Raw genomic sequence first — 57,671 nt, forward strand, 5'->3', positions numbered from 1 at the left:
AATCGTGGGTGGTCGCGTTGACGGCGGTATTGATCGAGACCGAGCTGGTATCGACGCCGGTGGCCGCCGTCGGATTCGCCTGGGTATAGCTGGCGTTCTTGGTGATCGAGGTAAAGGTCATCGTGCCAGTGCCGTTGACCTTGGTCTTGATGTAGCGGTAGCCCAGGTTGCCTTCCAGCTCGAGACCGAAGGGCAGCGAGCGGCTGGTGAACGGAATGCGGTCGATGTTGAAGTCGCCCATCAGGTAGACGGCTTGCGAGCGCTCCTTCATCTTCGCCACTGGAGAGTTGTAGGTCTTGCCGTCGCTGCCGACGCAGGAGTGCAGGCAGTTCATGTTCATGTTCGGCACACCGGACAGGGCGAACACTTTGTCGACGTCGATGGTCGGCCAGTTGACCAGCGCGCCCGAGGGAGCGACGTCGGTGCCGCTGAAGAAGCCCGAGGCGGTGGCGTTGGCGCCCAGCGATTGCCCGATGATTTCCTGCAGCCGCTGCGGCGTGACCACGACGTTGCCCGAGTTGGCGGTATTGTAGACGTTGCCCGGGTTGTAGCCATAGTTGCACTTGTTGCCGCCGGCGGCGAGCGAACCGGCGGTGTCCTGGCAGCCGACCAGGAAGCTGCGGATGCCGCTTTGCGGCACGACGACGAACGGATTGGTACTGGCGACGAAGGCACCACCGCCGTAAGCGTTGACGAAGGTGTCACGCAGGTTCGCGCCGGCCTTGAAGCGGGTAAAGAACGGGATTGAATCCGGCGCGGCATAGGTCAGGTCGAGCTTGGCCGTACGTTCTTCGGTATCGCGCGCCAGCGGGTTGTAGGTCAGCTGTGGCTGGGAATAAGTCAGCTGCGGCGATTGCAGCGCGGTGTAGGCCGGGACCGTCCTGATGCTGCTGCTGCCATCGCGGGTGCCGGCGGTGGCGGCACCGGTGGCGACCGGAGCATTCAACAGCACATAGGCGGCCGGGTTGCGCAGGTCGAAGGTCGAGGTGGCCGGGAAGGTATAGTTCCACAAACCGTTCGGCAGCACGTTCATCGTCGCCGTGCCGTAATATTGCGAGAACGTGGTGCGCTTGCCTTCGCGGGTGAAGTCGGACATCGCGTCGCCGATCAGCCATTCCGCCTTGAGGCTGCCACGGGTCCAGGTGCCGCCAGTCTGGAAGTACTTGGTCACGACATTCGACACGTCGTGCAGCTGGTCCAGGCTGGCCGAACCGTTGGTCAGCGACATCTGGGTCACGTGGTGGCTGTCGTCGACCTTGACGGACGCTGGGTCCACATTGGAGGTCGCGCCCTGCACCAGGCCGGTATTGGCGACATAGCTGGCAGTGGTCGGATACAGGTAGTAGCCGGAATTGCGCCCCAGCTGGCTCAAGCCGCGCACGCCGTTGACGTCGGTGAAAGTGTTCGATGTGTTGACCGCGACGTTGCCCAGGTTGAAATAGGTCTGCTTGTTGTCGGCCGTGTACTTGGTATAGCTGCCCTTGGCGTACACGGTCAGCTCGTTGTTGACCTTGAAGTCGGCACGCAGGTCCAGGTTCTGGCGCTTCTCGACCTGGGTCGTGATCCTGGAGCGGATCAACGATGGTGTGTAGTCGTTCCACTGGTTCAGGCACGAGTTCACTGCATTCTGCAGGGTGTTGATCGCGGTGTTGCGGGGCGTGCCCGAAGCGACGTTCGCCAGCTCCCGTGACGTCGTTGTCAGCTGCGGAAAGGCCGTGTAGCAATCGGCCTTGGTCTTGGCGTCGGCCGACTTCTGCACGATCTGCAGCGGCGTCGGCGAATTCCAGCCGCCTGCGCTGAACACCGGCGTGGTCGCGGCGGAATCGGCCGTGTTCACCGTAGCCGGATTGAAGGTGAAGGTTTTATTCGGCGAATTGTCGAAGTCGAGCACCCGCGCATAGCCGGCGGCCGAGCTGGTCGCCACCTGCTGCTGGTGCTGCTCGTTCGTCACCGTCGACTTGCCGGCATTCAGGATCAGCCCGACGCGGTTGTCGAACAGCTTGCGCGACAGGATCACGTTGGTGTCCGGCTGCCATTTCTTGTTCAGGTTGTTCTGGGTGCCGGCCACGCGCACCGAGGCGAACGGCTCCTTGAAGTCGAGACCGGTGCGGGTGGTGACGATGATGCCGCCGCCCAGCGAGCCTTCGGTCATGTCGGCGGTCGAGCCCTTGACCACGTCGACGCTCTTGATCAGGTCGGCGGACAGCTGGCGGAATTCGGTGCCGCGGCCGCTGCCGCCGCCGGCGAGGTCGGTGCCGCCCGCGGATTGCACGGCCATGCCGTCGATCTCGACGCGGGTCAGGTCGGGGCCGTTGCCGCGCACGGCCACGCTGACGCCGTCGCCGAAGTCGCCGCGGTCGAGCGCGATGCCGGCCATGCGGGAGATCGCCTCGCCGATGTTACGGTCGGGCAGCGACCCCACGTCTTCGGCCACGATGGAATCGATCGCGGTAGCCGCGTTCTTCTTGCGGTCGATCGACGATTGCTGTGAGCGCCGCGTGCTGACCAAGACCTTGGCGATTTCGCTGCCCTGCGAAACCGACGAGGCCGGTGCCGGGCTGGGATTCGGGTTCGGTTGCGGGGCTTCCTGGGCCATGGCCAGGTTGCCCGCCACCAGCGACGCCAGCGCCAGCGAAACCGCATAGCTCAGGCGTGTCGGACGCATTACGTGTGAGATGGTTCGCATGTCTGTCTCCGTTATCGGCCGCATGGAGCGGAGCTTGTCTTTATCGGTACTGAGGTTTTTTAGTGTATGACCTCGTCACAATCTCGAAACATGCAACTGGTAAATACTCAACAACGTGATCGAAACGCGCAGCGGAATCAGCAATGCTGACTCGTCCTTGCGCGGATTCACGAAACGGGTGAGCGATAGCGAAATATTGCGAACGGAGCACTTCAGCGAACTAATCATCATCGCAAAAGTGGTTGGACCGCTTTTTATTCCGGATTACGAAATATGGGGAGCTAAATCCTAGTGAGAGCCGTGGCCCCCAAAGCCAAATGGTAACCAGGCCGTTCGCACCGGCTGGACCAGTTCGTTGCTTTTTTGCTGCATAGGCAGGGACGCCGCCGTGCGAAACAATCAAGGACTTGATCGACTCCGCGCATTTCTGTTCAGCTACACTGTGCCGGCGCTTCTCGACGCCGACAAGAACAAACAAGGAGATGCAGATGCGAGTCCCGAACATGCATGCGCGCCGCGCCGCCCTGGTGGTGACCATCGGCGCCCTGACCGCGACACTGGCGCCGCCGGCCCTCGCGCAAACCGTGCCGGATGCAGCGCCTGGGTCTGCATCTGCGTCTGCGAAACCAGCCGGCACCGTGGTAATCACCGGCACCAAGAGCAGCACCGAATCCGACCGCGTGATCGCCGCCAAGAGCAAGGTCTTGTCGCGCAACTACGCGTCCTCGTGCGCATTCATGGGCAGTCCGAACGCGGCCGAGGACGACGTCGCGCTGGCCTATATGCGCGACTTCGGCATGGATGGCGGCATCTCCGACGATGCCGAGCATTTCTCGGTCCTGGCGCCCGATGGCAACGTCAAAAACGTGAGAGACCCAAGTTCGCTCACCGGTCTGAACGATCCCGCCGGCGATTCGTCCAGAAACGGCCTGGCGACGCCGTCGATCAAGTGCGGTTCGGCCGACCGCCGCTTCGCCGCCGGCCGTCAGCAGATCCTGCAGAAGGACAAGTCGCTGGCCGAAGGCTTCGTCGCCCTCGATTCGCGCGACTACCCGCGCGCGCTGCGACTCCTGAGCACCGCATGGAACAAGATCGGCTACGATGAAGCCGGGCTGGCGCTGGCCAAGATGCACTTGTACGGCATGGGCACGCCGAAGGACACCGGCCAAGCAATCGTCTGGCTGCGCAAAGTGGTGGACGGCCGCTTCGACCCGATGCGCGATCGCATGAAGTTCAATCCGAAAGAGCCGCAGCTGATGAGCGAGAAGGTCGAGGCGGCTTTCATGCTGGCGCGCATCTACGAACGCGGCATCGGTATTCCGAAGAACCCGGGGCAGGCGTTGACGTGGTACGGTAAGGCCGCCGAATTCGGCTTCGTGCCGGCCCAGAACGTGCTCGGCCAGGCCTGCGTGGATGGCTACGGCGGTGCCCCCGATGGCCACAAGGCGGTCGGCCACCTGCAGGCGGCAGCCGAGGAAGGCTACGTGCCGGCCCAGTACAACCTGGCCAAGGTTTACTACAATGGCGACGCCGGCGTCGCGCGCGACCTGAAGCAGGCCGGCGCCTGGTTCAACGCCGCCGCCAGGGCCGGCTACCCGGCGGCGCTGTTCGCGGCCGGCCGCATGTTTGACATGGGCGAAGGCGTGCCGGCCGACCAGAAGCGCGCCATCGTCTATTACAAGGAAGCCGCGGTGAAGGGCGACCGCGACGCCGAATTCGCACTCGCCACCTTTTTCTACGACGGCGAAGTGGTCGAGAAGAACCGCGCCACGGCGCGCAAGCTGTTCGAGGCGGCGGCGAAACAGGGCCAGGTCGATGCCATGTTCAACCTCGGCGCCATGGAACTCAACGGCGAAGGCGGTCCGGCCGACCTGGCCATGGCCTATGTCTGGCTCAACCTGGCCAAACAGGCCGGCCACCCGCAAGCCGACGCCGCGATCAAGGCGGCCGCACCGAAGCTCAGCGCCCAGGACCGCGCAAGGGCCGACCAGATCCTGAAGCCGACGGCGAAGTCCTGAGCGGCGGTCTACAATGGCAGCCTCACCATTGAATGAGGCTGTGTTAAAGATGAAGCTGCGCGAATTTGGCAAGAGTGGACTGGCCGTCCCTGAAATCGGCCTCGGATGCTGGCAACTGGGCGGTGGCTGGCGCGACGAGTGGGACGACGCGGTCGCGCGCCAGACCCTCGACAACGCCTACGCCGCCGGCGTGCGCTTCATCGATACCGCCGACGTCTACGGCGACGGCGCCAGCGAGCGTTCCATCGGTCAATTCATCCGCGAGCGCCGCCCGGAAGGCCTGGTGGTCGCCACCAAGCTGGGCCGCGCCGGCATCTACCCGGACGGCTATACCAGGGAATCACTGCGCGACGCCACCCTGCGCTCGATCGAGCGGCTCGGCATGGAAGCCCTCGACCTGACCCAGCTGCACTGCGTGCCGACCGAGGTGCTGCGCCAGGGCCACGTGTTCGACTGGCTGCGCGAGCTGCAGCAGGACGGCCTGATCAAGCGCTGGGGCGCCAGCGTCGAGTCGGTCGAGGAAGGCATGATCTGCCTGGAACAAGATGATCTGGCCTCGCTGCAGGTGATCTTCAACATCTTCCGCCAGAAACCGGCCGAGGAGCTGCTGCCGCGCGCCGCCGCGCAAGGCGTCGGCATCATCGTGCGCCTGCCGCTGGCCAGCGGCCTGCTCGGCGGGAAGATCACGCGTGCCACCACCTTCCGTGCCGACGACCACCGCAACTTCAACCGCGACGGCGCCCACTTCAACGTCGGCGAGACCTTCGCCGGCCTGGAACTCGAGCGCGGCATCGCCGCCACCGAGCAGGTCGCGGCGCTGGTGCCGCCGTCGATGACGATGGCGCAGATGGCGCTGCGCTGGATCCTCGATCATCCGGAAGTCTCGGTTGTGATCCCCGGTGCCAGTTCGCCGGCGCAGGTACAGGGCAACGTCGAAGCATCGAATGTCGCGCCGCTGCCGGCCGAGTTGCATGCGGCGCTGGCGCAGGTGTATCGCGACAACGTGCGCGAGTTCATTCGCGGGCCTTACTGACTTTCCCTAGAAGCTGTAGGCCTGCTTCATCTGGGCGTTGTCCACCTGGCGGAAGCCGTCCGCATCCAGTACCCAGGCATCCAGGTACTGGTTGGGCGGCACCAGCGCAACATTGCTCGACGCCAGGTAGCCTGTCAGTGCCGCATCGTTGAACGGTGAAGTGTTGCCGAGCTGGAAAGGCACGTAGAAACTGCCGAGGTGATTCGGTAGGTAGGCCTTGGGTTTCAGGATCGGCAGCGCCAGTGCCGCCACCGGCTGGCCGCCGGCGCCGATCCACACATCGGCGGCGGGCAGCCCGGCATCGGCCATCGCCTTGCGCAGGCTGTCGAGTGGCTTGCCGTAGTTGATGCCGTCGGTGATGCTGTCCGTATCGAGATCCTGGGGCGCGCCGGAATTGGTGACGAAGAAGGTCAGCTGGCGCGCGTTGGGCGTTGTGACGGTGAACAGGTATCCGCGGTTGCCGCCGCCGTTGGGAAAGTCTTCCGCCACGCCGCCGCGCAGGTTGCCGGCAGCATCGGGCGTCGGCACCTTTTGCAGTTCGATCGGGTCGTGCTGCTCGGGATTGGTTTCATGGGTGCCGCTGTGGTTCCAGCGCACCACGCGCATGGTGACGTACTGGTTGAGCACGATCTTTTCGCCGCCGTAGACGGCCGTGCACTGCGATGCGGGCACGCCCAGCGCCCGTGCCTGGTAGCAGGTGGTGCGCGAACCGACGATCGGCGCCCGGGTGATCTTCGCCCAGTACGGCGTGTCGAAGCTGTGGTCGAAGTGGCTGTGGCCCGTGATCAAGAGGTTGACCGGGCTGCCGGGTCCGCTCTTGAGCACGGTGTAGAGCCGGTCGACCGCCGCCTTGTCGATCGGCCAGGCGGCCTTGGTGGTGGCCAGCCCGCCGCCACCGCCGGAAAAATAATCCTGGGGGATGCGCGTGGTGTAGCCATCCATCAGGATGTTCAGGTTGCCGATCTTGAAGATCCAGTTCGAGATACCGAACCAGGTCATGCGGACCTCGACCGGTGCCACGCTGCCGGTATCCGGTACCAGCGGGCCGCCGGGGGGCGGACCACCGTGGTTGTCTCCATCGTCCTTGCCGTGGCACCCCGCCAGCGCAAGGATGGCGCCGAGCGCCGCTGCGGCCAGCAGCTGCTTGCCAATCCAGGCCATGTCTTGTCTCCTCGTGATCTGTCGTCCTTGTTCGACAATTCACGATACGGAGATATCCAGCCTCGACTTTGAGAAAGGCCAATACGGCTGAGCACCGAAGCGCTCAGCCGTAAGGCTCACCCATCAGCAGCCCCCGAGCTTCAGGCGCTCGACCTCGAGACCGAACAGCGGACGCAGACGGGTACCGAAGACGTTGCCGGCAAACGCGGCCACCAGCCACAGCCAGCCGTGCAGGCTGCCCGACACGATGCCGCTGAAGTAGGCGCCGATGTTGCAGCCGTAGGCCAGGCGCGCGCCGTAGCCCAGCATCAGCCCGCCGGCCACGGCGGCGATGAAGGAGCGCAGCGGCAGGCGCCACACCGGGGCATAGCGGCCGGCCAGCGCCGCGGCCAGCATGGCGCCGAGCACGATGCCGACGTCCATCACCGAGGTGACGTCGTGCGTGACCGGGGCGGCCAGCGCGGCGGCATTCGCCTTGGTGCTCCAGAATGCCCAGCTGGCGGTGTCGATGCCCACCGCCGCGGCGGCCTTGGCGCCCCACAGCGCGAACGCCGAGGTCACGCCCCAGGGACGGCCGGCCAGCGCCAGCGTCGCGAAGTTCAGCAGCACCAGCGCCAGCGCGCCGGCCACCAGCGGCCACGGGCCGTTCAGCCAGCGCGAACCGGCCACGGGACGCAGTTGCGACGCCACCAGGCGGCCGTGGCGGCGCTTTTCAACCACGACCGTGACGGCCGCGATCAGTGCGAACACGACCCAGTTCAGGGCCAGCGCCGGCACCAGGCCGAGCGAAGTCACCATCGACACCGGCTTGAGTTGCGGCAGCGAAGACCAGAACGGCATGTGGGCGGTACCGATCAGCGAGCCGACGATGAAGGCAATCAGCGTGACGATCATGCGCGTGCTGCCGCCGCCGACCGTGTACAGCGTACCGGAGGCGCAGCCGCCGCCGAGCTGCATGCCGATGCCGAAGATGAAGGCGCCGACGACGACGGAGGTGCCGGCCGGCGACACCAGGCCGGTGACCGGATTGCCGAACAGCGTGCCGTTCGATAAGGCCGGGAAGAACAGCGCCACGCCGACGGCGAGCATCAGCATCTGCGCGCGCAGGCCGGCGCCGCGGCCGTCGGCGATGAACACGCGCCAAGCCGAGGTGAAGCCGAAGGCGGCATGGTAGAGCGACAGGCCGAGCAGCGCGCCGACCACGTACAGGGCGGCCAGTTTGGCACCGACGTTCTGGGCCAGGTACCAGGTGCCCAGCAGGATGAGCAGGATGGAAATGCCGAGCGGCGCCGGGTTGATGTCGGCGCGGCGCGGCAGGGGTAAGGATGCAGTATTGGACATTTGAAGCATCAACACGAAAAGACGTAAACCGTTATTTTCGCGCGTTTTCCGGTTTTCTGCTGGCGGCACCCTCATTACGACTTGCCGCGGCGGACCCGAGCCGCGTGACAAAGCGCGCAATTTGCGTGCATGGCAGCTTGATATGCTGGAGATAATTCCATGACATCGACAAGCGCCATGATCCACCGTATTCCACGCGCCCTCCTCGCCAGCCTCCTGCTGGCCGCCTGCGGCGCGGCACACGCGCAGGCTTCCGCATCCGCACCGGGGACCTGCGAATACGACCGCGTACGCCTGCTAGCCCTCGATCGCCCGGAATTCGACCAGGACATGAGCGGCGGCTGGCGCCCGCTGGCCGCGAAACCGGGCTGCGCGCTGGCCGCCGCCGACCTGCTGCGCGATTACCGCCAGGCCCATGCCGACGAGGACGGCATGCTGTATTGGCACGAGGGCCAGCTGCGCGCGAACGCCGGCCGCTACGAAGAGGCGATTCCCCTGCTCGAACATGCGCGCAAGCCTCCCGGTACGCCCGACAAGGCCGGCTGGAACTCGTACGTGGATGCGACGGTCGCCTTCCTGCGCCGGGACCGGGCGGCACTCGAGCGCGCCCACACGACGCTGGCGGCCTACCCGCCGACGACCGGAGAAGGCGTGCCGGAGGTGAAAGACGGCTACCTCGTGCTCGACATGAACGGCGGCGAGCAACGGCGGGTGCGCTGGCCGCTTAACATCGAGGTGGTCGAGTGCCTGGAAAAATCCTTCGACAAACCGTACACCGAGGCCTACAGCAACGACTGCAAGACGAAGTAAGACGACGTGAAGCCTCCGTACGTCGTCCCCGACTGCGCAGGGACAACGGTATTCATTCCACTACCGCTTCTTCTTGCGCCCCGGCCGCCTGTCCTCCATCCCCGCCTCGTCCACATCGCTCGATGCCGACTTCGAGCGCTGGTACTCGACCTCCCCCGCCTCTTCCGGCAGCGCCGGCCCGGTGTAGATCACCGCCACGTCGGCCAGCGCACTGGCGCGGTCCTGCCCGAAGCCGGACAGCGACGTCAGTTTCAGGTAGCGCGCCGTCACGCCGGTATCGAAGGCCACCGTCTGCGGATCGAAGGTCGAGCCCAGCACCGCGCGCTTGACCTCGCGCCAGGCCTGGCCGTCATCGCTGACCTGGACCAGCCACTCGCGCACGTCGCCTTCGTGCTCGCGGTGGTTCTGGCGCGGCATCAGCACCAGGCCCTTGAACGGCACCGGCTGTGCAAAAGCGACCGTCAGCTCGGGCTGCGGACGGGTCGTCTCGCCTTTGGCCACGCTCACCAGCGAAAAGGTATTCGGATCGCCGTCGATGGCGTTGGCGGCATCCGGCCAGCCGCTGGCCTGGGCGCCCAGCTTCTTCATCACGCGGGTATCGAAGAGCACCGCGCGGAAGGCGGCGGGGTCGATCGCGGTCCGCGGCCGAAAGGCGCCGCCGGCCATGTAGGCCAGCACCGACTGGCGCAGCTGGCGCGCCACCGGACGCTGTTCCAGGCGATTCTCGAGGTCGAGCGTCGACACCATCAACCGCCCCTGGCCGACGCGGGCCTCGAACAGCGTGCCCAGTTTGTAGTTGCGGTTCCAGTCGTCGATCGGCTGCACGATTGGCTGCAGGCCGCGCGGCAGGCGGTCCAGGTTCATGGCGCGGGCGCCGCTCACCAGTTCGGTCCACTGCCAGTCGAAGTGTTCCGCGGTCGGGAAGGCGGCCAGCGCCGGGTGTTTGTTATCGATCGACAGGCCCAGCATGCGGCCCCAGCCCGGGTTCATCAGGCGGTTCCAGAATACCGGCACGTCGGCCAGCGGCGGCGAGGTCCAGTCGAGGTCGGCCTTGCGCGGCATGTACAGCACGTCGCCGCCGGCGTTCAGGCGCGCCTCGGCTTCGGGCCAGGAATGCGTGACCAGCACCGAGGGCGGCGCCTGCACCGGCGCCGCGTCAGGATACAGCCAGAAAGTCCAGTCGTTGGCGATCTTGCCGCCATCCAGTCCCACCACCAGCTGGTAGCGGCCGGGCGCCGGCAGGCCGGCCAGCGAGGCCTGGATGCGGCCCAGCGCCGTGTTGTGGCCGACCGGGATGTCGCGCGCGTCGAAGCGGCCGCTGCGCACCGCCTTGCCGTCCGCATCCTCGACGCGCCAGTACGATGCCGCATGCGCCAGCGGCGCGGCGCCGTAGTGGGCGATTTCCACCGGCACGTCGAGGCTGTCGCGGGTGGTCATCACGTTGCGCGTCAGGCGCGCCAGCGGCACTGTCTCGCCGTTGAAGCGGCGGAACGCATCCGGCGTGGCGTAGCCCTTCGATTCCCAGAAGGTGTCGAGGATGCCGACCAGCGCCGTGCCCTGCCCCAGGTAATCGTGCAGGTCGAGCAGCTGGTAGCCGGACAGGCCGCGCGTGCGCAGCGCCGCCTCGATCTCTTCCTTGTAGCAGATCAGCTGGTAGTGGCCCGAGGCGAGTGCGAATGCGCGGTTCCGGTCCAGCACGCCGTGCTTCTCGGCCGAGTCGCGGAAGATCTCGTAATTCCCCGGCTGCAGGTATCCGGTGAATTTCTTGATGATGCCGAAGTCCGGATAGGCGACCCACTGCCCGGTCTCGTGCGACAGTACCGGCACCGAGATTCCCTCCAGCGAGGCGGAATAATCGCGCCCGAACCAGCCGGTCTTGTTGCGCAGCGGCTTGGGACCGATGCGCTGGATGGCGAGGTAATCGGTGCCCTTGTCGACCTCGGGCACGCTCGGCTCGGTGTGGCCGGTGCCGTTGGTGTACAGGCGGCGCGGATCCACGCTGCGGTAGTGCGCGATCCACTTGTCGAAGGATTCCTTCCAGCGTCCCGACGGTTCGTTGCTCGGGCTGAGCATCAGGAAGGACGGGTGGTTGCCGTAGGCGCGGATCATGCGCTCGGTTTCCTCGTACAGCATCGCTTCCAGCGGCGAGCCGGGCGAGATGTTGTTCCACATGCCCGGCTCCGGCTGCAGGTAGACCCCGACCTCGTCGGCCGCCTGGAACGCCGCTTCCGGCGGCGTGAACGAGTGGAAGCGCATGTGGTTGATGCCCCAGGCCTTGTTGATCGTGAAGATCTTCTTCCAGTACGCCACGTCGGTCGGCGGGTAGCCGGTCAGCGGGAAATCGCCGCCGTGGTGGGTGCCGCGCATGAAGGTCGGACGGCCGTTGACCAGCAGTGCCGTGCCCTGGGCCGCGATCTGGACGAAGCCGAACGACAACGCGCGCGCATCGTCGGCACCGGCGCCGCGCAAGGCCAGCGTCATCTTTTGCAGCACCGGGTGGAATTCGTCCCAGGTCCGGGCGTTCTTCGGATACTGGACGCGGAATTCGGCGCTGCCGCCCGCCTCGGTCCAGGTCACGGGCACCTGCTTGCCGTTGGCGACGACGACACCGCTGCCGGCCTTGCCGCCGCTGTTCCCGATGCGCAGCTTCACCAGTGCGCTGCGCCCGGCCACGTCCGGATAGACCTGGGCATCGTCGATGTACACCGGCGTGGTGGCGCGCAGCGACATGTTGCCGACGATGCCGTTCCAGCTCATGCCCAGCGAATCGGAGACAGCATGCGAATCCGGCCGGTACGGCAGCAGCAGGCGGCTGTCGACACGCACCGCGACATGGTGCTTGCCCGGGGAGAGCGTGCCCAGTTCGTAGTCGTGTTCGGCGACCAGGCTGCGCACGCTGCCGACTTCACGGCCGTCGACCCAGACCGTCGAACCCCAGCGCGGCCGCTCCAGCCGCAGCTGCACGCGCTTGCCCTGCCAGCCGCGCGGCACCTCGACCTCGCGCGCGTACCAGGCGGCGCCCAGATAGTGGCGCGGCGGCTGGCTCAGGAAGGGCACCTTGACCTTGCCCGGGGCGGTGTAGGCCTTGTAGTCCTCGCGCAGGTCCCAGCTGCGGTCGTACAGCGACAGCACCCACGGCGTGCGGGCGCTGATTTCGTCGCCGTAACCTTGGGCGTTGAGGATGCCCGGCAGGCGGATGCGGTCGGGCAGCGCGCCTGCCATCCAGCCCTGGGCGACGCCCCGGTCGTCGCGGTCCAGCGCGAACTGCCAGTCGCCGGCCAGGTCGATCACGGCGGCCGTCGGCGCGGCCTGCACGGCGGTGGAAACCAGCGCGAACGCCAGCGCAAAAGTGAGCAGTCGGGGGGTCTCGGTCATTGTTATCGTTCCTGCGTGTCATGACGGCAGCACAGGGAGGCGGCGCCGCAGCCGCGTCAATATAAAGGAAAAGCCGGGCAAGCAGGCCCGATGGAGGCCCGCCTGCCCGGTTGCGCTGAAAATACTCAAGCCGGTGAGCGGTAAGGGACACCGGCAAACTGGTCTCTCGTTCGGCTAGTGCGCCGATTCCGGGGCCTGCTCGACCGTGCGCCTGGCCAGCAGGCCTTTCGCGGCCAGGCCGGCGACGATACGCTGCACGGCGGCGGCGCCGCCATCGGCAAGGTCGGCTGCCGTCGTCGGTAGCGCCAGGTCCGGCCGCACGCCGACTGCCTGGAAGCCGAAGGGACGCGTGCGGCTGGGTGCGAAGCCGTCGCGCGCCACCAGGTCGAGCAGTCCGGCCTCGTCGATCTCGCCCTCGCGTAGGACGGTGCCGTTATCCAGCACGTTGAAATTTTCGCTGAAGCGCACGCCCATGCCCGACACCGGCAAGACGAAGCCGGTGGCGGCCGAGTCGAGGCCGCCGCCGGCACCGATCGTGCGTTCGCCGGCGGTGACCGCACCGGCCGCCCACAGCCAGGCCGCCATGAACTCGCCGCCCGAGCGCGTGCCGGCATCCGTCCACACGACGAGCGGACGGGGATGGGCAATGGTGCCGCACGACGGGCCTTCCGGCTGCGCCACCAGCTTGAGCCGGCCGGGCGTGCTGCCGCGGACCACGTCGAAGGTGCGCGGCAGCGGATTCGGCGTCAGCGCACGCGCCAGCAGGCGTGCCTCGCGGGCGAAGCCGCCGAAGTTGCCGCGCAGGTCGACCAGCAGCAGGTCCGCCCGCGCCGCCAGTGCATCGACCTGCGCCAGACGCTTGCGTACCACCGCGCAGAAGCCGGCCAGCATCGGCCCGTCCCCGTTGGCGCCGCTCGCCTCGGCGGCCTCGACGGCAGCCTTGAAGTCGCGGTCGTATTGCGACGCAAACGCGCCGAAGCGGACGATGCCGACACGGTAACCGTGCGCGTCGACCAGCGGCGGCAGGTCGGCACGTTCGAGCGCTTGCGCCAGCGCAGCGCCCCCGACCTTGCCCATCGGGCGGTAGTCGAGGGCGACGCTGTAACTGACCCCGTCCCTGCCGCGCAGCGTCAGGTGCAAGGTTTTACCAACCCCACCCAGCGCATGGTCGGCCGGGGTACCGACGCCCAGCTTCAGGGCCGCCTCCGCCATGCGCGAGCGCGGGTTGCCCCCGAAGGTATGTGCCGCCGCCTGTTCAAGCCAGCGCGCCGCGGGCTGGCCGTCGATGGCGAGCACCTGTTCGCCATCCTTGACCTGGGTGACGTTGTCGTCGATGTGGCGCCACACGCTCATGCTGCCGTCGCTGGCGGTGCGGAACAGGACGCCCGGCGTTTCCGGCGCCCCGGCTTGCGCGCCGGCCAGCGCCACGTGCTGGTCCTGCAGCAGGCTCAGGGCATCGGCCAGCGCCCGGGTATCGGCCAACGCCGGCATCGCGCCCGCATGCCACAGCGGCACGCCGGACTGCACATCGGCCGGATAGGCCTGGCGGTAGCGGTCGACCCAGTCCAGCGAAGGATAATGGCTGACCAGCCGCGCACGCAGGAACTCGGCGTCGGTCGGTGCGGCGTCGGTCGGGGCGGCCGTGGCCGGCGCGGCGATGGCCGCGAGGCAGAAGGCGAACGTGCTGAGTTGGCGGCGAGCTGGCATGAAATTCGTCCCGAGGTCGGGAAATGGTGAGTGACCTTCACTCTTACGCAGAATCCATGCCAGGCCCGGAACCGCAGCTTTCCCGGGCAAGGCCCCGGCTGGCGGATGTTCGCGGCCGTCCGGGCACGTCCCGCCGGACGGCTCGGCGCCGCATCGCCGCATCGCCGCATCGCCGCATCGCCGGTCAGCAGGATCATCCCCGCAAGCCGGGTGCGCAGTGCATCACGGGCGCTCGTAGAATTCCGCCTCGACGATCGACAGCGCCCCCTTCGGCGTGGCCTTGCTGCCGGTATCCACGTTGGCCTGGTTGGCCACCTCGGTCAGCTTGATCGCCCCGCTCTGGTCGATGACGCCGTCCAGCACGATGCGCACCTGGCTGCCCTTGCGCGCTTTCAGCGGCAACGTCACGTAGCCCAGGCTCTTCGGGGTGCTGCCCTGCCAGACCTGTTCGCCGTCGACGAACACGCGCAGCGGGTAGCTGTTTTCGCGCCAGCCCGCCAGCTTCAGGTCGATCTCGAACAGCTCGGCCGGACGCGCCAGCGTATAGGTGATGGCGGCGGCGCCGTCGCTGCTGGTCCACCTGGTGGTTTCGTCGTCGTCGATACTCATGTTCGCATCGGCGCCGTTGCTGGCCGCCTCGACCGACGCCACCGGTACCGCGACGCGCGACACGCGATACGACGGCGTGGCCGGCGTCGGCCCGCGCTCCAGATTGAGCGGCAGCCTGGGAGCCGGCGGCGCCAGGCCGTCCGTGACTTTCACGGGGGCCGAATCGATGGTCAGCGCTGCCGGCGCCAGGCCGTCGGCACTCGCGCGCACGGTGATCCTGCCGGGCTGCGTGGTGCTGCGCACCAGGACGCGGTTGACGCCGCCCTCGACCGGCAGGTCGCGCGCCAGGATATGGTTGTCCGGCCCCTGGGCGATGCCGCCGCGCCATTCGGCCGGGCCCTGCAGGTCGAAGCGGACGGTGTCCAGTGCGACCGGATTGCGCTGCCCTTTGGCGTCGACGACCTCGACCTGCAGCAGCGCCAGGTCGGCGCCGTCGGCATACAGCGGGTGCGGCGCCACCACGCGGGTCAGGCGCAGTGCCGCCGGCTTGCCGGCGGTGGCCAGTACGGCTTCGCATACCGGCTGGCCGGCGGGGTCGTAGCCGACCGCCTTCAGCTCGCCCGGCTGCCACGCGACCGCATCGAAGGTGAAGAGGAACCCGTCGCGCTTGCGCGCGGCACCGACATCCTTGCCGTTCAGGGTCAGGCGCATCGAGTGGGCGCTCGACACCACGTGGACAGGCTTGACGGTGTCCGCCGCGTAGTTCCAGTGGCCGACGATGTGGGCGCGCGGGCGCTCGACGTCGACCCAGCCGTCCCACATCACCTGGTGCGCATACCAGGCATCCTTGGGAATACGCATCGCGTCGACCTCGCCGCTGCGGCGGTAGTTTTCGGCGCCGCGGTGGTGGGTATTACTGTCCGAGAACACGATATTCACGCCGCCGCTGGACACGCGGGTACCGGTGCCCGGCCGGGCGCGGTAGTAGTCGTTCCAGCGCGCCACGTCCTCCAGCGTGAAGCTGTCCTGGTTGCGGTTGTAGGCGGCCGCGCTCTGGCCCTTGTGCAGCGGGCCGTCGCCTTCCTTGTGCCCCGGCGGCGTGAGCTCGTCCCAGAACTTGCGCGCCGCCTCGTCGCGTGCGTACTCCATCGCCCACACCGGCATGCGTGCGCTCTTGTTAATATAAAGCATCTCGCCGCCGTATTCGGACACCGCCTGCAGCGCGCTGCTCAGCATTTCGCGGCTGCCCGAGGCGCGTCCGCCGAAGGGGTCGAACCGGTCGCGCAGCGCCTTCATCTCGCGCATGTGCTCCAGGCTCACGCCCTTGTTGCCGCTTTCGTAGAACACGATGCTGGGACTGTTGCGGTTGTAGACGATGGCGTCGCGCATGGCGACGATGCGCTGCTCCCAGCGCTTGCCGCTGACGTCCGCTTCGGCATCGCCCGCCGGCATCGCCTGCATCATGCCGATGCGGTCGAGCGACTCGACGTCCTGCTTCCAGGGCGTGATGTGCATCCAGCGGATCAGGTTCGCATTGCTGGCCAGCGCCATGCCGTTGCCGTAGTCGCTGAGCCAGGCCGGCACCGACATGCCGATCGCCGGCCATTCGTTCGAGGTGCGCTGGGCATAGCCGTGGATCTGGATCGCGCGGTCGTTGAGCTTGACCAGCCCCGCGCCGAACCCGGTCTTGCGAAAGCCCGTGCGGGTGGTGACGCTGTCGACCGGCCTGCCGTCGACCTTCAGCGTGGTGACTACTTCGTACAGGTAGCCGTAGCCCCAGCTCCAGAATTGCAGGCCGTTCACCCTGGCGCTTGCCTTGACGGTGGTGGTGGCGCCGGCGGCCAGGTTCTCCGCCGGGGTCGAGAAGCGGGCGACGCGCTTGCCGTCCTTGTCGCGCAGCTCGACCTCATAGGTAAAGGAGCGTGGCTGCGCGCCGTCGTTGCGCACCTGCGATTCGGCCCACACGGTGGCGCTGCGGCCAGGGATGTCGAAGTCGCGCGCGTAGACGTAGACGCCGGTGGTGCCGAGGCTCGCGTACAGCGGCAGGGTCTGGTACAGCGCTTCGGTGACGTGGAGGCGCACGTTCTTCGGCAAGCCGCCGTAATTGGCATTGAAGTTCTTGTCCGACCACTGGTACTTCTGGTTGCTGGCCTGTTGGCGATACTCCCAGCTGTTATCGGTACGGACCGCGATGACGTTGTCGCCTGCTTGCAGGGCGCCGGCAATCTCGAAGCCGAAGGCATTGATACCGTTGTCGTGCAGGCCGATGCGCCTGCCGTTGACCCAGACCTCGGCCGCCTGGCGCGCGCCTTCGAATTCGACGAACACCTTCTGGCCCGGCTTCAGGTCCGGCAGCCTGAAATGCTTCCGGTACCAGGCGATCCCGGTCGCGTGCTCGGTGATGTCCTTGGCAAAGGCGTCGTCCTCGTTCCAGGCGCGCGGCAGCGTCACCGCTTTCCAGGCGCTGTCGTCGAAGCCCGGCCCGGCGGCGCCGGCGGGGTCGCCGACCAGCAGCTTCCAGCCCGGATTGAAATCGTAGAGCGCTCTTTCGGCCCTGGCCGGCAGCGCGGTCGCAGCCAGCAGGCCGGCGAACGACAGCGACAGGCACAGCGGGGCGAGGCGTGGCTTCATGGGCATCCTGGTGGAGTTCGAAGGGTCCACTAAAATATTAGCAGGCCGCGTCGGCCCCGAAACATGTCCTGCGATCAACATCTTGATCGTTCGCGTTCCCATTGCCGGCACCCGGGTTTCGCCATGGCGCGCTACAATGCGGCTTGACCCTGTCGCAAGAATGCACGCGCCCATGAAAAACTGGCTGAACCGATTGAAAACCCGCCCGGACGCCCCCGATGCCTCGACGCAGCCGGCGCCGGCGGCCCCGTCCCTCGACCCGGCCGACGCCGGCATCGACGCCGCCTGGTACGGGTGGCTGACCGCTTCCGCGGCCACCGAGGTGCCGGACGACCTGATGCAGCGCATTCTCGACCAGGTGCGCACGCTGGCGCGCGACCCGGCCGCGTCCGCGCAGCTGGTGCCGCGCGTGCCCGAGGTGGTGCCGCAACTGCTGCGCAGCCTGGGCGACGAGGATGCTTCCAGCAGCGAACTGGCGCGCCAGGTGGCCCAGGACGTGGTGCTGGTGGCCGAAGTCATCCGCGAGGCCAACAGCGCCTATTACCGCCCGATCACGCCGGTCAAGAATGCCGAAGCCGCGATTGTCATGCTCGGCCAGAACGGCCTGCGCATGCTGCTGGCGCGCATCGCCTTCCGCCCGATCGTCAACATGCAGGCCGAGGGCTTCGCGAAACGGGCCGCGCCGCGCATCTGGGACCAGTCGGTCAAGTGCGCGCTGGCCGCCAGCCTGATGGCCCCCGGCCTCACCGCCGGCGTGTTCGAATCCTACCTCGCCGGCCTGATGCAAAACGTGGGCCTGATGGTCGCGCTGCGCCTGGCCGACCGCACCCACCCCGGCAGCGTCCCGGCCGACCCGGAATTCGGCGCCGCCCTGCTGGCGGCGTCGCGCGAGATCTCGGCCGGCATCGCGGCGCACTGGGAGTTCCCGCCGGACGTCGCCGCTGCCATCGCCCGCGCAGGCAACCCGGGCGACGCCGTGCTGGCGCAGGCCCTGGCCCAGGGCGACCGCATCGCCAAGCTGCGCATGTTGATGGACGCCCACCTCATCGGCGAAGACGATCCGATGGTCGCCGACGGGCTGACCAGCTTCCAGCGCCGTTGCCTGGGCAAGCTTGAGAACGTGGAAACCTGAGGCATGCGACTCTACCTGGCGACCCTGGCCGCCTGCATCATGCTGCCGGCGACGGCCGCTCCCTACCCGAACAGCAGCAGCTTCGGCGTGCCGTTTTCGAAGGACGAAGCCTGGTACCGCCAGTGCATGCGCGTCGAAAAACAGCCGTCGCCGAAACCGGCCGCCGGCGCGCCGGTGGACTGCAACGCCGGCGACCTCTATTACCGCAAGCGCAGCCAGGCCGTCGCATCGCAGGCGGAATGGGACGGGGTGCGCGCCTGCGCCGTGGCGCACGACGACCATGCCGTGCTGATGATGCTGTACGCGAACGGTTTCGGCGTGCCGCGCAGTACCGATAGCGCCATCCACCATGCCTGCCAGGTCGACGCCGCCAAGGCCGAGATGGCAGGCCGCATCGAGCACCTGGCCAACTTGCCCGCCAACGCCGTGTTCGACCAGTGCGACGACATCACCAGCGGCCGCATGGGCACGGTCTGCGCATCGATCCGGGGAGCTCAGGACGGGCGCGACCGCGGCAAGCGCCTCGACCGCGTGGCGGCCACCCTGCCCGCCGCGGCGCGCGCCGCGTTCCAGCGGCTGCAGGCGGCGGCCGGCCGCTACGCCCTTGCCGCCGGCGCCGAGACCGACATGCAGGGCACGGCGGCGCCTTCGTTCGTGATCCAGCGCGAGGAAAAGATGCGCGCGCAGTTCGCGCAGGCGGTGCTCGACGCTGCCAGCGGCAAGCTGCCGCCGGCGTCGCCCCAGGAGGCGGCGGCGCGCGACCGCGAACTGAACGCCGTGTACCAAAAGCTGATGGCGGCGCCCTCGCCGCAGCAGGACTGGCCGGACCGCCTCGGCGATACCACGATCGAACGCAAGGACGTGCGTGCCGCCGAACGCGCCTGGATCGCCTACCGCGATGCCTTTACCGCCTTCGCGGCGCAACTGAAAGCCGACGCCAATGCCGTGAATGCGCTGCTGACCGGCCAGCGCATCGCCGCCCTGCGCGACACGGCACGCGACCTGTAAAGCCTCAGGTGACCGGCGCCGGATTGAACAGCACCAGCGCATTGTGCAGCCGCCACTGCTCGGCCCAGGTCTTGCGGCCGCTGGCGACGTCCAGCAGCAGGCGGAACAGTTCCCAGCCGGTCTCCTCGATCGTCGCCTCGCCGGTGGCGATGCGGCCGGCGTTCACGTCCATCAGGTCGTGCCAGCGCGCCGCCAGTTCGCTGCGGGTGGCCACCTTGATCACCGGGACCGCCGCCAGGCCGTAGGGCGTGCCGCGCCCGGTGGTGAATACGTGCAGGTTCATGCCGGCGGCCATCTGCAGCGTGCCGCAGATGAAGTCGCTGGCCGGCGTGGCGGCGTAGACCAGGCCCTTCTGGCGCAGCTTCTCTCCCGGCGCCAGCACGCCGGCGATCGGCGCCGTGCCTGATTTCACGATCGACCCCATCGCCTTTTCGACGATGTTCGACAGGCCGCCCTTCTTGTTGCCGGGCGTGGTGTTGGCGCTGCGGTCGACGCCACCGCGCTGCAGGTAATCGTCGTACCACGCCATCTCGCGGATCATCGCCTCGGCCACGGCCGGCGTCGCGGCGCGCGCCGTCAGCTGGGCGATGCCGTCGCGCACCTCGGTCGTTTCCGAAAACATCACGGCGGCGCCGGCGCGCACCAATAAGTCGGTGGCGAAGCCGACCGCCGGGTTGGCGGTGACACCGGAAAAGGCATCGCTGCCGCCGCATTGCACGCCGACCACCAGCTCGGATGCCGGACAGCTCTCGCGGCGGCGCGCGTTCAGCACTTTCAGTTTGTCCGCGGCTATGCCCATGATCGCATCGATCATCGACTGGAAGCCGGCGTGGCCGGCGTCCTGCAGGCAGACGTGGGCCGGACCGGCGTCGCCGAGGATCGGGATTAGCCCTTTCGGGAACAGGCGCGCCGGCTGCAGCTTTTCGCAACCGAGGCTGACCACCATCGGCTGGCCGCCGAAGTTCGGATTCAGCGCCAGGTTGCGCACGGTGCGGATCGGGATCTCGGCGCCGGGCGCGTCGATCGCCACGCCGCAGCCGTAGCTGTGTTCGAGCGCGACCACGTCGTCGACGTTGGGGTATTGCGGCAGCAGCTCGGCCTTGATGCGCCTGACCGCGTGCTCGACCACCCCGGCCACGCATTGCACGGTAGTGGTGATCGCCAGGATGTTGCGGGTGCCGACGCTGCCGTCAGCATTGCGGTAGCCTTCGAAGGTGAAGCCTGCCAGTGGCGCCGGCGCCGCGCCGACGCGGGTGGACACCGGCAGCGCATCCAGTCCGCGCGCCGCCGGCATCGCCAGCAGCGTCTCGGCGATCCAGCTGCCGGCCGGGATCGGCGCCAGCGCGTAGCCGATGGCGACGTCGTAGCGCACCACGGCGTCGCCCTCGAGCAGGTCGGCAAGTGCCACCTTGTGCCCTTGGGGCACATGTTCGCGCAGGATCAGCCCGTCGGCCAGGCGAGTCCCGGCCGCCAGCCCGCCGTCGTTGACGACGATGGCGACGTTATCGTTCGGATGCATGCGGATGGTGCGCGGGGCGTCGGCTGACATCGGGGTCTCGCTACATTAGTCGTCAGACATCATATCACGAGGTCCACGGTGAGGATCGTGGGTATAATGGGGCTCGTCAACCTGTCCTGTCCAATCGCCCCATGAGCTCGACCGCCGCCCCTGCCGCCGCCGGCCCCAATACCGCGCCTGCCGGCCGCAAGAAACACCGCAACCTCGCGCAGGGCGTGGTCGAAGACATTAACGACCGTATCCGCCAGTCGCTGCTGAAGCCCGGCGACAAGCTGCCGACCGAGTCAGCCATCATGGAACAGTACGGCGTCAGCCGCACCGTGGTGCGCGAGGCGATCTCCCACCTGCAGGCCTCGGGCGCGGTGCAGACGCGGCACGGCATCGGCACCTTCGTGCTGGAGCGGCCGGCGGGCGGTCTCGGCATCGACACCGACAGCATCGTCACCGTGCGCGACGTGCTGGCGATCCTGGAACTGCGCATCAGCATGGAAACCGAAGCGGCCTGGCTGGCGGCCTCGCGCCGCAGCGACGAACAGGCGGCCGAACTGGGCGAAGCGCTGGCCGACATGGGGCGCGCGCTGGCGTCCGGCACCACCTCGGTGGAAGCCGACGTGCGTTTCCACCGCCTGGTCGCCGAAGCCACCGGCAACCGTTATTTCGTCGAGATGCTGGGGCAACTCGGCAACACCCTGATCCCGCGCGCGCGCTTGAACACGCCGGGCCTGGAGCCGGAGCGTCCGGGCGACTACCTCGAACGCGTCAACCGCGAACACGAGGATATCTATAACGCGATCCTGCGCCGGGATCCGGAAGCGGCACGCGCCGCCATGCGCACCCACCTGTCCAACAGCCGCGAACGCCTGCGCCAGACCCAGCAGCGCCTGGAAGCGTCGCTCGGCTGAGCCTGCCGGCCGCCAGTTGGGCAGTCGGCCGGGCAAAGTATTTGGTTGCGGAGTTCGATTTTCAGTTGTACGATGACATACAACCTAGCTTCGACATAACCCACCGCCGTTCAAGACCATCTGGAGACGCACGCAATGAATCCGCAAGAGCTGAAACAAGTATTGTCCTCGGGCCTGTTGTCCTTCCCGATCACCGACTTCGACGCCGAGGGCAACTTCCGTCCCGGCACCTATGCGGAGCGCCTCGAGTGGCTGGCGCCCTACGGTGCGACCGCCCTGTTTGCGGCCGGCGGCACCGGCGAGTTCTTCTCGCTGACCCACGAGGAATATTCGAGCGTAATCAAGACCGCGGTCGACACCTGCGCCGGCAAGGTGCCGATCCTGGCCGGCGCCGGCGGCCCGACCCGCGCCGCGATCAAGTTTGCCCAGGAAGCCGAGCGCCTCGGCGCCAAGGGCATCCTGCTGCTGCCGCACTACCTGACCGAAGCCAGCCAGGACGGCCTGGTGGCGCACGTGGAAGCGGTCTGCAATGCAACCAGTATCGGCGTCGTGGTCTACAACCGCGCCCAATGCCGCTTGACCCCGCAGTCGCTGGAAAAGCTGGCCGACCGCTGCCCGAACCTGATCGGCTTCAAGGACGGCCTGGGCGACATCGAACTGATGATGCAGATCTGGCGCCGCATGGGCGACCGTTTCAGCTACCTGGGCGGCCTGCCGACCGCCGAGGTGTATGCCGCCGCGTATAAAGCGCTGGGTGTGCCGGTGTACTCGTCGGCGGTCTTCAACTTCATGCCGAAGCTGGCCATGGACTTCTACCACGCGATCGCCAGCGACGACCACGCCGCCCAGAACCGCATGCTGGACGAATTCTTCCTGCCTTACCTGGAAATCCGCAACCGCAAGCCCGGCTACGCAGTCAGCATCGTCAAGGCAGGCGCCCGCCTGGCCGGCCACGACGGCGGCCCGGTGCGCGCGCCGCTGACCGACCTGACGCCGGAAGAATGCGACATGCTGCACAAGCTGATGGTCGCCCAGGGCGCGCAATAAGCGGCAGCCGGCAACCCTATCACCAATAAAGGAGACCCCATGTCCATCCAGGGCGAAATGATCATCGGCCAGCGCATCGTGCGCGGCAGCGCCGGCGCCGTACGCGCCTTCAACCCCGCCACCCGCCAGCAGCTCGACCCCGAGTTCGGCCTGGCGAACGGCGACGACGTCGAGGCGGCCTGCGCGCTGGCCGAAGACGCCTTCGACGCCTACCGCAACATCGAGCCCGAACAGCGCGCGCGCTTTCTGGAGGCGATCGCCGACGAGATCGTGGCCATCGGCGGACTGCTCATCGAGCGCGCCTCGCAGGAATCCGGCCTGCCCGCCGCGCGCCTGGAAGGCGAGCGCGGACGCACCGTCAACCAGCTGCGCCTGTTCGCCAAGGTCGTGCGCGACGGCTACTGGCAGGAAGCGACGCTGGATACCGCCCTGCCCCAGCGCACCCCGCCGCGCGCCGACCTGCGCATGCGCAAGGTGCCGCTCGGTCCGGTCGTGGTGTTCGGCGCCTCCAACTTCCCGCTGGCGTTCTCGGTCGCCGGCGGCGACACCGCGTCGGCGCTGGCCGCCGGCTGCCCGGTGATCGTCAAGGCGCACAGCGCCCACCTCGGCACCTCGGAACTGGTCGGCAAGGCGGTGCAGCGCGCCGCTGCCGCGACCAATATGCCCGAGGGCGTGTTCTCGATGCTGATCGGCGAAGGCCGCCAGGTCGGCCAGAAGCTGGCCGCCCACCCGACCGTCAAGGCGATCGGCTTCACCGGATCGCGCGCCGGCGGCCTGGCCCTGGTGCAGACCGCCGCCGGCCGCAAGGAACCGATCCCGGTGTATGCCGAGATGAGCAGCATCAACCCGATGTTCATGCTGCCGGGCGCACTCGCCGCGGGCGGGGCAAAACTGGCGTCCGGCTTCGTCGATTCGCTGACGCTGGGCGTGGGCCAGTTCTGCACCAATCCGGGCCTGGTGATCGGCCTGGCCGGCGCGCAATTCGACGCCTTTGCCGCTTCCGCCGCCGAAGCGCTGGCGGCCAAGGGCGCCGGTACCATGCTGACCGCCGGCATTCATAAAGCCTATACCGATGCGATCGAGAAGCGCACCGGTGTCAACGGCCTGACCCTGGTCGGCCAGGGCAGTGCCGCGGGCAGCGGCTGCGCCGCCCAGGCTGCGCTGTACCGGTGCGACGCCGCCACCTACCTGGCCACGCCGGCGCTGGAAGAAGAAATCTTCGGCCCGGCCTCGATCCTGATCGCCTGCCGCGACGAGGCCGAGCTGCTGGCCGTGGCCCGCCACCTGGAAGGCCAGCTGACCGCCACCGTGCACGCCACCGCGGACGACCGCCCGCTGGCCGCCAGCCTGCTGCCGACGCTGGAACGCAAGGCCGGCCGCATCCTGTTCAACGGCTTCCCGACCGGCGTCGAAGTGTCGCACGCGATGGTCCACGGCGGCCCGTTCCCGGCCACCTCGGACAGCCGCTCGACCTCGGTCGGCGCCACCGCCATCGAGCGCTTCCTTCGCCCGGTGTGCTACCAGGACGTCCCAAGCGAACTGCTGCCGCCGGCGCTGCGCGACGACAATCCGCTGAAGCTGGCGCGCATCGTCGACGGTACGCTGCAGACGGCGTAACGCGCCCAGGCTGCGCATGTAGGGTGGGCACCCTGTGCCCACGCGTGAAGCGTTCAGGCAGTTGGCTGCTCGGGCCTATGCGTGGGCACGGGTGCCCACCCTACAATAAGCAGCATTGGATTACGCAGTAACAGCAAGCATGGAGACGCTTGCTGCCGAGTGAAGCATGTCAGTACCAACATCTACATATATCTGACCATGACCCGGAATAATGCTATCGGCAAGTACAGGTGGACCATCTGCGGCCTGCTGTTCTTTGCCACCACCATCAACTACCTCGACCGGCAAGTCCTGAGCTTGCTGGCCCCGGCCCTGTCGAAGGAATTCGGCTGGTCCAACTCCGACTACGCCAACATCGCGGCGGCCTTCCAGTTCATTTACGCGATCGCGCTGCTGTTCGTCGGGCGCGTGGTCGACCGCCTCGGCACCAAGCTGTCCTATCACCTGGCAATCGCGGTATGGTCGCTGGGCGCGATCGCCCACGCCTACTCGATCTGGGTCGGCGAAGCCGTCAACACCGTGTTCGCGGCGCTCGGCCTTGCGGCGGTCCCGGTGTCGGTGGCCGGCTTCATCGTGGCGCGCGCCATCCTCGCGATCGGCGAAGCCGGCAACTTCCCGGCCGCGATCAAGGCCACCGCCGAATACTTCCCGCGCGCCGAGCGCTCGTTCGCGACCGGCATCTTCAATTCCGGCGCCAACATCGGCGCGATCCTGGCGCCGCTGACGGTGCCGATCATCGCCGCGCTGTGGGGCTGGCAGACCGCCTTCATCTGGATCGGCGCGATCGGCTTCCTGTGGATGATCTTCTGGGCGATCTTCTTCGACGAGCCCGCCCAGCAGCGGCGCCTGGGCAAGGCCGAACTGGCCTACATCCAGGCCGACGTCGAAGCGCCGCGCAGCCACGTCCCGGCCGGCGCTGAAGCGCCGCTGCGCAAGGCCGGCTGGATGGAACTGCTGTCGATGCGCCAGACCTGGGCTTTCGCCCTGGGTAAATTCCTGACCGATGGCGTGTGGTGGTTCTTCCTGTTCTGGCTGCCGAAATACCTGTCGGCGACCTACGACATCGCCCCCACCGCGATGGCGCTGCCGCTGACGGTCCTGTACAGCATGACGATGGTCGGTTCGATCGCCGGCGGCTGGCTCCCCACGATGTTCATCCGGCGCGGCGACAGCGTGTTCGAGGCCCGCATGAAAGCCATGCTGCGCATCGCCTTCTTCCCGCTGGTGGTGCTGCTGGCGCAACCACTGGGCGGCATCAGCTACTGGATGCCGGTGATCCTGATCGGCATCGGCGCCTCGGCCCACCAGGCCTGGTCGGCCAACCTGCTGACCACCGCGTCCGACCTGTTCCCCAAGCATAACGTGGGCTCGGTGGTCGGCATCGGCGGGCTGCTGGGCGGTATCGGCGGCGTGCTGGTGACCAAGGTCGGCGGCCGTTTGTTCGACTACTACGGCGCGCTGGGCCAGATCCAGACCGGCTACATGATCATGTTCAGCTTCTGCGCGCTGGCCTACCTGGTGGCATGGGGCATCATGAAGCTCCTGATCCCGGCGGCCAAGGTGCCGCCGCTGCCCGCGGAGCTGGCGAATGCAACCTGAAGTCCGGCGTGTCGACGCGCCGGCCTGCCAGGTCGGCGAGAGTCCGGTCTGGCATGCCGGCGAACAGGCCTGGTACTGGACCGACATCCCGGCGCGCACCGTGTGGCGCCTGGATGCCGCCAGCGGCCGCGTCGCCAGCTGGGCCGCGCCGGAAATGGTGGCCTGCATGGCGCCACGCGCGGCCGGCGGGCTGGTGGCCGGCATGGAGAGCGGCATCTTCCGGCTCGAACTGCAGGCCGGCGGCGAGGTCGTCGCCGAGCGCCTGGCGGCGCCGCCGGCGGCCGAACTCACGGCCGGCATGCGCTTCAACGACGGCCGCTGCGACCGCCAGGGCCGCTTCTGGAGCGGCACCATGTTCATGGACATGGCGGCCGCCCGCGCCGACGGCCGCCTGTACCGCTACGATGGGCAGGGCCTGTCGCAGCCGCTGGTGGCCGGGCTGCTGACCCAGAATGGCCTGGCGTGGTCGCCCGACGGCCGCACCATGTACCTGTCCGACTCGCACCCGCAGCGCCAGCTGGTCTGGGCCTTCGACTACGACCTCGACGACGGCGTGCCCTCGAACCGCCGCCTGTTCGTCGACATGAACCATTATCCCGGCCGGCCGGACGGCGCCACGGTCGACGCCGACGGCTGCTACTGGCTGGCCGCCAACGACGCCGGCCTGCTGCTGCGCTTCACGCCCGACGGCCGGCTCGAGCGCCGCATCGCGCTGCCGATGGCCAAGCCCTCGATGCCCTGCTTCGGCGGCGCGGGGCTCGACACGCTGCTGGTCACCTCGATCAACCCGGCGCATCCGGATCAGCCGGACGCCGCGGCCGGCGCCACGGTGATGCTCGTACCCGGCGTGCAGGGCCTGCTTGACACCCCCTTCGCTTTCTAATCAGTGATCATGACCAAACCATTCAAACGCATCCTGTTCACCGGCGCGGCGGGCGGCCTCGGGCGCCGCCTGCGCCCGCACCTGGCGCAGTTCGCCGACGTCGTGCGCCTGGCCGACCTGGTCCCGATCGCGGACGCGCAGCCGCACGAGGAAATCGTCCAGTGCGACCTGGCCGACCGCGACGCCGTGATGACGATGTGCGACGGCGTCGACGCCATTTTGCACTTCGGCGGCGTGTCCACCGAAGTGGAGTTCGCGCCAATCATGCAGGCCAACATCCTCGGCATGGCGAACCTGTACGAAGCGGTGCACAAGCGCGGCATCCGGCGCGTGATCTTCGCCAGCTCGAACCACACGATGGGGATGTACAAGACCACCGACGTGGTCGACGCCGCCATGCCACCGCGCGCCGACGGCTACTACGGCCTGTCGAAGGTGTTCGGGGAGTCGCTGTCGCGCTATTACTGGGACCGTTTCGGCATCGAGACCGTGTGCATCCGCATCGGCTACTGCTTCCCGGAGGCCAGCAACCACCGCCAGCTGGCGACCTGGCTCAGCCTCGACGACATGGTCGAGCTGCTGCGGCGCTCGCTGCTGACGCCGCGGGTCGGGCATACGATCACGTTCGGGATGTCCGACAACGACGGCAAGTGGTGGGACGACCGCCACGCGCGCTTCCTGGCGTACCGGCCGAAGGACAGTTCGCGCCAGTTCACGGAGGCGGTGCTGGCCTCGGGCGTGGACCAGTCGGACGACATGGACGACATCACGCTGAAGTTCCAGGGCGGGGTGTTCCTGACGCATGGGCCGAAATACAAGCCCTAAGACAATCGCAGCGTAATCTACGTCGCCCCTGCGCAGGCAGGGGCCCAAGTTTGGCGAGTTGCTGCAAAATTGGGCCCCTGCCTACGCAGGGGCGACGTTTATATGCAGCGAGCTTCGTTCACTAGCAGCAAGCTTTTCAACGCACCAAACAAGGCCGCTTGTTATCGAAGGTCCACCCCGGAATCAGGTACTGCATCGCCACCGCATCGTCGCGCGCGCCCAGGCCCATGTTCCTGTAGGCCTGGTGCGCCTTCTCCAGCTCCGCTTCGTCCAGCTCGATTCCCAGCCCCGGCTTGGCCGGCACGTGCACCTTACCGCCCTCGATGCGCAAGGGTTCCCTGGTCAGGCGCTGGCCGTCCTGCCAGATCCAGTGGGTATCGATCGCCGTCACCTTGCCCGGCGCGGCGGCGCCGACGTGGGTGAACATGGCGAGCGAGATGTCGAAGTGGTTGTTCGAGTGCGAGCCCCAGGTCAGGCCAAACATCTGGCATAGCTGGGCCACACGCACCGAACCCTGCATGGTCCAGAAGTGCGGGTCGGCCAGCGGGATGTCGACCGATTGCAGCTGGATCGAATGGGCCATCTGGCGCCAGTCGGTGGCGATCATGTTGGTGGCGGTCGGCAGGCCGGTGGCGCGGCGGAACTCGGCCATCACTTCGCGGCCGGAGAAGCCGTTCTCGGCGCCGCACGGGTCTTCGGCATAGGCGATGATGCCGTGCTTGTCGCGGCACAGGCGGATTGCCTCCGCCAGCGACCAGCCGCCGTTGGGGTCGAGCGTGACGCGCGCCTCCGGAAAGCGTTCGTGCAAGGCGACGATGGCTTCCATTTCCTCGTCGCCGCGCAGTACCCCGCCCTTCAGCTTGAAGTCGTTGAAGCCGTAGCGCTCGCGCGCGGCCTCGGCCAGCCGCACCACGGAATCCGGGGTCATGGCCGGCTCGTTGCGCAGGCGGAACCAGGCGTCGCCGGCGTCGGGCTCGGCGCGGTAGGCAAGGTCGGTGCGGGCGCGATCGCCGATGAAGAACAGGTAGCCCAGCATGTCGACGGCGTCGCGCTGCTGGCCTTCGCCGAGCAGGGCCGCCACTGGCACGTTCATGAACTGGCCGAGCAGGTCGAGCAGCGCCGACTCGACCGCGGTCACCGCGTGGATCGTGGTGCGCAGGTCGAAGGTCTGCAGGCCGCGCCCGCCGGCGTCGCGGTCGGCGAACGCCGCGCGCATGGCGTTGAGCACGGCATTGTAGTCGCCCAGCGATTTGCCGAGCACCAGTGCCCTGGCATCCTCGAGCGTCCGGCGGATCTTCTCGCCACCCGGTACCTCGCCCAGGCCGGTATTGCCGGCGCTGTCGGTCAAGATCACGATGTTGCGGGTAAACCAGGGGCCATGCGCCCCGCTCAGGTTCAGGAGCATGCTGTCCTGGCCGGCAACGGGGACGACACGCATGTCGGTCACGACAGGGGCGCGGGAAACGGTGGTGGTCATGCAGGCTCCGGAAAACGGTGAAGGGCTGTCAAAATGCGCAGATAGATGTCATCAGACATCATACAACATAGCCTGAGTATATCGATGCGCTACACGCATGGCAACGGCAAGCCATATCTTGGCGGCATAGGACGAATCAAAGCGTCGAGCGGCATAAAAACCAGCAAATGTGAAACGATGCATTGTTCAATATCTTCCTTTACATGTGGCAATAAATCCATAAAATCGGCAATTGTTGCAGTAAGTGAACAAACGTTATCGATGTAGACAAAAGTTACACAATTCCTAAACGCAAGTTAGTAAAAACGGCTATAGTTTCAACAAATAATCACACATTCTCACTTCGGTAAAGAATTTCCTGTGAGGAAAGACTGTACTGCCTGTCCCATTGCCCACGCAAAGCCGTGATCGATGTTTGTGTTTCTCGCACGATGAGAAATGAACGACTTTGTTGCCGACTTAAAATATGACGAATCCGAACAGCAGCGCCGCGATCGACGCCACGGAGTTCTACTCCACTGCCGAGGCCGCGAAAATCCTGGGGGTGTCGCACCGTACGATCCAGCTCTGGGTCGAAAGCGGTATCCTCCAGGCCTGGAAGACCGCCGGCGGGCACCGCCGCATCGCCTCTACCTCGGTAGACAAGGTGATGGAAAAGCGCCGCCAGGCACTGGCCCTTGACCACCGCGATCCAAAATCCGCAGCGCCGGCCCAAGCACGCCAGTACAAGGTCGTGATCGCCGACGACGACGCTACCCTGCTGCGCCTTTACGAGCTCGAGATTGGCGGATGGGGCCTGCCTCTACAGCTGATCAAGGCCAGCGACGGCTTCGACGCACTGCTCAAGATTGGCGAGTACCACCCCGACCTGCTGATCAGCGACCTCAGCATGCCGGGCATGGACGGTTTTCGCATGGTCAACAGCCTGCGCAACAATCCCAAGCAGCGAGACCTGAATATCATCATCGTCAGCGGGCTCGACCGCGCCACCATCAGCTCGCTCGGGCTGCCGGCCGACATTCCAGTCTACGCCAAGCCGGTGTCCTTCACCCAGTTGCGCGCCGCTGTCGAAAAAATCCTCGCCCTCGCCTGACACGCCAGACCTGTAGTGCCCACTGCCTGCATCCTGCAGGCAGTGTTTCCCCTAGCTTCCTTCCTCGCTTGACCTAGACAGGTCATCTGCGCCTCTACGCGCGTGCAATTTCTCCTCTGCCCTTAGCCCTCGCTCTGCCCTGCGGCACGACGCGCACTCCGCGTTTTGTTTCCACAAAACAACATTACGAACGAGAAATTTTTATTGGCTAAATACAGTAAATCCAGTAATCTTCGCAAATCGAAACATTCGATAGAAACAGCAAAATCACTAGCGAAGCGAAGATACTATGATCCCCTTGACTCTTCTACCAACCTTCAAGCGCATGCTGGTCATCCTGACAACCTGCGTACTCCAGCTGAGCTGCGCCCTCGTATTCGCAGCCGACAACGGCGTGACTGCCGAACTGCACGCCTTCAAGGTCGTCTCGGGCGCTAATGGCCCGCAACTGGTCGCCACCACCGAAGCCCTCCCAGGCGACACCATCGAATACCAGGTCACCTATCGCAACCGCGCCGCCACGCCGGCCCGCGACGTGCTGGCCACGCTGCCGGTGCCCAAAGGCGGCATGGCCTACGTGGCCGGCAGCGCGGCGCCGGCCAAGGTCATGGCCAGCCTCGACGGCAAGCAGTATGCGCCGGTGCCGCTGACCCGCACCGTGGACCGCGACGGCAAGCAAGTCACCGAGACCGTCCCGGTCGCGGAATACCGTTTCCTGCGCTGGCAACTGGGTGAACTCGCCCCTGGCCACAGCGCCACCGTTTCCTCCCGCATGCGCCTGGATGGCGCTTCCAAGCAGTAATCAACGTCCTTATAGGTAAGCTCACATGAAACTGAATCCTGTTCCGCACGCCCTGGTCCTCGCCATCGGTCTCGTCGCCGTCGGTATCGATGCGCGAGCTGCCACCCCGGCCGGCACCTCGATCGTCAACACGGCAACCGCAACCTACATCGATTCGACCCTGGCTGCCCGCAGTGCCACCTCGAACACCGTGACCACCGTCGTGCAGCAAGTCGCCAGCGTGAGCGTGTCGGCCGGCACCGCCAAGAACGGCAGCGTCAACGGCCAGGTGACGTACGCGCATACCATCACCAACAACGGCAACGGCGCCGACAGCTTCACCCTGAGCGCGACCAACACCGGCGCGTTCACGATGGCCAACGTCGTCTTCTACGCCGACGCCAACGGCGACGGCATCGCCGACAACACCACCCCGATCACCACCACAGCGACCCTGCAGCCGGGCCAGTCGGTGCAGGTCGTCGCCATCGCGACCCTGCCGGCCGGCGCCGCCAACGGCGCGACCAACAACCTGGTGGTGAGCGCCACCAGCGTGTTCAATGCCGCTGCGACCGCCAACGCCACCGACGTCACCACCGTCGCCCCGGCCTCGGTGATGGACATCACGGTCGGCTCGGCCGGCAGCGGCGCACCGGGTGCCGGCGCCGGCGCCGAAACCACCGCGGTGCAGACCAAGACCACCACCCCCGGTACCGCCACCCGCTTCACCCTGTACCTGAACAATGCCGGCACCAGCGCCGACACCTTCAACCTGTCGTCGAGTATCGACCCGAACTTCGGGACGACGAACCTGCCGGAAGGCTGGACCGTGGTCTTCAAGGACGCCAGCGGCGCCACCATCACCAGCGCCACCGTCGCCGGCGGCGCCAACACCGTGGTGTATGCGGACGTCACGCCGCCGGCAGGCGCCACCCCGGGCACGACGGACTTCTATTTCCGCGCCCAGTCGCCGACCACCAACGTGGTCGACCGCGTGCACACCGCCGTCACCGTCACGGCACCGGTGGGCGCCGAGCTCAAGCTCAGCAAGACCCAGGCCCTGGACGCCAACTGCGACGGCGTCGCCGACACCGCCTTCAGCGCCGCCAACATCACCAGCGGCGCGGTACCGGGCGCCTGCATCCGCTACGAGATCACCGCTACCAACCAGGGCGCCAACGGCATCGCCGGCGTGGTCATCAACGACGTGATCCCGGCCAACACGACCTACCACCAGTACTCGCTGGCCACCGGCGCCCAGACCACCCAGGGCCTGGTCACCTCGCCGCTGCCGGGCCTGACCGGCGCGGTGCAGGCCACGGTCGGCAACCTGGCGCCGAACGGCTCCGCCAAGATGTCGTTTGGCGTGCGCATCAACCCGTAACCCCGTTTTGCCCCGATCCGGTCGCCCAGCGCGGCCGGGGAAGGGTTCCCCTTCATCCAGCTACCCGTCGCCGCCATGAAGCGCACCCTCCGTCAAATCGCCCTGTACTGCCTGCTGATCGCGCTGTCCTGCGCCTACGGCATCGCCAGCGCCACCGTCACCAACCGCGCCAGTGTCAGCTTCGATGACCCGGTGCGCGGCAACGTGACCCAGCAGTCGAACAAGGTGCGCGCGATCCAGCCGCAGACGATCAGCTACTTTACCGGCAGCGACTACGGTACCTCGGCCAAGATCGGCGTGCCGGGCCAGCGACTGTACGTGCAGGCAGACGCCAGTGCCTGCAACCTCGATCCGGAGGTCGCCGAAACCGTCGACATCACGATCGCCTCGCAAAAAACCGGCGACGACGAAACTTTTCAGGCGACCGAAACCGGCCCCGATACCGGGATTTTCCGCGTCAACACGCCGCTGGTGACGGCACTGGTGGGCAGCGAAGGCGCCCACGACGGCGACACCACGGTCCAGACCACAAAGAACGATTCCCTGGTCGCCACCGTCAAGGACTGCGGCACCGGCCCGGCGACGACCGCCATCCTGATCGACCCGGCCGGCGTCGTGTTCGACAGCAGCACCGGCCTGGCGATCGCCGGCGCCCGCGTGACCCTGATCGATGTGACCGGCGCCGGCAACGGCGGCGCCCCGGGTGCGGCGGCGACCGTCATCGCGCTGGACGGCGTCACCCCGGCCCCGAGCAGCGTCGTCACCGACGCCGACGGCATGTTCCAGTTCCCCCTGGTCGGCCCCAGCCTGTACCGCCTGCAGGTGGTCCCACCCAAGAACTACACCTTTCCGTCCAAGGTCGAGGCCGGCAAACTCCCGGGCAATCGCACTATCCAGCTGTACGGTTCCTACGGCGCCAATTTCACCGTCAGCGCCGCCACCGGTGCGGTGACGCTGGACGTGCCCCTGGACCCGATCCCTGGCACCATGTATCTTGAAAAGACCGCGTCGCGCGCCGACGCCGAAGTCGGCGACGTCGTCGACTACACCATCCGCATCCACAATACCGCCGAGGTCGACCTCAACGGCGTCGACGTCATCGACGACCTGCCGGCCGGCTTCAGCCTGGTCCCAGGCACCGTGCGCCTGGACGGCGCAGCCGTCGCCGACCCGAACGGCCTGCGCGGCCCCTCGCTGATATTCGCAGCCGGCACCGTCGCCGCCAAGGGCGAGTCGGTCCTGCGCTACCGCGTGCGCATCGGCGCCGGCGCGCTGCAGGGCGACGGTATCAACCGCGCCCACGCCACCAGCGCGGCTCCGGCCGCCTTTACCAGCACCGTGGCCGCCGCCAAGGTCAAGGTGAGCGCCGGCGTGTTCAGCGAAAAAGCCTATATTGTCGGCAGCATCTTCGCCGACTGCGATGGCGACAAACTGAAGAGCGCGTTCGAGCCGGGCGTGCCGGGCGTGCGCGTCTACCTCGAAGACGGCAGCTATGCGGTCACCGACGCCGACGGCCGCTACAGCTTCGCCGACCTGCGTCCACGCACCCACGTCGCCAAGGTCGACCTGTCGACCCTGCCGCAGGGCGCCGCGCTGGCGATCCTGGGCAACCGCAACGCCGGCGATGCCGGCAGCCGCTTCGTCGACCTGCACGACGGCGAACTGGGCAAGGCCGACTTCGCCATCGCCGCCTGCACCCCGGCGCTGCGTGAAGCGATCGGCGCCCGCCGCAACGCCGCCCAGGACCAGGAACGCACGCAGACGGCGAAAGCCACCGTGCCGGCGGCACCGAAATCCGCCCAGGCTGCCAAGGCAATCGACCTGAACACCCTCGACAACAGCCTCGGCTTCGTCGGCATCGACAACGGTGCCGTGCTGCCGCGCGCGCTGGCCAACGTCCGCATCAAGGGCACTGCCGGCTCGACCTTTACCTTGAGCGCCAACGGCAAGGCCATCGACGACAAGCAGGTCGGCAAGCGCTCCACCGTCGCGTCGCGCCAGCTGGAAAGCTGGGAGTTCGTCGGCGTCGCCCTGCAGCCGGGAAAGAACGTACTGGAAGTCAGCCAGCGCGACCAGTTCGGCAATGCGCGCGGCAGCCGGCGCATCGACGTGATCGCCCCGGGCAAGCTGGCGCGCCTGCGCCTCGACCTGGACAAGGCGAGCGTGGCCGCCGACGGCCGCAGCCTGGCCGCTGTGCGCCTGCGCCTGGAAGACGACAACGGCGTGCCGGTGCTTGACCGTACCGCCGTCACCATCGATGCCAGCCGCGGCAGCTGGGAACAGGCCGACCTGGATCCGCGCGAGCCGGGCCTGCAGCTGTTCGTCGAAGGCGGCCAGACGGAGCTGGCGCTGCGTGCGCCGAAGGACGCCGGCGAGGCCGCCATCAAGGCCAGCAGCGGTACCCTGGAAGCCGTCACCCGCGTCGACTTCGTGCCGGACCTGCGTCCGCTCGTCGCCGCCGGCCTGGTCGATGGCGCCGTCAGCCTGAAGAGCATCAAGGGCAACGTCGGCAAGCCGGCACGCGAGTTCAACGGCTTCGAAGACGCCCTGCGCAGCCTGTCGGAAACGAAGAGCGGCACCACCGCCGACGCCGGCACCCGCGCCGCCGTGTTCGCCAAGGGCCAGGTCGCCAAGGACACCTTGCTGACCCTGTCCTACGACTCCGACAAGGTCAACGACCAGCCGCTGTTCCGCGACCTCGACCCAACCTTGCACTACCCGGCCTACGGCGACAATGCCCAGCGCAGCTTCGACGCCCAATCCACCGGCCGCCTGTACCTGCGCGCGGACCGCAACAAATCGTACCTGCTATACGGCGACTTCACGCCGCCGGGCGCGACCCCGGCACGCAACCTGGGCGCCTACAACCGCAGTCTGAACGGCCTGCGCCAGCATTACGAAGCGAACGGCCTGAGCGTGGATGCCTTCGTCAGCCGCGCCAGCACGCGCCAGTTGGTGGAAGAGATTGCCGCCAACGGCACCTCGGGGCCGTACCGCACCGCCAGCGGCAGCATGGTGATCAACAGCGAGCGCATCGAGATCATCGTGCGCGACCGCAACCAGGGAGGTTTGCTGGTGTCGCGCCGCCAGCTGAGCCGCTATGCCGACTACGACATCGAGCCGCTGACCGGCCGCATCCTGTTCCGCGCCCCGATCGCCAGCCTGGACGCCGACCTGAACCCGGTCACGATCCGCATCAGCTACGAAGTCGACCAGGGCAACCCGAATTTCTGGATCGGCGGCGTCGCCGCCCAGTACCAGCTCAACAAAGCCTTCGAAGTCGGCGCCAGCTACGTCACCGACAAGAATCCGTCGGCCGAGACCGGGCTGGCCAGCGTCAACGCCACCCTGCGCCCGGACGACAGGACCGTGCTTACCGTGGAAGGCGCGCGCATGGACAAGATGGATGTCGCCGGCCGCGCCGCCCGCATCGACGCCACCCGCAAGGATGGCAAGCTGGAAAGCCGCGTCTACTTCGGCCGCGCCGACGCCAACTTCGACAACCCGGCCGCCAGCCTCCCCAAGGGCCGCGCCGAAGGCGGCGCCCGGGTCACTTACCGTGCCGACGAGCGCACCAGCTTCGGCGCCGAAGTCATCCACACCGCCGACCTGACCAGCGGCGCCTCGCGCGACGGCGCCGAGCTGCAGGCCGGTTATGCCTTCGGCAACGGCATCCGCGTCGAGGGTGGCGTCCGCCGTGCCCATGAGAACGCAGCCGCTGCCACCGTGCTGGCCCAGCCGGACCTGACCAGCGTGCGTGCCAAGGTCGCGGCCCAGGTGCCGGGCCTGCCGCAGGCCGGCGTGTTCGTCGAAGCCGAGCAGGACGTGCGCGACAGCGCCCGCCGCATGGTGGCACTGGGCGGCGACTACCGCCTGGCCGGCGGCAGCCGCCTCTACGGCCGCCACGAACTGATCAGCAGCCTGGGTTCCAACTACGACCTGAATGCCGGCCAGCAGCGCAACGCCACCGTGTTCGGCATCGATTCCGACTACATGAAGGACGGCCGCGTGTTCACCGAATACCGTGCCCGCGGCGCCAGCAGCGGTGTCGGCAGCCTCGACGGCCGCCAGGCGGAAGCCGCCCTCGGGCTGCGCAACCTGTGGACCGTGGCCGAAGGCGTGCGCATGAACACCAGCCTGGAGCGCGTTAAAGTCTTGGCCGGCAATGCCGCAAACGCGTCGGTAGCCGCCGCCGTCGCCGTCGACTACAGCCGCGATCCTGCGTTCCGCGCCAACAGCCGCCTGGAAATGCGCCATGCCGAAGACAGCAACAGCGTGCTGAGCACGGTCGGTATCGCCTACAAGCTGAGCCAGACCTGGGCGCTGCTGGGCAAGAACACCCTGGCCGCCACCCACAGCAAGGGCGGCAGCCTCAAAGACGGCAGCAGCAAGGTCACCGACTTGTTCCAGACCGGCGTCGCCTACCGTGCCCTTGAAACCCTGGGCTGGAACGGCCTGGCCAAGTACGAGTACAAGCTGGAGCGTGACACCGGCCTGGCCGATCTCGAGCGCGCCGTGCATGCGATCGGCGTCACCGCCAACTGGCAGCCGCGCGCCGCGACCCTGTTCAGCGCGCGCTACGCCGCCAAGGTGGCCCAGGACCGCTCGGGCGGCCTGGACACCCGCTCGGTGGCCCAGCTGTTCGCCGCGCGCGTGACCCAGGAACTGAAGCGCGACTGGGACCTCGGCGCCAGCCTGCAGATGCTGGTCGACGGCGGCACCCGCGGCCGCCAGTTCGCCGCCGGCCTGGAAGCCGGTTACCAGCTGCGCAAGAACATGTGGGTCTCGGCCGGCTACAACCTGCTCGGCTTCCGTGAGCCGGACCTGGCCGGCGCCGATGCCACTGCCCGCGGCGTGTACCTGCGCCTGCGCATGAAGTTCGACGAGCGCACGCTGGAAGGCCTGCTGTCGCCGCGCGCCAACTAATATAGACAGATAGAGAACGCAACCATGTACCCGACCGGTATCCGCTCCGCTCTTCCGCGCCTGCTCATGGCCTTTGTACTGCTCGCCGCGAGCCTGATGGCGGCGCTCGCCAGCGCGCCGGCACGCGCCGCCTGCACCATCGGTGCCTGCGTCGCCGCCGGCCCGCGCTTGGCCAGCGTCGACACCCAGCAGGCCGCCCTGCTTAACCCCTTGCTGGGCGGCCTGCTGGGCTCCAGCCTGAACCTGGGCGTAGCCGACTGGAACACGCTGGCCCAGGGCGACGTCAAGGTGCTCGGCTTCCTGAATGCGCTGCAGGCCACCACCAACACATCCAGCCCGGCGCAAGCGCTGAGCGCCAACGTCGGCATCGCCCAGGCAGCCGCGGCGCTGGGCGCGGCTGCCTGGGCGGAAGCGAATACCAGCCTGGCCGGCGTGCTGAATGCCCTGTCCTCGAGCCTGGCAAGCAGCGGAGCCACCGTGCGCGTCGGCGACTTGTTCAAGCTGAACGCCGATACCGGCGCCCTCGCCGGCACCACCCTGAATTCGCTCGACATGCTGACCGGCCTGATCCAGCTCTACAATTACAAGAACGTGCTGACCACGCCGCAGCCGGTGGGCATCTCGGGCGGCGTGCTCGGCCAGGCCGGCCTGGTCAACAACCTGCAGCTGTACGCACAGGTGATCGAGCCGCCGGTCACCACCTGCGGCCCGGCCGGCACCCAGTTCCACTCGGCCGCGGTACGCCTCAAGCTGAAGCTCGACCTGGTCACGCTGACCCCTAGCACGACCACGCTCACCGCGGTCGCCGGCGTGACCAGCGCCTCTGTGGCGATCAGCCGCCTCGACGTCTACATCGAAACCGCGCGCGGCGAAGGCAGCCTGGCCGCCATCGATGCCGCCGCCAAGGCCGTGACCCTGCAGGTGGCGCCGGGCGTGGCCGACGTCTACCTCGGCAGCATCGCCGACAGCGTGTTCTTCAACCGCACGCGCACCCTGTCGGCAGCAGACGTCGACTATGGCCAGATCGGCACCCTGGTGCTGAACGGCGTCAACGTCGCGCTCGAAGTCAAGAGCACGGCACGCGGCCAGGCGCCGTTCGCCACCAGCGTGACGCTGTCCGGCACCTTTCCGCAGAGCCGCACCGTCATTACCAGCAGCGCCTTCGTCACCGGCTTGACCAACAGCCTCGTCAACAACCTGGCGCTGCGCACCACCATCCTGAGCACCGGCCTGTCCAGCCTGGTATTGACGCCGGTGGCCAACCTCCTCGGCGGCGCGCTGCAGCCGGTGCTGAAGACGCTGGTCGTCAACACGCTGTCGCCGGTCCTGACCCCGGTGCTGAGCGGCGTCGCCGATCCACTCCTGAAACTGCTGGGCATCGGCCTGGGCCAGATGACGGTGAGCGTCACCGGCATCTGCCAGGCCTGCGACGATTTCAAGCTGACCAAGGCGGTCGACAAGCAGGACGCGCTGCCCGGCAGCCTCATCACATATACCATCACTTACCAGAACGTCGGCCAGACCACCCTGAGCGGCCTGAAGGTGCAGGACGCCACGCCCGCGTTCACGATCTACAACACCGGCGGCTGCGGCGCGCTGGGCGCCGGCCTCGCCAGCTGCAGCCTGGGCACCCAGCCGGCCGCAGGCGCCACAGGCCCGCTGGTCTGGACCTTCAACGGCAGCCTGGCGCCGGGCGCCAGCGGCAGCGTCAGTTTTACGGTGACCGTGCAATGATGTCAGGCTTGCTCCAGGTGGAAGGCGATGTGTGGGGGAAAGGAGACTCCCCCCGTTTTCGGGCGTCGCCGTCGTTGAAGGATGTGTCAAAAACTTGACGTTCGACACCAAAACGTTAAAATCGATAAATATGAAAATTGCCGCACATAACTATTCTAACGAGACCGACACGGGCGCCACCTTCCCGGGGGCGGATGACTTCTGTTCGACCAAGCAAGCGGCCAGCATCATCGGCGTGTCGCACCGCACGATCCAGCTGTGGGTCGAGAGCGGCATCCTGCAAGCATGGAAGACCGCCGGTGGGCATCGCCGCATCACCATGCAGTCGGTGAACAGGCTGGTCGACCAGCGCCGCGAAGCGCTGGTACCGTCCAGCACCGCGCCCGTGGCACAGCAGCCGGCGCCTAGCACGCGCAAGAAAGTCCTGGTCGTCGACGACGACGCCACGCTGCTGCGCCTGTACGAGCTGGAAATGATGGGTTGGGACTCGCCGATCGATCTCATCAAGGCCCACAATGGTTTCGAAGCGCTGATCAAGATCGGCGCCGACAAGCCGGATCTCTTGATCAGCGACCTCAGCATGCCCGGCATGGACGGCTTCCGCATGATCCGCACGCTGCGTCTGGATCCGACGCATGCCGGCATGGCGATCGTTGTCGTGAGCGGCCTGGACAAAACCACGGTAGGCTCGATGGGCTTGCCGGCCGATATCCCCTTCTTCTCGAAACCGGTCCCCTTCCGGGACCTGCGTGAAGCCGTCGAACGTGTGCTGCTGCCTGTCCAGGCTGCCGCAGTGGAGCACTGACACCAACCGCACCATTACCGAATGTTTTCATATGCTGGCTTCGCCCGTGCCCCTAGAGGAAGCGCATCGGCTGCAGGTCCTGCTTGACCTGAACATCCTCGACACCGCCCCCGACGAACGTTTCGACCGCATCACCCGCATGGCCGCGCGCCTGTTCGGTGTGCCGGTCGCCATGGTCACCCTGATCGACGCCGAGCGCCAATGGTTCAAGTCGCGCGTCGGCATGCCATTCGCGCACACCGAGCGCGCCAGTTCGTTCTGCGCCCACACCATCTTGCAGGATGGCCTGATGGTGGTCGAGGATGCGACCTGCGACGAGCGCTTCGCCGACAATCCCTTCGTGACCGAACACGGCGCGCGCTTCTACGCGGGCTACCCGCTGGCGGCGCCGGACGGCAGCCGCATCGGTACCGTGTGCATCCTGGACACGTCGCCACGCGGCCTCGACGCCGACCAGCGCGCGCTGCTACGCGACCTGGCCGGCATGGTCTCCAACGAAATCGCGGCGGCCGAACTGCGCCGTGCCCATGATCGCCGCAGCGACAGCGATGCCTGGATGCGCGGCCTGCTCGAGCATATTCCGGACGGGGTGCTGATGCTCGACCGCGCCGGCAGCGTCATCTGCGGCAACCCGGCGGCGGAACACATGTTCGGCTCGGACACCGGCGGCCTGACCGGCCGCCTCTCATCCGCGCTGCTGGGCGAGGATGCCGCCGTGCTGCTCGACCCGGAACACAGCCCGGACGCGCCGCCGCAGGAAGGCGGCGGCTACCGCCTGGACGGCTCGAGCTTCCCGATCGAAGTCAAGGTGGCGCCGATGTGCCTGGTCGGCCAGCAGCGCTACGCCGTGATCGTGCGCGACGTCACGCGCCAGCACGAACAGGCGCAGCGCAATCGCGCCACCGAGGAGCGCCGGCGCAAGCATTTCACCACCGCCACCCACGAACTGCGCACGCCGATGGCAAGCATCCTCGGATTTTCCGAGCTGCTGCTCAAGCGCGATTTCGACGCCGCCACCAGCCGCGAACTGCTCGACATCATCCACCGCCAGGCCGCGCGCCTGGTCGACCTGATCAACCAGATGCTCGACCTGGCCCGCATCGAGGCCGGCGGCACCGAGGGGATGAGCATCGGCCGCGTCAACGTGGCCGAACTGGTGGAATCGACGCTGACCGGGCTGAACGGGCTGGGCCAGAACCACCGCATCCGCACCGAACTCGAAGACGGCTTGCCGGCGGTCGCCGCCGACCCGGCCAAGATGCAGCAGGCGCTGACGAATATCGTCAGCAACGCCATCAAGTACTCGAGCGAGGGCAGCCGGATCGACATCAGCACGGCGGCCCTGCGCCAAAATGCTAAACTCATGGTGGCGATCCGGGTCGCAGACCGCGGAATCGGCATGACCCCTGAGCAACAGGCACATATCTTCGACGCGTTCTACCGCGCCGGCGACGCCCAGAACGTACAAGGCAGTGGACTCGGCATGACCATCTTCAAGGAAATCATTGAACTGCACGGCGGCCATGCCGACATCGAATCGCGTCCCGGTGCCGGCACCGCGGTGACCGTCTGGCTGCCCGCGTTACCCGACCATGGATAAGACCATTCTCATCGTCGAGGACCAGGACGATCTGCGCCTGCTGGTCCGCCTCAGCCTGAAATCGCTGGGCCGCGTGGTGCTGGCATCGAGCGCCGTCCAGGGCCTGGCGCTGGTGCGCGCCGAAAAGCCAGACCTGGTCACGCTCGATGTCTGGCTGGGCAAGGGTGATAGCGGCCTCGACGTCTGCCGCGCCATCAAGTCCGACCCGGAAACGCGCCACGTCAAGGTACTGCTGCTGTCCGCCTGCGGCCAGCAGAGCGACGTCGAAGCCGGCCTGGCTGCCGGCGCCGACCGTTACATCGTCAAGCCCTTCAGCCCGCAAGGCCTGGCCGAAGCCGCTGCCACACTGCTGGCTGCGGCGTAACAGGCGCCGGCCGTGCGATTAGAGGAAAGACTCTAGACCACGGCCTTTTCCCTACAAGCCGATAAAACTGAAACCGCAATCGCGCACTTCGGTCTGTTCAAAATCGTCTTTTGCGCTACCCTGCACGTATTTACGCAAGAATCCGGCTAAACCCGTAATTCGTCGTGAGAGGCACCCTCTCTGTGCAGATTTTCCTCTAAAATTCCATATAGCAACTATCGAGTATCATTAGACATCGATCATTTGATCCCATTTAACGGGCAGAAAGGAGACGTCGCAATGAACAAAATCGCTCTGGGCGCCCTGCTGCTCGCCGTTTGCGGCTTCGCCAACCAGGCCATTGCCGCCGGCAACGCTGCCGCTACCACCATGCAGGTCAGGTTCGTGATCCAGGAAGCCTGCACCGTGCACGTCGCCGACGGCTCGCATGCCGCGCCGGACGTCAGCTGCGTGCACCAGGCGCCGGTGCAGGTGTCGGCCGCTGCCGGCGCCACCCAGGCCGCACCTTCGCAGACCGTGGCCGGCACTGACGGCTGGCAGATCTACTTCTGAATCAGGCCAGGCCGGCCCGAAGAGCCGCTGCCGCCGGCAGGCATCCCAATCCTCGCAACGTGCGTTCGACCGCCACCTCGAGCGGCGTGTGCGGCTCGCTGCCGAGCAGCGCCAGCAGCCCACTGTTGTCCATCCGAAGCGGCTGCTGCCACAGGTAGCGCATCTCCTTCACCTCGCGCAGGGTTTCGTTGAACGGCGCCGCCAGCGGCACCAGCCACCAAGGAAAGCCGCCGATGCGGGCCTGCACGCCGTGGCACGCCATGGTGCGCCGGATCGCTTCCGCCATGCCGGTGCCGTCGGCATCCCAGTGGCCGCTCATGTTGAAACGTGCGAACGGCGGCAACTCGGCGCGGCGCTCGACCAGCGCCACCATGGTGGCGGCGACGTCGGGCAGGTAGGCCCACTGGTGGCCGACGCCGGCGCGGCCGGGATTGGCGATGCGCGTGACCGGCTTGCCGGGCTTGACCAGCCCTTGCCCGAACCAGGTGTTGCCGGCACGCGGGCCGAAGAAATCGCCGGCGCGCACGACCAGGGCACGCCCGCCGCGTTGGCCGAACGCTTCCAGGGCCGCTTCCATCTGCACGCGCAGCGCCCCTTTCCTGGTGAGCGGGTGCTGCGGCGCGTCGTCCCCGGCGCAGGGAAACACGTCCGGGCCATAGTTGTAGACGGTGCCGGGCAGGACCACCAGGGCCCTGACCGCCTCCGCGGCGGCGATGCTGTTCTCCAGCATCGGCAGCACCTGGCCGGCCCAGTTGTGGTAGCCCGGCGGGTTGACCGCGTGCACGATCACGGCGCATCCCCGGGCTGCGGCCAGTACGTCGCCGGCGGTCATCGCATCACCGTTGACCCACTCGATGCCTGCGCCGTCCTGCCCCTGCGCCGGCCTGCGGGTCAGCGCCTTCACCTCCCAGCCCTTGCCCACCAGTTGCCGCGCCACTTCGCCGCCGATGCCGCCGGTAGCGCCGAGTACCAATGCCGTGTTCCGCTGTTCCATGTCTGCCTCCGTGATTGACGATGTAGCCATCCTGAGGCATGCTCGCGTCAAATGGAATTGCATGAGGCGATGTAGCAGCTATGCAAAAATGTATAGGCGGGCCGGCATGAGCGGCGCCATCGAATGGGAGCTGTATCGCTCGCTGCTGGGCGTGCTGCGCGAAGGCTCGCTGTCCGGTGCCGCGCGCGCCCTCGGCATCGCCCAGCCGACGGTCGGGCGCCACGTCGCCGCGCTGGAGGCTGCGCTCGGCCTGGCGCTGTTCACGCGCTCGCAGACTGGCCTGATCCCGACCGAAGCCGCGCTGGCGCTGCGCGGCCATGCGCAGGCGATGGAAAGCACGGCCGCGGCGCTGGAGCGGGTCGCGGCCAGCTACGGCGATGGCGTGCGCGGGGTGGTGCGGGTAACGGCGAGCGAGGTGATCGGCGTCGAAGTGCTGCCGGCGGTAGTGGCGTCGCTGCACACGCGCCATCCGGACCTGAAGGTCGAGCTGGTGCTGTCGAACAGCGTGCAGGACCTGCTCCAGCGCGAAGCCGACGTCGCCGTGCGCATGACGGCGCCGCGCCAGGACCAGCTGGTGGCGCGCCGCGTCGGCGCCATCGAACTCGGCCTGCACGCCAGCGCCGCCTACCTGCAGCGCCACGGCACCCCGGCCACGCTCGACGAGCTTGCCGGCCACGTCCTGATCGGCTACGACCGCCCGCCACCCTTTGCGCGCGCGGCGCTGCGCCGCTGGCCGTGGTTCGGGCGCGAACACATCGCCCTGCGCACCGACAGCGACGTCGCCCAGCTGGCGCTGATCCGGGCCGGCGCCGGGATCGGCGTGTGCCAGGCCGCGCTGGCCCGCCGCACGCCCGGGCTGGTGCGGCTGCTGCCGGAGGCGTTCACGCTGCCGTTCGAGACCTGGGTCACCATGCACGAGGATTTGCGCGACAGCCCGCGCTGCCGGGTGACCTTCGATGCGCTGGTGGAGGCGCTCGGCGCCCACGCCGTCGCCTAGAAGGTGAGCGTGACCGTCACCGTATCCTTATAGTCGCCCGGCGCCGGCGTGCGCTGCGCCGGCACCCGCCCGTACAGATTCAGCGTCTGCTGGGCGCCGCTGCCGGTGCCGCCGACCACCCGCGTGCCGTTGCCGCCGTCGCCCCACAGCGGGCCGTCGAGCGTGTTCGAGATCTCGTAGCCGATCGTGCCGGTGGTCGCGGCACTGGCCATCCGGCGTGCCCCGGGGTTACCCGCCACGCTGCCGCCATTGAGCGACACCTGGTAGGCGCTGCCGGCGGTGCAGAGCACGCCCAACGATCCGCTGGTGCGCACGGCCGCCGCCAGCACGCGGTTGTCGCCGGCGAAGACCAGCGGGCTGGTGCTGATGAAGCAGTTGTTGGTCAGGGTTGCCGTGGCCTTGAAGCTGAACGGGACCGTGGTACCGGCCTTGCAGCCGGTCGCGGGCGCCAGCACGCCGTAGAAGGCGTACTGCAGGGTGCCGGCGCCCGTGAAATCCGCCGTGAACGGGGTGTCGGTGCTGTTCTGCAAGCGCACCCCGGCCAGCGACGCGGCCGGGATCTTGCCGTAGATGGTGAAGGTCTGGGTCGCCGTGCCCAGGCCGAGCACCCCCGTCATCGAGCTGGTGACCGGCTGCGCGCTGCCGCCCGAGGTGCTGCCCCAGACCGAGGCCGCGGCGTAGGTGTTGTCGCGGTACAGGTTGAAGGGCAGCGTCGAGCCGCCGTTCAGCATGTTGCGCGCCGCGATGGTGCCGCCGCTGCCGCCTTCCAGGTTGAGGCAGATCGCGACCGAGGGTACGACCGCCGTGCCGACGCTGCCGAGCAGGACCGTGCAGGTCACGCTCAGCGTGCCGTTGGCATAGTAATCGGTGCCGGCGGTCGAATCGACCGGTCCGAAGCTGACGGCCGTCATGCTGGCCGTGCAGCTGTCGGCACGCGCCTGGCCCAGGCAGCCGAACAGGAATAAGCCGAGCAGCAATGCCCGAGCCAAAGGCGACCATGACGGTCGTTTCAACAGGTCCAACATGCTCACTCCTTCAAAGGCGCACAGCGCAGGGGCCCGATTTCGGGCAACTGGCCCGCGGTCCCCGGTTGATAATCTACATGCAGCGTGCAGGCCCCGGCGCCCTCGCCCACCAGGACTTCGTTGCTGTCCTTGAGCTGGTCGAGGAAGACCACGCCGTCGTAGCCGACCACGGATACGGGATCGACCGCAGCCTGCCGGCCGTGCGCCAGCCGCACCGGCGTGCCCGCCGCCACCGGCTTGCCGTCCGGCCCGTGCACGATCAGGGTGGCGGCGCGGTAGCGTTCGACGCGGAAGCCGGCCACCACCCCCGCGCCGGCCAGCGGCACCACGGCCAGCGCTGTGCGCTCGACGCGCATGTCGGCCGGCAGGTCGGCGGCATCGATGGCGATCCGGTTGCTGGTGTAGGGCATCAGGTCGGGCACCAGCAGGCGCCCGTCGCTGCCGGTGCGGCCCAGCAGGCGGTTTTCGTGGGTCACCGGCAGGTCGGCCACGCCGGTCGAGACCAGCGCGAAGCCGCGGCCGACGTGTCTTGCCGCCAGCACGGTGCCGTCCATCGCCACCAGGCTGCCGCTCAGGCCGAGCGCCGTGGTGCTGGCATGCCCGGCACGCAGGGTGGTGGCCGAGAACTGGCCGCCGGTGCCGAGGTACTGGACCTGGGCCTGGGCCACGTCGAAGCCCTGGCTGGTCGACTTCTGCGCGCCCCAGCCCCAGCCGCCGCCAAAGTCCGGCGCGCGCGAGGCGGCCAGGCTGTTCTGGCGCAGGCCGCCCTGGCGGCCGCCGGTGGCGCTGACCGAGGTGCGTTCGCCCAGCGACATGCTGAGGGTGGCGCTGAATCCGCGGTTCTCGCGTTGGGCCAAATCCTGGAAGCCACTGACACCGATGAAGGCGCCGCCACCGAGGCTGCGCGACCAGGCCAGCGCCGCCAGCCGCGTCGCGCGCCCACTGCCCGGGGTACGGTAATGCACGAAGCTGAGGCTGGCGCTGCCCGCCTGCTTCAGGTTGAGGCTGGCGCTGGCGCGGTCGTTGACGCCGACCACCGGCGCGCCTTCGGCCGTGCCGAGGTCGGCGTAACCGGCGCCGGCACGGGTGCTCTGCACGTCGAGCGCGAAGCGCGGCGCGATGTACTGGTAGCCGAGGCTGGCCTGCCAGCCCCGGGTGGCGCCGCCGCTGCCGGCCAGGGCGCCGGACAGCACGCCCCCGGCCTCGCCCAAGCGCACCAGCGCGCCGGCGCCGCCGTTGACCACGCCCGCCCCCGCTTCGGCATGGGCTTCCAGCGTCACGGCGTCGCTCAGGCCGTGGCGCAGCGAACCGGTGACAGCGGGGGAAGCGGCGTAGCGGAACGAGCGCACGCCGTAGTCGCGCCGCAGCATGCCGGCCGACAGCGCGAAATCGCTGAGCCCTGTGGCCAGCAGGCGCGTGTCGACGTACAGCGGCAGCGAGGTTGCGACCTGGCGCCCGAGGGCATCGCGGGTGACGACGGTGGCCTGGCCGGCGCCGTTCAGGCCAGCCACCTGGTCGATCACGAAGGGACCGCCGGGCACCTCGGCGCGGTACTGTTCCATGCCGTTCACGTACAGGCTGACGCTGCTGGGCACCACGGCCGAGCCGCCCATGCTGGCCAGCGGATAGGTCAGCAAATCGGGACGCAGGTCGAAATTGCGGCGCCACTGCACACCGCCCATGCGCAGCGAGCGGGTCCAGTTGAGCGAAGGCGACACGACGTCGCCAACCTGCAGGCTCTGCAGCGTGGCCGGGTCCGACCACGACCAGCTGGTGTCGTAGCGAACGTAGCGCTGGCCCCTGCCCTTGAGCACGGCATTGCCGGTGCTGGCCAGCACCCCGAGCGGACCGAAGACGCGCACTTCGTTGAGCGCCGCGACGCGCGCATTGGCGCCGAGCTGGCCGACCAGGTCATAATTCAGCAGCAGGCCTGGATCGGCGCTGCCGCTGCCGCTGGGACGCACGGTGCGCGCGTTCAGCTGCACCGGTTTGCGTAGAAAATCGGCCAGCACCAGGGCGATGGTCTGGGCGGCGGGGTCGAATGTCCAGGTCAGGCCGGGGACGGCGTCGAGCGCGAATTCGTCCATGCCGGCGACGCCCAGCGCCTGCGGGTCCAGCCCGAGGTCGCGCAGGTTCTGCACGCTGCTGGACAAACCCTTGGCGGTCTGACGGAACGGCGCGACCAGGCCGGTCTTTTCGCCGTTCAGGCTGACTTCGAGATAGAGCTCGGTGACAGCTGCGGCTGGCGGGATAGCGGACAGGTCGCTCATCTGGTCGCCGGTGTGATCGTTTGCCGACGCCGCGCCTGCGGCGGGCACGGCGGCAACACCACAGGCGAACAGCAAGGCTGCGCCCAGCCGGCACAGTTGCGTCTGGGCCCCATCGACACGTCCAGCCACCGCTGTTTACTCGCGCGCGACGGTCGCGCTGGCATCCAGCGGCTGGGCGTTGATGTGCGCGCGGATCGGCAGCGCCGCGCCGGGCGCGCCCAGGTCGGCGCCGGCGTCGACGGCCACGCGCCATTCGCGTACCTTGCCCGGCAGGACGTAGCCGAGCAAGCCCTTGCTGAGCTCGCGCTCCTTGCCGTCCGCGCCCTTCAGCGTGGTAGCGCCGATCTGGGCGTGCAGCTGGCCGTCGTTGCGCACGCGCAGCAGCCAGGCGCCGTCCTTGCGCACCAGAGTCCAGTCGAGCCGGGGAGCGGCCTTGTCGTCGGCAGGCAGGGCGAACACCGGTACCGAGTATTGCAGGCGGATCGCCACGCCGGTGCTGGCGCCGGCGGCGTCGTTGCGCGGGATTTCGTCGATCAGGATGCGGTAGGTCTCTTCAAACGGGGCCCGGGCGCCGTTGCGGCGAACCAGGCGGATGGTCTGCGTGCTGCGGGCGGCGATTTCCATCACCGGCGGGCTGGCGACCACGTCGGTCGCCGGGGTCAGCACGTCCTCGCCGTTGCGCTGGTCCCAGGCATACACGCGCACCTGGCCGTACAGCGGGGTGTCGCCGTAGTTCTGGAGGTTGATGCCGGCCGCGCCCTGCCCTGCGCGGAACTGGATCGAGACCGGGGAGATCTGGAGGTTGGCCGCCCTTGCCGGCACCAGGGCCGGCAGCAGGGCCAGGCACAGCAGGATGGGGCGCAAAATCGGGCGCATCATGAGCGGCAGCCTGGACGCCGAATCACTTAGAAATACACGGTGGCAGTGATCGTCGACTTGTAGCTGTCCGGGGTGGAGGTTGCCTGGACCGGGATCTCGCCGTAGACGGTCAGGGTCTGGACCACGCCGGTGCCGGTGCCGCCCAGGGTATCGGTGCCCTGGGTGTTGCCCCACGGGGTCGCGCCCTGATGCTGGTACAGGTTGAACTTGACGGTGTTGGTGTTGGTGCCGGTACCGTTCATGTAGCGGGTGGTGCCGCTCGAACCGGCGCCGGTGCCGGCATTCAGGCCGACGCTGTACGGGGTAGTGTTGGTGCAGGCGACGCTGATCGCCGAGCTGCCGCTCACCGCCGAGGTCAGCACGCCCTGGGTCTGCCCGAAATCGATACCGGTGGCCGAGATGGTGCAGTCGGCAACGATCTTCATGGACACGTCGAAATTCGCGCTCTGGGTCTTGGCGAACGCCGCGCCGGCCATGACGGGGGCGATGGCGACGATGGCTGCGCTCAGAACGATTTTGCGAAAGGTCGATGCGAACATGTTCAGGCTCCTGATGCGATTTATGGGTTAATTGCCGTACGACAACTATGCCACAACTCAATCAAATCGGCAAATATGAAATCGAAACTTTCAGCAAATAGGCAAAATATGATGCATCGAGGCAACAGGCATACGCAAATACATCATTTTGCGTTTTCCAATACCGGCCGGGCCGCATCGTCGGCATGTACCGGCAAGTCGACATAAAACACGGTACCGCCACCTGCGCGGTCGTCGAAGCCGATGCGGCCGCCATGCTCTTCGACGATCCTCTTGCTGATCGACAGGCCCAGCCCGGAGCCCTGGCGCCGCCTGGCCTCGTCCTCGGCCTGGGCGAAACGCTCGAAGATGCGGCCGCGGAAGGCCGGCGGGATCCCGGGGCCGCGGTCGAGCACGGCAATGCGCACGCCATCGCCGTGCCAGCCGAGCGCCGCCTCGACCGCACTGCCGGCCGGCGCGAACTTGATCGCGTTCGACAGCAGGTTGGTGATCACCTGGGTCAGCCGGTCGCCGTCGACCTCGGCGTAGACGCCCGGCAGCGTGGCGGCGCAGTCGAGGCGCACGCCGGCCTGCTGGGCATGGCCCTGCATGGCGGCGACGGCATCGCGCAGGATCGGCGCCAGTTCCTGGTCGGTCCGCACCAGGTGGACGTGACCGGATTCGACCTTTTCCACGTCCAGCATCTCGTTCACCATGCGCACCAAGCGTTCGCAATGGCGGTGCGCGATCTCGATCAGTTCCCTGGCATCGTCCGGGACGCCTTCGACCGCGCCCGAATCGAGCAACGAAAGCGAGGCGCGCATCGAAGTCAGCGGCGTGCGCAGTTCATGCGACACGGTCGCGACCAGTTCGTTCTTCATCTGTTCCACCTTCTTGCGCAGCGAAATGTCGCGCAGGAAGATGCTGAAGAAGTCGGTGCCCGGCCCTACCACCAGCTTGGCCGTCACTTCGACCGGCAGCTCGACGCCGCCGCGGGTCTGCACGATCCGTTCGGTACGGCGCTCGAACATTTCCAGGTGGCCGCTCTCGTTGGCCATTCGGATCGCCTTGTCGAAATTCGCCAGGAAGCGTTCCGGCACGATCAGGGCACCGAGCGAGCGCCCGATCACCTCGTCGCGTGACCAGCCGAACATGGCCTCGGCCTGCGAATTCCAGTCCATGATGCGGCCGCGCAGGTCGATCCCGATGAAGGCATCCTGGGCGCTTTCGATGATGGCGTTGATGCGCTGTCCGCTCTGGCGCACCACGCTCAGGGCTTCGGCCAGCGCCTGGGTGCGCTCCTGCACGCGCTGCTCCAGCGTGGCGTTGAGTTCCTCGAGCTGGGCCTGGCGCCGCCGCTGGTCGCCGACCAGGGCGTTCAGGGTGCCGGCCAGCGCCTGCACCTCGTTGTAGGCACGGTTCTGCGGCGCGATGGCCGCGCCCTCGCCCTGGCTGATCCTGGCCGCCTCGGCGCCCAGCTGCATCAGCGGGCGCGTGATCCAGCGTGCCACGAACACGCCGGCGATCGAGAACAGCAGGGCCAGCCCGATGCCGCTCCACAGGCCGTAGCTGCGCAGGCGCTTGACCGGCACCAGGGCGTTGTCGATGTCCTGGCGCACCAGCACGGTCCAGCCCAGGCCCGGATAATCGGCATAGCCCTTCGAGCGGCTGTAGCCGGTCATGTAGGTTTTGCCGTCGCTGCCTTTTTCGATGACATAGCCGGACCGGTTGTCGCCGCGTGCTTCCTGCAGGCTGGTGAAATCGACGGTGCGTCCCTGCAGGTTCGGCGGCCCCAGCAGCACCACGCCGTTGGCGCCGACGATCAGGGCCTGCACCTGGCGCTCGGCCTCCAGCGGCTCGATGATCGAGCGCTCGACGTCGCGCGCCCACTGCCACGACAGGTGGGCGCCGAGCACGCCGCGGTCCTTGCCGTCGCGGTCGCGGAAGGGAAAGGCGACGTCGACGAAACGCATCGGCTCGCCGCCCGACTGTGGAAGCAGGCGCGACAGCAGCAAGGCCTCGTGCACGTCGCCGACGTGGCCGGCGCCCTTGCGCGCCTCCTGGAACCAGGGCCTGGCCGAGACGTCGGCGCCTTCGAGCAGGCCGCCGGCCGAGACCATCACCTTGCCGTCGGGGTCGGCCAAACCGATCCAGCTGTAGTAATTGTAGGTCTGGCGCACGTCGTCAAGCATCTGGCGCCAGTCGGCCTGGCTCAGGCTCGCATCGGCGAGGGCGAAGCGCTTGGCGATCAGGCCGACCTCGCGGTAGCGTTCGAACATGCCGCGGTCGAGCTTGTCGGAAGCCTGCAGCGCCAGCTCGCCCAGCCCGTGGCCGATGCTGTGCTCGACGTGGCGGGTCGCCTCGCGCTCGACCACTTCGACCACGACCACCGTCAGGGCGATCGACAAGGTGGAAAAAGCCAGCCCCATGTAACCGGCAAGGCCGCGGGGACGGAGTCTGGTCAGACGCTGGAACATCTTCGGCATAGATCACCACATCGAGCATGACGGCCGCCCGGCATGCAACGCGCCTTGTGGGCGTGTGCTCGCCGGGGTGGAGCGGCTGGCGTGTGACGGTGGTGAATTACTGGCGCATGCCGGTCGCGTTATCGGCCGGGTTAGTTTTCGACAAATCCTTATCCATACTAGCATTGCCCTACGGCCAGATTACGTCGCGATTTTATCGACTTGACCGGCCGGGCGGCGCACGCACCGTGCATGTGCCGCCCGGCCTGACGCCGTGCCCTGCGTTACGGCAGCGCCACGGCCTGGTGGAAAGCATGGTGCGCGCCATCCTCGGCCGCCACCGCCTTCGACTCGGCGCCCAGCACCATCAACCCGGTGCCGCTGGCGGCGCCCTGCGCCCCCAATGCCGGCCATTGCGGCAGCCCGGTCCCGTTCGGGTTGCCGGTCTTGATGAAGTTGGCAAAATAGGCCTGCGCCTGGCGCGACACGGCACGGTCGGCCTCGGTCCAGGCGTACACCGGGTTGCCGTCCAGGTTGCCCAGCACGTACTCGATCTCGACCGCATGGTGGGCGCCGCTCGCCGCCGGGTCGCCGCTGCGCGTGGCCGGGCGCGGCTGGGTATAGTAATAGCGGTACACCGGCTGGCCGCTGCTGCGGGCATGGGCGTCGATCCAGCGCCAGGTGCCGAAGCCGATGAAGCGGTCGCTGGCCAGTTCGCGCGCGGCGCGGGCGACGTCGCCGCCATAGGCCTGGCGCGCGGCGGCGGCCTTGTCGCCGTACAGGCGCTGCAGGCCGGCCTGGAAGGCTTGCTCGGTCGGCGCGCTGCCCTGGCCGAGTATGGCCTCGGCGCCGCCTTCGGCCGAGTTCCAGCCGGCCAGCAACGGCACCCGCGCCTGTTGGCCAGCCGCATAGATCGCGGCCGGGCTGCGCGGCAGCACGTAGCCGTCGACGATGGCGCTGAAGCGCCAGGTGTTCGGACCAGAAGTGCCGCGTAGCACCACGTCGGCCGGCAGCGCGCGCAGCTGGGCCAGGGTCTGCGCGTTCAGCATGGCTCCGAACTGCGCCCCTGCGGCTTCGCTGTCGCGCAGGCTGGGCAGCGGGTTCAGGCCGAGCAGCGCGCCGCTTTCGCCGATCGCGCCGGCGATCAGGTCCTTCGCCAGTGGCGATGCCATCTGGGCGCTGACCGAGAACGAACCGGCCGATTCGCCGGCGATGGTCACCCGGCGCGGGTCGCCGCCGAAGGCCGCGATATTGGCGCGCACCCAGCGCAGCGCCGCCGCCTGGTCCATGAAGCCATAGTTGCCGGACGCCTTGTGCGGCGATTCGTCGCTCAGCTCCGGGTGCGCCATGAAGCCGAAGGCGCCCAGGCGGTAATTCACGGTGACGGCGACGATGCCCTGGCGCGCCATGGCGGCGCCGTCATAGCGCGGTTCCGAGCCGTCGCCGCCCTGCAGGCCGCCGCCATAGAAGTAGACCAGCACCGGCAAGCCGTCATTGGCGCGCGCGGCCGGGGTCCAGACGTTCAGGTACAGGCAATCCTCGCTCATGCCGTTCGAGCGGAACACCATGTCCGAGAACAGCGGCAGCTGCATGCAGCGCGGCGCGAAGGCGGCGGCCTGGCGCACGCCGCTCCAGGCCGGGGCCGGCTGCGGCGCCTGCCAGCGCAGCGCGCCGACCGGGGCCTGGGCGTAGGGAATGCCCTTGAACGCCTTCACCCCGGCCTCCTGAATGCCCTGCAAGGTGCCCGCGACGGTGCCGGCGCTCGGGTTGGCGGCGCCGAGGCCATCCGGCGCAGCGCCCGATCCGGAACCGGTGGCGGCGCAGCCGGCCAGGGCCAGCGGCAGCAAGGTGGCGAGGAGCGTGGGGGTGAATGCTTGTCTCATGGGCTTCCTTATCGATTGTTATGTGGTCCGGGTCAGCGAACTCGGCGGTGCCACATGATGTCGCAGGCACCGTTCTGAATCAAGCGCGTGATTGTTTCACTGGGGGCGATTTTCCGGAGTACATGCTCGCCTACAATGATTCTCACCGTTCAGCAAGCCCGGCAGAGGCGGCTGCTTGCAAAAAAGATACAGCTTGACCGGAACGCTTATAGCATATTCACAATATTTCCGATAAGCTCGATGAAATCGATAACATGCCGGCGGGCAGCAACAGTCCTGCATGTCTTGAGCACAGATTCAACATCGACATAACAAGCAAAGGGGCAAGCCCGCACCCTGGCGCACAGAGACAACCAGCCCCATGACTTCATTCTCCACCCTCGATACCTTCGTTTTCCTGGTCTACTTCGTGGTCGTCGCCGGCTACGGCCTGTGGGTCTACCGCCGCAAGAAATCCAGCTCCGGCCGCGAATCGCACGATTACTTCCTGGCCGAAGGCTCGCTCACCTGGTGGGCCATCGGCGCCTCGCTGATCGCTTCCAACATCTCGGCCGAACAATTTATCGGCATGAGCGGCTCCGGCTACCGCATCGGCATGGCGATCGCCGTGTACGAGCTGATGGCGGCCGCCACCCTGGTCATCGTGGCCGTGTTCTTCATGCCGGTGTACCTGAAGAACCACATCTACACGATGCCGCAGTTCCTCGAGCAGCGCTACGGCAAGGCGGTGGCCACCACCATGGCCCTGTTCTGGCTCGGCCTGTACGTGGTGGTCAACCTGACCTCGATCCTGTACCTGGGCGCGATCGCGATCGCCTCCATCGCCGGCCTCAACCTGTTCGCCTGCATGATCTTCCTGGCGGCCTTCGCGGTGGTGATCACCCTGGGCGGCATGAAGGTGATCGGCTACACCGACGTGATCCAGGTGTTATGCCTGATCGTTGGCGGCCTGGTCACCACCGTACTGGCGCTGGAACTGGTCGCCACCATCAGCGGCGGCAAGGGCGTGCTGCACGGCGCCACCAGCCTGTTCCACAGCGCCCGCGACCACTTCGACATGGTGCTGGCACGCGGTAATCCGAACTACATGGACTTGCCCGGCCTGTCGACCCTGATCGGCGGCATGTGGATCGTCAACCTGAACTACTGGGGCTGCAACCAGTACATCACCCAGCGCGCGCTCGGCGCCAGCCTGCCGACCGCACGCAAGGGCCTGCTGTTCGCGGCCTTCCTGAAGCTGCTGATGCCGGTCATCATCGTGCTGCCGGGCATCGCCGCCTTCGCACTCGACAAGTCCGGCGCGTTGGGCGACGCCATGCGCGTCGGCGGCGAGCTGAATCCCGACCGCGCCTACCCCACCCTGCTGGCGCTGCTGCCGGCCGGCCTGAAAGGCGTCGCCTTCGCCGCCCTGACCGCCGCCGTGGTCGCCTCGCTGGCCGGCAAGGCCAACTCGATCGCCACCATCTTCACGCTTGACATCTACAAGAAGCGCTTCCACCCGGAAGCCAGCGAAAAGAAAATGGTGTGGATCGGCCGCGTCACCGTGGTGGTCGCCATGGCCCTGGCCGTGATCATCGCGCCGATGATGGGCATCGACAAGAAAGGCGGCTTCCAGTACATCCAGGAATACACCGGTTTCGTCTCGCCCGGCATCCTGGCCATGTTCCTGCTCGGCTTCTTCTGGAAGCGCACGACCGCCGCCGCGGCGATGTTCGCGACCATCGGCGGCCTGGTGTTCTCGATCGTCCTGAAGTTCCTGCCTGAAATGATGGACCTGCGATTCCTGGCGCCGATCGGCTTCGCCGTCGACAACGGCAGCGGCGTCTACGAGATCCCGTTCCTGGACCGCATGCTGATCGTGTTCGCCCTGGTGGTGGCCGGCATGGCCCTGATCAGCACCATGGGCCGCAAGGACGGCAGCGCCAAGCGCATGATCGTCGACCGCTCGCTGTTCCGCGTCGATGGCGGCTTTGCACTGGGGTCGGCGGTGATTTGCGTGATGCTGGCGGCGATCTATGGGGCCTGGTGGTAAGCGTTTCAGAAGTCCACGAAAAGCAGCCTGCGGGCTGCTTTTTTCATTCATGCGATCTTTCACGCGCCGAATGGGTTCATTGCAGCACAACTTTTGCTTCCTGTATGCACGCAATGCACTACCCCGAACATACAAACTCAAAAGACTATCTGTTAAAAAATGCGTTACCTCTTACATCTACTCGTTATCTTTACTTCGATGACAACACAAGCTGGCGAGTTCTTCCCAACAGAATACAAACAATTTCCGTTCAACGAAGGGGATATGCTCGTGAGTAAACAAAGCGATGGCAAATTCGCGGTGAATAAAATTCTCAAGGTCGATCGTTTCGATTTAAAGAAAGGGACGTCTATCAGCATCCAAAGCAGAAAGTTCACAGCAACGGAAGACGACTATCTTCTGGTTGTCAGCGCCGCATACGGTGAATCCGAATTCCAGTCATTCGAAGAGGCGCGCGTGGCGGCTGATGCAGGTACTTGGACGGTCAAGATCGGGCATGTTCCTAACCGCACGGTAGGCGCTGCCCAAGGACAAACACGGGTCGGCCATCAGCAGGTCCGCGACGCCGAACTGGTTGGCTACAGACAGTGGCGGCAAGCCTTTGATAAAGGCGAGGCAGGCATCTTCTAGCACGCCGCCCCCAGGTCGCCAGCTGCTTTTCACAGTTGCAAAGGAATGCGGCTAACTGCCGCTTAGATTATTGATGAATCCGTTGACACGACTCATACCCTGGTTGTTGGTCATTGTCCGGGCGCTACTCGCTCCGGTAGCGATATGGATCGCAGTTACAGGACTGCCTGAAGTGCTGTGGATGGGGCAGTTCGTCGTGGCCGCAATGTCTGATTGGTTTGATGGGAAGCTGGCGCGCCGCTGGGGAACGGCGACACCAGGCTTGCGCCAGGCTGACAGCATAGCGGACACGATCTACGCTTTTGGGATCGCGATAAGTCTTTGGGTTAGTCATCCTGAAATTATCTTTGCGCATCGCTGGGGTATCGGCACCGTGATCGCATTGGAACTACTTCGTTATCCATTGGATTGGTGGCGTTTCGGGCGAGGCGCAAGCTACCATGCGCTGAGTGCAAAACTTTTTGGGGTGTCGCTGCTGGTCGCAGTAAGTATGATTGTGATGTTCGATTACGCGGGTCCCTTCCTCTGGATCTCCTTGTTCATAGGCCTTCTGTCGGAATTGGAAGGTATTTTGATTTCACTAGTCCTTCCGACGTGGACCCATGACGTCAAAAGCCTGAAAAATGCGATTGCCATACGTGCCGGCAAAACTTAGTAACAGGTATCGATGTTTGTGGAATGTCTGCATCCGGTCAGAAGCGGACGATGACAGCGTAGTGTTGGCGAAGCATGGACGTACTGCCTGAGAGGTACTGATGAGTTTTCTAAAGTGGTTACTCGGCAGGCTGACGGATAAGGTGCGGAACCGTAGCGTCATGGCGAAACCGCAACTGGGCCGAGCAATGAGAGCAGAAGGTCGCAAGGATGAGATGCCCCTTAACGACCTTGAAATCGCTTTCAAAAAACAGGATTCGAAGGCACTAGAGGTTGCATTGGCATACGCCTTCAATGATGGATTAGTGGAAGTTAGTCTCCCAGTCCTCATAGACCTATGCCGGGCAAGATGGCATACATGCCATGAAGACGTTGTGAGCGCGCTTCAAAAGGTAGGGGACGTCTCAGCAGTAGGAGCTATTGAAGAGGTCGCATACGCTGATTTTGCATACCTAAACTACGATGAGTACTTTGGGCTTGCGCGTAAAGCGACGTGGGCACTTGCTGATATTGGCGGTACGAGCGCCAAAGATGCATTACAGCGCATTGCTAAATCTCAGAACTCGTTTAAGGCAGCCTACGCAAATAAGCGTCTTCAGAAATGGGACATTGAACTAAACCGAAAACGCAACTAGCAAAATCGCACGCCTGCTCAGGATGCGGACATTACGATATGCCTACTATCGGCCAACAGCGGACATAACATTTAGACGGACAGACGGAAGTATGGATGAAGCAGAAACGAGACTTATCGCCAATGCCATG

The 57,671-nt window shown here is 67.0% G+C and carries 41 protein-coding genes (2 of these 41 cut by a window edge); 26 read left to right on the forward strand and 15 right to left on the reverse strand.

Annotated elements, in window-relative coordinates; translation table 11 throughout:
- On the reverse strand, positions 1 to 2,686 hold the 5' portion of the coding sequence (locus U1H99_RS12420; protein ID WP_323142042.1) for a TonB-dependent receptor. 977 nt of this gene lie to the left of the window's left edge; the window shows 2,686 of its 3,663 coding nt (coding positions 1-2,686); the start codon lies at positions 2,684 to 2,686; its stop codon lies off the left edge, out of view.
- A gap of 488 nt (positions 2,687 to 3,174) precedes the next feature.
- On the opposite strand from U1H99_RS12420, the gene U1H99_RS12425 reads away from it, so the two are divergent.
- Together U1H99_RS12425 and U1H99_RS12430 are read left to right on the forward strand one after the other, a co-directional pair.
- Positions 3,175 to 4,704 carry a tetratricopeptide repeat protein gene (locus U1H99_RS12425; RefSeq protein ID WP_323142043.1) on the forward strand — a complete coding sequence of 510 codons (1,530 nt, stop codon included), beginning with the start codon at positions 3,175 to 3,177 and terminating at the stop codon, positions 4,702 to 4,704.
- 49 nt (positions 4,705 to 4,753) lie between these two features.
- Complete coding sequence (locus tag U1H99_RS12430; protein WP_323142044.1) at positions 4,754 to 5,737, forward strand: aldo/keto reductase; 984 nt, start codon at positions 4,754 to 4,756, stop codon at positions 5,735 to 5,737.
- A 6-nt stretch (positions 5,738 to 5,743) separates the two neighbouring features.
- Here the strand turns inward: U1H99_RS12430 and U1H99_RS12435 are convergent, their stop codons facing one another.
- Both U1H99_RS12435 and U1H99_RS12440 read right to left on the reverse strand, forming a co-directional pair.
- Complete coding sequence (locus U1H99_RS12435; protein ID WP_323142045.1) at positions 5,744 to 6,898, reverse strand: MBL fold metallo-hydrolase; 1,155 nt, start codon at positions 6,896 to 6,898, stop codon at positions 5,744 to 5,746.
- Between the two features lie 123 nt (positions 6,899 to 7,021).
- Positions 7,022 to 8,239: a YeeE/YedE family protein gene (locus U1H99_RS12440; RefSeq protein WP_323142046.1), complete on the reverse strand. Its 1,218-nt coding sequence runs from the start codon at positions 8,237 to 8,239 to the stop codon at positions 7,022 to 7,024.
- A gap of 159 nt (positions 8,240 to 8,398) precedes the next feature.
- Between U1H99_RS12440 and U1H99_RS12445 the strand changes: the two genes are divergently transcribed.
- The gene (locus U1H99_RS12445) at positions 8,399 to 9,049 is read left to right on the forward strand and encodes a hypothetical protein (protein WP_323142047.1); all 651 of its coding nucleotides are present in this window, start codon (positions 8,399 to 8,401) and stop codon (positions 9,047 to 9,049) included.
- Between the two features lie 60 nt (positions 9,050 to 9,109).
- On the opposite strand, the gene U1H99_RS12450 is transcribed toward U1H99_RS12445, so the two are convergent.
- The 3 genes from U1H99_RS12450 to U1H99_RS12460 form a co-directional block, all read right to left on the reverse strand.
- On the reverse strand, positions 9,110 to 12,424 hold the full coding sequence (locus U1H99_RS12450; protein ID WP_323142048.1) for a DUF8487 domain-containing protein: 3,315 nt from the start codon (positions 12,422 to 12,424) through the stop codon (positions 9,110 to 9,112).
- A 174-nt stretch (positions 12,425 to 12,598) separates the two neighbouring features.
- Positions 12,599 to 14,131 carry a S41 family peptidase gene (locus tag U1H99_RS12455; protein ID WP_323142049.1) on the reverse strand — a complete coding sequence of 511 codons (1,533 nt, stop codon included), beginning with the start codon at positions 14,129 to 14,131 and terminating at the stop codon, positions 12,599 to 12,601.
- 222 nt (positions 14,132 to 14,353) lie between these two features.
- Positions 14,354 to 17,311, reverse strand: a complete 2,958-nt coding sequence (locus tag U1H99_RS12460; RefSeq protein ID WP_323142050.1) for a glycoside hydrolase family 2 protein — start codon at positions 17,309 to 17,311, stop codon at positions 14,354 to 14,356.
- 172 nt (positions 17,312 to 17,483) lie between these two features.
- On the opposite strand from U1H99_RS12460, the gene U1H99_RS12465 reads away from it, so the two are divergent.
- Both U1H99_RS12465 and U1H99_RS12470 read left to right on the forward strand, forming a co-directional pair.
- On the forward strand, positions 17,484 to 18,443 hold the full coding sequence (locus U1H99_RS12465; protein ID WP_323142051.1) for an HDOD domain-containing protein: 960 nt from the start codon (positions 17,484 to 17,486) through the stop codon (positions 18,441 to 18,443).
- Between the two features lie 3 nt (positions 18,444 to 18,446).
- Positions 18,447 to 19,451 carry a lysozyme inhibitor LprI family protein gene (locus tag U1H99_RS12470; RefSeq protein ID WP_323142052.1) on the forward strand — a complete coding sequence of 335 codons (1,005 nt, stop codon included), beginning with the start codon at positions 18,447 to 18,449 and terminating at the stop codon, positions 19,449 to 19,451.
- 4 nt (positions 19,452 to 19,455) lie between these two features.
- On the opposite strand, the gene garD is transcribed toward U1H99_RS12470, so the two are convergent.
- Positions 19,456 to 21,000 carry a galactarate dehydratase gene (gene garD, locus U1H99_RS12475; protein WP_323142053.1) on the reverse strand — a complete coding sequence of 515 codons (1,545 nt, stop codon included), beginning with the start codon at positions 20,998 to 21,000 and terminating at the stop codon, positions 19,456 to 19,458.
- Positions 21,001 to 21,101: 101 nt separating this feature from the next.
- Between garD and U1H99_RS12480 the strand changes: the two genes are divergently transcribed.
- From U1H99_RS12480 to U1H99_RS12505, 6 genes are all read left to right on the forward strand, one after another.
- Positions 21,102 to 21,872, forward strand: a complete 771-nt coding sequence (locus U1H99_RS12480; RefSeq protein ID WP_323142054.1) for a FadR/GntR family transcriptional regulator — start codon at positions 21,102 to 21,104, stop codon at positions 21,870 to 21,872.
- A 135-nt stretch (positions 21,873 to 22,007) separates the two neighbouring features.
- On the forward strand, positions 22,008 to 22,919 hold the full coding sequence (gene kdgD, locus U1H99_RS12485) for a 5-dehydro-4-deoxyglucarate dehydratase (protein WP_323142055.1): 912 nt from the start codon (positions 22,008 to 22,010) through the stop codon (positions 22,917 to 22,919).
- A gap of 39 nt (positions 22,920 to 22,958) precedes the next feature.
- A complete protein-coding gene (locus tag U1H99_RS12490; protein WP_323142056.1) occupies positions 22,959 to 24,536 on the forward strand; it encodes an aldehyde dehydrogenase (NADP(+)) in 1,578 nt (525 codons plus the stop codon).
- 198 nt (positions 24,537 to 24,734) lie between these two features.
- Positions 24,735 to 26,135, forward strand: coding sequence for an MFS transporter (locus U1H99_RS12495; RefSeq protein WP_323142057.1), 1,401 nt, complete (start codon positions 24,735 to 24,737; stop codon positions 26,133 to 26,135).
- Positions 26,125 to 27,018, forward strand: coding sequence for an SMP-30/gluconolactonase/LRE family protein (locus U1H99_RS12500; protein WP_323142058.1), 894 nt, complete (start codon positions 26,125 to 26,127; stop codon positions 27,016 to 27,018). Before U1H99_RS12495 ends, U1H99_RS12500 begins: the two co-directional genes overlap by 11 nt.
- A 9-nt stretch (positions 27,019 to 27,027) precedes the next feature.
- Entirely contained in the window at positions 27,028 to 27,843 is an 816-nt protein-coding gene (locus tag U1H99_RS12505; protein ID WP_323142059.1) for an NAD-dependent epimerase/dehydratase family protein, read from the forward strand.
- Positions 27,844 to 27,979: 136 nt separating this feature from the next.
- Here U1H99_RS12505 and gudD read toward each other — a convergent pair whose 3' ends face one another.
- Entirely contained in the window at positions 27,980 to 29,320 is a 1,341-nt protein-coding gene (gene gudD, locus U1H99_RS12510; protein WP_323142060.1) for a glucarate dehydratase, read from the reverse strand.
- Positions 29,321 to 29,786: 466 nt separating this feature from the next.
- Here gudD and U1H99_RS12515 point away from each other — a divergent pair, with 466 nt between their 5' ends.
- From U1H99_RS12515 to U1H99_RS12555, 9 genes are all read left to right on the forward strand, one after another.
- Positions 29,787 to 30,413 (forward strand): response regulator, encoded by a 627-nt coding sequence (locus tag U1H99_RS12515; protein WP_323142061.1) that lies wholly within the window; start codon positions 29,787 to 29,789, stop codon positions 30,411 to 30,413.
- A gap of 289 nt (positions 30,414 to 30,702) precedes the next feature.
- Positions 30,703 to 31,215, forward strand: coding sequence for a hypothetical protein (locus tag U1H99_RS12520; RefSeq protein ID WP_323142062.1), 513 nt, complete (start codon positions 30,703 to 30,705; stop codon positions 31,213 to 31,215).
- 25 nt (positions 31,216 to 31,240) lie between these two features.
- The gene (locus U1H99_RS12525; protein ID WP_323142063.1) at positions 31,241 to 32,578 is read left to right on the forward strand and encodes a hypothetical protein; all 1,338 of its coding nucleotides are present in this window, start codon (positions 31,241 to 31,243) and stop codon (positions 32,576 to 32,578) included.
- Between the two features lie 75 nt (positions 32,579 to 32,653).
- Positions 32,654 to 37,504: a hypothetical protein gene (locus U1H99_RS12530; RefSeq protein WP_323142064.1), complete on the forward strand. Its 4,851-nt coding sequence runs from the start codon at positions 32,654 to 32,656 to the stop codon at positions 37,502 to 37,504.
- A gap of 66 nt (positions 37,505 to 37,570) precedes the next feature.
- Positions 37,571 to 39,238 carry a hypothetical protein gene (locus U1H99_RS12535; protein WP_323142065.1) on the forward strand — a complete coding sequence of 556 codons (1,668 nt, stop codon included), beginning with the start codon at positions 37,571 to 37,573 and terminating at the stop codon, positions 39,236 to 39,238.
- Positions 39,239 to 39,368: 130 nt separating this feature from the next.
- Complete coding sequence (locus U1H99_RS12540; protein ID WP_323142066.1) at positions 39,369 to 40,043, forward strand: response regulator; 675 nt, start codon at positions 39,369 to 39,371, stop codon at positions 40,041 to 40,043.
- Positions 40,044 to 40,074: 31 nt separating this feature from the next.
- Complete coding sequence (locus U1H99_RS12545; protein WP_323142067.1) at positions 40,075 to 41,643, forward strand: sensor histidine kinase; 1,569 nt, start codon at positions 40,075 to 40,077, stop codon at positions 41,641 to 41,643.
- Positions 41,636 to 42,007: a response regulator transcription factor gene (locus U1H99_RS12550; protein ID WP_323142068.1), complete on the forward strand. Its 372-nt coding sequence runs from the start codon at positions 41,636 to 41,638 to the stop codon at positions 42,005 to 42,007. The genes U1H99_RS12545 and U1H99_RS12550 overlap by 8 nt, the downstream gene beginning before the upstream one ends.
- 279 nt (positions 42,008 to 42,286) lie before the next feature.
- Positions 42,287 to 42,559 carry a hypothetical protein gene (locus U1H99_RS12555; protein ID WP_323142069.1) on the forward strand — a complete coding sequence of 91 codons (273 nt, stop codon included), beginning with the start codon at positions 42,287 to 42,289 and terminating at the stop codon, positions 42,557 to 42,559.
- 1 nt (position 42,560) lies between these two features.
- Here U1H99_RS12555 and U1H99_RS12560 read toward each other — a convergent pair whose 3' ends face one another.
- Complete coding sequence (locus U1H99_RS12560) at positions 42,561 to 43,553, reverse strand: NAD(P)H-binding protein (RefSeq protein WP_323142070.1); 993 nt, start codon at positions 43,551 to 43,553, stop codon at positions 42,561 to 42,563.
- A 106-nt stretch (positions 43,554 to 43,659) separates the two neighbouring features.
- Between U1H99_RS12560 and U1H99_RS12565 the strand changes: the two genes are divergently transcribed.
- A complete protein-coding gene (locus tag U1H99_RS12565; protein ID WP_323142071.1) occupies positions 43,660 to 44,550 on the forward strand; it encodes a LysR substrate-binding domain-containing protein in 891 nt (296 codons plus the stop codon).
- On the opposite strand, the gene U1H99_RS12570 is transcribed toward U1H99_RS12565, so the two are convergent.
- The 6 genes from U1H99_RS12570 to U1H99_RS12595 form a co-directional block, all read right to left on the reverse strand.
- On the reverse strand, positions 44,547 to 45,527 hold the full coding sequence (locus U1H99_RS12570; RefSeq protein ID WP_323142072.1) for a Csu type fimbrial protein: 981 nt from the start codon (positions 45,525 to 45,527) through the stop codon (positions 44,547 to 44,549). The genes U1H99_RS12565 and U1H99_RS12570 overlap by 4 nt on opposite strands.
- A 50-nt stretch (positions 45,528 to 45,577) precedes the next feature.
- Positions 45,578 to 47,974 carry a fimbria/pilus outer membrane usher protein gene (locus U1H99_RS12575; RefSeq protein ID WP_323142073.1) on the reverse strand — a complete coding sequence of 799 codons (2,397 nt, stop codon included), beginning with the start codon at positions 47,972 to 47,974 and terminating at the stop codon, positions 45,578 to 45,580.
- 6 nt (positions 47,975 to 47,980) lie between these two features.
- Positions 47,981 to 48,724: a fimbrial biogenesis chaperone gene (locus U1H99_RS12580; RefSeq protein ID WP_323142074.1), complete on the reverse strand. Its 744-nt coding sequence runs from the start codon at positions 48,722 to 48,724 to the stop codon at positions 47,981 to 47,983.
- A 26-nt stretch (positions 48,725 to 48,750) separates the two neighbouring features.
- The gene (locus U1H99_RS12585) at positions 48,751 to 49,263 is read right to left on the reverse strand and encodes a Csu type fimbrial protein (RefSeq protein ID WP_323142075.1); all 513 of its coding nucleotides are present in this window, start codon (positions 49,261 to 49,263) and stop codon (positions 48,751 to 48,753) included.
- Between the two features lie 143 nt (positions 49,264 to 49,406).
- Complete coding sequence (locus U1H99_RS12590; protein WP_323142076.1) at positions 49,407 to 51,728, reverse strand: sensor histidine kinase; 2,322 nt, start codon at positions 51,726 to 51,728, stop codon at positions 49,407 to 49,409.
- Positions 51,729 to 51,991: 263 nt separating this feature from the next.
- Positions 51,992 to 53,590: a carboxylesterase/lipase family protein gene (locus tag U1H99_RS12595; RefSeq protein WP_323142077.1), complete on the reverse strand. Its 1,599-nt coding sequence runs from the start codon at positions 53,588 to 53,590 to the stop codon at positions 51,992 to 51,994.
- Positions 53,591 to 53,951: 361 nt separating this feature from the next.
- Between U1H99_RS12595 and U1H99_RS12600 the strand changes: the two genes are divergently transcribed.
- The 5 genes from U1H99_RS12600 to U1H99_RS12620 all read left to right on the forward strand — a co-directional run.
- Entirely contained in the window at positions 53,952 to 55,622 is a 1,671-nt protein-coding gene (locus tag U1H99_RS12600) for a sodium:solute symporter family transporter (RefSeq protein ID WP_323142078.1), read from the forward strand.
- 198 nt (positions 55,623 to 55,820) lie between these two features.
- Complete coding sequence (locus tag U1H99_RS12605; RefSeq protein ID WP_323142079.1) at positions 55,821 to 56,252, forward strand: hypothetical protein; 432 nt, start codon at positions 55,821 to 55,823, stop codon at positions 56,250 to 56,252.
- A 73-nt stretch (positions 56,253 to 56,325) separates the two neighbouring features.
- Complete coding sequence (locus tag U1H99_RS12610; RefSeq protein WP_323142080.1) at positions 56,326 to 56,907, forward strand: CDP-alcohol phosphatidyltransferase family protein; 582 nt, start codon at positions 56,326 to 56,328, stop codon at positions 56,905 to 56,907.
- A gap of 160 nt (positions 56,908 to 57,067) precedes the next feature.
- Entirely contained in the window at positions 57,068 to 57,541 is a 474-nt protein-coding gene (locus U1H99_RS12615; RefSeq protein WP_323142081.1) for a hypothetical protein, read from the forward strand.
- A 91-nt stretch (positions 57,542 to 57,632) separates the two neighbouring features.
- Positions 57,633 to 57,671, forward strand: partial view of a hypothetical protein gene (locus U1H99_RS12620; RefSeq protein ID WP_323142082.1) — the beginning only. The gene runs 243 nt beyond the window's last position; 39 of the gene's 282 nt are visible here — the first part of the coding sequence; its start codon is at positions 57,633 to 57,635; its stop codon lies off the right edge, out of view.

Origin of the sequence: Massilia phyllosphaerae (assembly GCF_034659755.1) — a bacterium.
Classification (GTDB): Bacteria; Pseudomonadota; Gammaproteobacteria; order Burkholderiales; family Burkholderiaceae_D; genus Telluria; species Telluria phyllosphaerae.

Coding starts and splice junctions, on each gene's coding strand:
- U1H99_RS12425 (WP_323142043.1), top strand. CDS start 3,175: ATGCGAGTCCCGAACATGCATGCGCGCCGCGCCGCCCTGGTGGTGACC.
- U1H99_RS12430 (WP_323142044.1), top strand. CDS start 4,754: ATGAAGCTGCGCGAATTTGGCAAGAGTGGACTGGCCGTCCCTGAAATC.
- U1H99_RS12435 (WP_323142045.1), bottom strand. CDS start 6,898: ATGGCCTGGATTGGCAAGCAGCTGCTGGCCGCAGCGGCGCTCGGCGCC.
- U1H99_RS12440 (WP_323142046.1), bottom strand. CDS start 8,239: ATGTCCAATACTGCATCCTTACCCCTGCCGCGCCGCGCCGACATCAAC.
- U1H99_RS12445 (WP_323142047.1), top strand. CDS start 8,399: ATGACATCGACAAGCGCCATGATCCACCGTATTCCACGCGCCCTCCTC.
- U1H99_RS12450 (WP_323142048.1), bottom strand. CDS start 12,424: ATGACCGAGACCCCCCGACTGCTCACTTTTGCGCTGGCGTTCGCGCTG.
- U1H99_RS12455 (WP_323142049.1), bottom strand. CDS start 14,131: ATGCCAGCTCGCCGCCAACTCAGCACGTTCGCCTTCTGCCTCGCGGCC.
- U1H99_RS12460 (WP_323142050.1), bottom strand. CDS start 17,311: ATGAAGCCACGCCTCGCCCCGCTGTGCCTGTCGCTGTCGTTCGCCGGC.
- U1H99_RS12465 (WP_323142051.1), top strand. CDS start 17,484: ATGAAAAACTGGCTGAACCGATTGAAAACCCGCCCGGACGCCCCCGAT.
- U1H99_RS12470 (WP_323142052.1), top strand. CDS start 18,447: ATGCGACTCTACCTGGCGACCCTGGCCGCCTGCATCATGCTGCCGGCG.
- garD (WP_323142053.1), bottom strand. CDS start 21,000: ATGTCAGCCGACGCCCCGCGCACCATCCGCATGCATCCGAACGATAAC.
- U1H99_RS12480 (WP_323142054.1), top strand. CDS start 21,102: ATGAGCTCGACCGCCGCCCCTGCCGCCGCCGGCCCCAATACCGCGCCT.
- kdgD (WP_323142055.1), top strand. CDS start 22,008: ATGAATCCGCAAGAGCTGAAACAAGTATTGTCCTCGGGCCTGTTGTCC.
- U1H99_RS12490 (WP_323142056.1), top strand. CDS start 22,959: ATGTCCATCCAGGGCGAAATGATCATCGGCCAGCGCATCGTGCGCGGC.
- U1H99_RS12495 (WP_323142057.1), top strand. CDS start 24,735: ATGACCCGGAATAATGCTATCGGCAAGTACAGGTGGACCATCTGCGGC.
- U1H99_RS12500 (WP_323142058.1), top strand. CDS start 26,125: ATGCAACCTGAAGTCCGGCGTGTCGACGCGCCGGCCTGCCAGGTCGGC.
- U1H99_RS12505 (WP_323142059.1), top strand. CDS start 27,028: ATGACCAAACCATTCAAACGCATCCTGTTCACCGGCGCGGCGGGCGGC.
- gudD (WP_323142060.1), bottom strand. CDS start 29,320: ATGACCACCACCGTTTCCCGCGCCCCTGTCGTGACCGACATGCGTGTC.
- U1H99_RS12515 (WP_323142061.1), top strand. CDS start 29,787: ATGACGAATCCGAACAGCAGCGCCGCGATCGACGCCACGGAGTTCTAC.
- U1H99_RS12520 (WP_323142062.1), top strand. CDS start 30,703: ATGATCCCCTTGACTCTTCTACCAACCTTCAAGCGCATGCTGGTCATC.
- U1H99_RS12525 (WP_323142063.1), top strand. CDS start 31,241: ATGAAACTGAATCCTGTTCCGCACGCCCTGGTCCTCGCCATCGGTCTC.
- U1H99_RS12530 (WP_323142064.1), top strand. CDS start 32,654: ATGAAGCGCACCCTCCGTCAAATCGCCCTGTACTGCCTGCTGATCGCG.
- U1H99_RS12535 (WP_323142065.1), top strand. CDS start 37,571: ATGGCCTTTGTACTGCTCGCCGCGAGCCTGATGGCGGCGCTCGCCAGC.
- U1H99_RS12540 (WP_323142066.1), top strand. CDS start 39,369: ATGAAAATTGCCGCACATAACTATTCTAACGAGACCGACACGGGCGCC.
- U1H99_RS12545 (WP_323142067.1), top strand. CDS start 40,075: ATGCTGGCTTCGCCCGTGCCCCTAGAGGAAGCGCATCGGCTGCAGGTC.
- U1H99_RS12550 (WP_323142068.1), top strand. CDS start 41,636: ATGGATAAGACCATTCTCATCGTCGAGGACCAGGACGATCTGCGCCTG.
- U1H99_RS12555 (WP_323142069.1), top strand. CDS start 42,287: ATGAACAAAATCGCTCTGGGCGCCCTGCTGCTCGCCGTTTGCGGCTTC.
- U1H99_RS12560 (WP_323142070.1), bottom strand. CDS start 43,553: ATGGAACAGCGGAACACGGCATTGGTACTCGGCGCTACCGGCGGCATC.
- U1H99_RS12565 (WP_323142071.1), top strand. CDS start 43,660: ATGAGCGGCGCCATCGAATGGGAGCTGTATCGCTCGCTGCTGGGCGTG.
- U1H99_RS12580 (WP_323142074.1), bottom strand. CDS start 48,724: ATGATGCGCCCGATTTTGCGCCCCATCCTGCTGTGCCTGGCCCTGCTG.
- U1H99_RS12585 (WP_323142075.1), bottom strand. CDS start 49,263: ATGTTCGCATCGACCTTTCGCAAAATCGTTCTGAGCGCAGCCATCGTC.
- U1H99_RS12590 (WP_323142076.1), bottom strand. CDS start 51,728: ATGCCGAAGATGTTCCAGCGTCTGACCAGACTCCGTCCCCGCGGCCTT.
- U1H99_RS12595 (WP_323142077.1), bottom strand. CDS start 53,590: ATGAGACAAGCATTCACCCCCACGCTCCTCGCCACCTTGCTGCCGCTG.
- U1H99_RS12600 (WP_323142078.1), top strand. CDS start 53,952: ATGACTTCATTCTCCACCCTCGATACCTTCGTTTTCCTGGTCTACTTC.
- U1H99_RS12605 (WP_323142079.1), top strand. CDS start 55,821: ATGACAACACAAGCTGGCGAGTTCTTCCCAACAGAATACAAACAATTT.
- U1H99_RS12610 (WP_323142080.1), top strand. CDS start 56,326: ATGAATCCGTTGACACGACTCATACCCTGGTTGTTGGTCATTGTCCGG.
- U1H99_RS12615 (WP_323142081.1), top strand. CDS start 57,068: ATGGCGAAACCGCAACTGGGCCGAGCAATGAGAGCAGAAGGTCGCAAG.